The sequence below is a fragment of the Aequorivita sp. CIP111184 genome (assembly GCF_900489465.1).
In the GTDB taxonomy this organism is placed as follows: Bacteria; Bacteroidota; Bacteroidia; order Flavobacteriales; family Flavobacteriaceae; genus Aequorivita.
Window position 1 is genome coordinate 57,672 of sequence record NZ_UEFQ01000020.1, and the last position, 57,671, is coordinate 115,342.

Below are 57,671 nucleotides of genomic sequence, written 5' to 3' on the forward strand. Positions count from 1 at the left end.
ATTATCAAATAACTTTTGTCATCTTGCAAATTTTGAAGATATTTTTCATCATCACTCAAATAGGAAAAAAGTATTCTAAAAACATTTACGCAAGTTTTTAGATTCGTGTCGGTGACAGGAACTTCATTATCTGGCCATCTTATTGACAACATAGCTCCAAAAGTACTGTAAATAATATCACGGTCTGTCGTTTTTTTATACACTTCTAAGGTATAATCTAAGCCTACAAAGCCGCCGTGATCTGCCATTATCATAATAAGCGCACCTGGGTCTTTTTCAATTATTAGGTTCACTAATTTCTCGATTTTCTTATTTGCGATTTCTCTTTTTTCAAGCCACTGCAATCGCTCATTTACTTTTCCCTTTGAGGCTGCTTTTGTACTTGAAATGTGACTTGGTTCAAAAATTTCGACAAAAAAGAAATTTCCATCAGATTTTTTTGAAGCTATTGTATTTTCCAAATCATTATAAACATCCCTTCCAACATTGAAACCTGTTGTTATATAGGGAATATCACTGTACATGAAGTTGGTATAATCGTATCCAATTTTAGGTCGATTTACCATCAAATAGGGATGTTCAGTGATAAAATGAGTTTTATAGCCGTTGTTTTTGAAAATGGAAAGTACCGCATTTTCGGAAATTATATTTTTCCGTGCATTCAGCATTTCCGAATAGTCTTTTCTGTTATGGTAATAATGGTGCTTCATCATAAATGTAGCACTGTTAGATGTTAATGTTGAGATGTAATTACTTCTAAAATTTGGATAATTTTTAAATTTACTTTCGCCTAAAAAGTTTTTAAATTCGGTGTTATCCACATTGTAAAATCCGCCTTCAAGTTCAGCAAAATTAACGTAGCCATCTGGTTGAATATAATATACGTTCGGTCTTTTTTCAAAAACAACACTTTCTATTGCATCTGGCTGTTGTTTCCAAGTATGGGAATAATTAAGATATTTTATTAATACTGGCGCTAAGCCAATAAGCCCGATAGCCGCCAAAAGCAGTTGAATTACTACCCATTTTTTAAAATGCTTTTTAAAAAAAAATGCTGCCAATGCCGATATAATAAAGATTCCCAATATTATTTTCCGTTGCATGTCAGTGTATAAAATAATTTTTATAAAAAAAAGAAAGAGGAAAACGCTAAAAAAAGGCAATACATATTTCCCCCATTTTGAAGCAAAAGAAAGCCCAGAAAACCATTTTAAAATTGAAAAGAGAACAATGGGAAATAAGAGAAACAATAAGAGAAAATATCCAAACTGTTCCCAAGAATTAATCATTCCAAAATTTCGGGAATAATAAAAGACTAACGGATAGAGACCTACTCCAAGACCTATGAAAAGGGGATTTCTTGAAACATTTTCAAAAATTTTTCCAAAATTGTTGTTTCGTTTAGATTGCATCAATTTTTATTAAAGACTACGCTGCCCTCAGTAAGTAAATTCATAAATGTCTTTTAGCTACTCAAAATTTATACTAAAAAAAATTATCATGCTGTAAATTTACAAGATACGAAGGATTTACATTTAAAAGGAAAACAAAAATGCGGAATAGGCTCATGCTGTTTTCATTTTTTTTTAAATTTCTGCAGGGGCAGTATATGTTTTGTTATCAAAAAAACTGAGAAAAAACTCTGCTTTTTTTAGTTTCAATTGGTTTTGTTTTTTAGGAAGTATAACAAACGTTTGGTGCCTTTAACAACCTCCTTTTTTTCAAGAGTGAAAAATTGCATATAGCCCTTTTCAAATTCCGTTTCATTGTAAAAATCAAAGTGATTTATAAATTCGCGTTTGCGAACTAGTAATGATTGCGCCCAAGAATCCTCTCGGGTTGGAAATTCAATGATTAGGTTTTTTGAAAATGAAGCAAAGAATTCAGCAGATTTTTCAAAAGGAACATTTCCCGAAAGGGTTATGTGATGGATCAAAGCGAGAGCCATTGTAACGTCGGGAGCATATTGCGCCAACCGTTCTATTAAAGAGTTTCGCTCGGTGTTGTTAAAACCAATACCGGGTGCGGGCTGCAACACATCGCACACAAAGGGAAGCATATTAGTTTCTTTGTTATTTTGAAGTTGTTTATAATTATAATCTACGGCATTGCTGTCAATATCGGTAACAATTATATGCGGTACACTTTCAATAACGGTTCTCGCGAAAGTTCCGTCATTGCCACCAACGTCAATCAGTTTTTGAGGAGCCAATGGTTTTATCCATTGTTTTATAAGTTCTTTTTTGGCTTCAAAAGCAGCCGCGTCATAATTGGTTTTGCTGTAGTAATCTCCCCACTCGCTAGCTTCCTTGAGAGTCAAATCTTTTATGTAGTCAAAAAGGCTTTCTACAATATTTTCTTGCGCTTTTTTTGAAAGGGTCGCAATTTTAGTTTCAGCTTTATAGTCTTCGCTGTGCTTGCTTTCCATTTTTGCGAGCAAGTGAATGTTTGGATAAATAACTGAGCTCAACTTGGTACGCGTGGGAAGCAAAGAGGAAATCAATTTAACGGGAATCCCATCAATATGGGTTTGCATCATTTTGAAAATTTCAGTGCCATGATATTTCGCCAAAACCAAAGGCCCCAAAAAGTGCGTAATAAATTGTTTGTAAGCACGCCAAGGTGTTCCTTCTTCATAAAAATCAAAGGAAAGTGTATCTATAAAAACAGGTTTCCCTTTGTGAAAAGTAACGTTGTAAGCTGAAGCATCTTTTAAAATAAATCCTTTTGAAAGTGCGTATTTCTGAATTTTCAGTGTGTGAAGAGCGGCGTGTTTGTATTGCTCAAAGCTCCATTCATACGGATTTGTAATGAATGGAATTTCTTCCGGAGTGATTATTATTTCTTCCGAAGTAGCTGAAGTTTCCTCATGAGGAATTAACAAACCATTGGAAATTAGGTTTTTAAAAAACCCACTCTCTTTCAGTTTATTATACTGCGGAAAATAGATAGGTTTGATGGCCCTTCTTAGAGTTTTACCATCATAAAACATGTATCCCGAAGGATCTCGGAACGAGGCTTGGTGTGAGTCAGTTTTTTTTGTCATCTTTATCGGTGTCTTCCTCTTCAACGTCAATTGAATCGTAAGTATCTTCTTTCTCTTTTGTCAATCCGAAAAAAGATTTCACCTTATACATAACCCCTTTTGAAAAAAGCAAAATGCCCGCCGCTGCCGCCACTACTGCCTGTACTATCATTGCCCCTAAGCCAGGATCGAAATATAAGAAATGTATCATCTTGTTGATAAAATTGAATGAGCAATTATTAAAACGGTGCAAATTAACTAAAAAAAGAAGAGTTTATAAGTTGAATGCCAAAGAATATTCATGTTAAGTTTTATCTTGCGCTCCTTGAACAGAAAGATTTTAGATTAATGCTTAGGGAAATTAAAAATATCATAGAAAAATATTTCAATTATATTCTATTTGGGCTTTTCTCAATTTCTTTTGTTTTAATTTTATTGAAGCCCATTGAGCTTTTAAAAGACTCGCAAGGATACTTGGAAATGTCATTGATTCGCTCCCCAGTATATCCTATTTTCATCAATGTTATTGAAAAAATATTTGGAGATTATTTTCTTACGGCAGCAGTTTGCATACAGTTTGTAATAATGTCTTTAGCTATTTTTTATCTTGTAGTTACTTTAAGAAAACTATATAACATCCAGTCTTTTTGGTATCTTTTATTGGTCTTGCTTCTTCTATCACCCGCGCTTTATGAAGTGAACGTCTCCACCAGAATTCTTTCAGAAGCTCTTGCGTATCCACTGTATTTAATAATATTTTCTTTATTTATAAAAGCATTTACTGAAACTAAAACAAAGCCTTTATTAATATCATTTCCCTTTCTATTACTCTTGTTACTTACAAGAGGACAGTTTGTTTATTTGGCAGTCGTGGGACTTTTATTGGCTCTATTTATTCTTTGGAAACAAAAAAGAGTAATACGCCAAAGTTGGATTATGGTTGCATTTATTGCTCTTCCTTTTATTGCGAATTTTACAGATAAAACATATCATTATGTGGTGCATCAACATTTTGTTACCACTCCTTGGACCGGGATTCATTTAATTACCCCGGCACTTTTTGTCGCTACTGAAAGTGACGAATCCGTTTTTTCATCCGAAGAAGAAAAATCCTTCTTTTTGAAAATTTTTAAAAAATTAAAGGAAAATGGACTTACTCTTTCAAGTTTAGATGAAAAAAATTCAGAATCCACCATTTTTTATATACAGAACTTTACCAAAATCGCTAATGGAACAGTATTCAATGAAGGCAGATATTTTTTTGGAATTCCCATTGATGATGCAGAAACTTTTATAAAACTGGATACTCTCACAAAAAAAATGTCGCTCCCTTTAACGCTAAAGAATCTTGCAAAATGGAGCAAACTTTACTATCAAAATTTCGCATACGGATTGAATGGCTCCCGCTTTGTAATGCTGTATCTTTTGCTTTTAATTGTAGCTTTATTTTCTGTTTTCAGAATTCCTTCTTCAGAAATAAAATTTATTTTATTGGGAAGTGCTATCACGTTATTTAATATTGGCATAATTGCAATTGGAATGCACACCATTAAACGATTTACATTTTATAACGATTGGATTTTATTTTTTATATTCTTTATTCTGATAGATCTTTTGCTAAAAAAAACAAAACAATATGCAGCTAGAAGTTAGTGTAGTAATGCCATGCCTTAATGAGGCAGAAACTCTTGCAATATGCATCCGAAAGGCTTTTTCTTTCTTTAAAGAGAAAGGGATTCAGGGCGAGGTAGTTATTGCAGATAACGGCAGTACAGATGGCTCACTTGAAATCGCAAATACTGAAAATGCCCGTATTATAAATGTTGCAGAAAAAGGATATGGAAGCGCATTACGCGGAGGAATAGAAGCTGCAAATGGCACTTATATTATTATGGGCGATGCTGATGATAGTTACGACTTTACAAATTTAATGCCTTACATTATAAAACTTCGTGAAGGCAATGATTTGGTTATGGGAAACCGATTTAAAGGCGGCATTAAAAAAGGGGCAATGCCTTTTCTGCATAAATATCTCGGCAATCCCGTACTTTCATTTATTGGCAGACTGTTCTTTAAAAGTAATATTGGAGATTTTCATTGTGGCTTGCGTGGGTTTAGTAAAGAAGCCTATTATAAAATGGAACTAAAAACAACGGGAATGGAGTTTGCCAGTGAAATGATTGTAAAGGCAAGCCTTAAAAACCTGAAAATCGCTGAAGTGCCCACCATACTTTCTCCAGACGGCCGTACCCGGCCACCGCATTTAAATACCTGGCGCGATGGTTGGCGGCATCTGCGTTTTTTAGTCCTTTACAGCCCAAATTGGCTTTTTTTGATCCCAGGCATGCTATTAATGTTTATTGGGCTTATTGCATCCTTAATTTTAATAAATGGCCCCCTAACTATTGGCTCCATTAATTTTGATGTGCATACACTTTTATTTACTTCTGGAATTCTACTTATTGGGTTTCAATTCATTTTGTTTTATGGGCTAACCAAAGTTTTTACTGTTGAAAATGAATTACTCCCAAAATCGAAGAAATATGATCGTCTTTTTAAATTTATCAATTTGGAAAAAGGATTAATCACAGGATTTTTAATGGTTATTATAGGAATTATTTTAAGCGTTTTGGCCTATAATGATTGGCAGCAACTCAGTTTTGGAGATATCAATGATGCCAAAATTTTTAGAATTGTTATTCCTGCTATTACGCTAATGTTATTGGGCGTCCAGATTATACTTTTCAGTTTGTTTTTCAGTATACTAGGGCTAAAAAAATAAAAAGGCACCCAAGTGGGTGCCTTTACTAAAAAGTATATTTTTAAACTTATTAAATTTTATTCCTTTTACGGTCTGTTTCTTTCAAATATATTTTTCGCAGTCTTAAATGGTGCGGTGTAACCTCAACATATTCATCTTTTTGAATATATTCCAAAGCTTCTTCCAAAGAAAATTTAACTGCAGGAATAATTTTTGCTTTATCATCCGCTCCAGAAGAACGTACGTTTGACATTTTCTTGGTCTTAGTGATGTTTACAGCCATATCATCCTGACGTGTATTTTCACCAATAACCTGTCCTTCATAAATATCTTCGTTAGGATTTACAAAGAAACGTCCTCTATCTTGCAATTTATCAATAGAATACGGAATTGCAGAACCAGTTTCCATAGAAACCAAACTTCCGTTTTGTCTTTCTGGAATTCCACCTTTCATAGGTTGGTATTCAAGAAAACGGTGTGTCATAATTGCTTCACCGGCAGTTGCTGTCAACAATTGGTTACGCATACCTATAATTCCACGAGAAGGGATTAGGAATTTACATATCATTCTATCTCCTTTTCCTTCCATGCTTATCATTTCACCTTTACGAATGGTCACCATGTTAATAGCGGTTCCACTTACATCTTCGGGTAAATCAATAGTCATTTCCTCTACAGGCTCACATTTAACCCCATCAATTTCCTTGATAATAACTTGTGGTTGACCAATCTGCAATTCATAACCTTCACGACGCATCGTTTCAATTAAAACAGAAAGGTGCAAAACCCCACGGCCAAAAACAATAAATTTATCAGCACTATCAGTTGGTTCCATGCGCAAAGCAAGGTTTTTCTCCAACTCCTTTTCAAGACGTTCTCTAATGTGTCTTGAAGTAACAAACTTTCCATCTTTTCCGAAGAAAGGTGAATCATTAATAGTGAAAAGCATACTCATTGTAGGCTCATCTATAGCTATAGTTTTTAAAGCTTCTGGATTTTCAACATCGGCAACAGTATCACCAATTTCAAAACCTTCCAAACCAACTAAAGCACAAATATCTCCTGCTTTTACTTCCGTAACTTTTTTACGGCCCAAACCTTCAAAAGTATGGAGCTCCTTAATTTTAGATTTAACTATTTTTCCGTCGCGTTTAACAAGGGCAATCTGCATTCCTTCTTTTAATGTTCCTCTTTGCAAACGACCAATAGCAATACGACCTGTAAATGATGAAAAGTCTAAAGAAGTAATTAACATCTGCACTGTTCCTTCCTCGATTTTTGGTGCTGGAATGTGTTCCAAAACCATATCAAGCAACGGCTCAATGTTATCTGTTTGGTTTTTCCAATCATCGCTCATCCAGTTATGCTTTGCAGAACCATAAACTGTTGGAAAATCAAGTTGCCATTCTTCAGCACCCAATTCAAACATTAAATCAAAAACAGATTCGTGTACCTCATCTGGAGTACAGTTCTCTTTATCTACTTTATTGATAACAACGCAAGGTTTTAAACCAAGGTCGATAGCCTTTTGTAATACAAAGCGTGTTTGTGGCATTGGCCCTTCAAAAGCATCTACCAAAAGTAAAACACCATCTGCCATATTCAATACACGTTCCACTTCACCACCAAAATCGGCGTGACCAGGAGTATCGATAATATTTATTTTAGTGTCCTTATATATTACGGAAACGTTTTTTGAGGTAATAGTAATGCCACGTTCTCGTTCCAAATCATTGTTATCCAAGATAAGATCCCCTGTATTTTCGTTTTCACGGAAAATACTACAATAGTGCATAATTTTATCAACCAGCGTGGTCTTACCGTGGTCAACGTGGGCAATAATAGCGATGTTTTTGACTTTCATAAACTTGCTCCTTTTTTTAAGAGGGTGCAAAAGTAGTGTTTCTAAGTGGATTAGAACTAAAAGTTGGGATTTTATTTTGATAGAAAATTATTATCCCATAAAATATAAATGAAGTATATTTATGTTAAATTTTTAAAAGATGAAGAAAAAATTACTACTCACCTTATCAATCTTTTGGGCTATTTCGGGGTTTTCGCAATTTGGATCGCAACAAGTAATTTCTAATTCTACCTTGAAACCATATTTATCAATTCCTTTTGATATAGACAATGATGGGTTTATGGATGTTTTAACTGCATCTGAACAAACATATAAAATGAGTTGGTATCGAAATCTGGATGGACTCGGAAATTTCGGTCCAGAAATTATTATAAACGAAACTGGAATTTATTATTTATCAGTTGACTTTGTGGACATAGACACTGATGGAGATATGGATATTTTATATCATAGTAACAATCCAAGTTATATTGCTTGGTTAGAAAATCTTGATGGTGAAGGAAATTTTGGACCAGAACAAATTATAAATGAACAGGATTTTATTCAAACTGTAATTACAACCGATATGGATAGGGATGGAGATCTAGATATAGTTGCAACTATAACAGATACATTCTCAGGATGGATAGTTTGGTATGAAAATGAGGACGGGCAAGGAACATTTGGAGATGAAAAAATGTTGATTCAAAACAGTAATCCTTATGCTAAATTAGCATTAGAAGATATTGACAATGACGGTTTATTGGATATTTTGGCAACAGAATATGTATATATTCAAGGTAAGATTTTTTGGTATAAAAACTTAAGCAATGAAGTCTTTGGAAATGCGCAAATTATTTATCAATTTGCTTGGGTTCAGTCTGGAGGAACAAGTATTATTGAATTTCAATACGTTGATATTAATTCAGATGGGAAGATGGATATTGTTATGACTTCAGTGGATGACAGTTCTTTCGTAAATACCCATTGGCTTGAAAATTTGGACAATCAAGGAAATTTTGGAGACCTTCAATTCATAATGGATACTAATGATCAATATCATTTTTATGATCTAGACAATGATAATGATAATGATATTTTGTTGTGGAGACCAAATTTGGATAGCATAATTTGGAAAGAAAACGAAAATGGCCAAGGAACATTCGGAACACCAAAAATTATTACCACTTCTGTTGATGTTCCAAGAGACGCAAAAGCTGCAGATTTTGATGGAGATGGCTGGCTGGATATTACTTCAGCATCTATTGCCGACAACAAATTAGCTTGGTACAAAAACGACAGATTGGGTATTTCAGAAAATGAATTTGCCAACTATCTTGTTTTTCCAAACCCAACAAATGGAATTCTTCACATAGAATCAAAGCTGCCAATTGCCTCAATTTCTGTTTTTAATATTTTGGGGCAAATCATTGAAACAAAGCAAAAAACCAACCAGATTGACCTCTCCAAGGCCGAGGCTGGTGTTTATCTTTTAAAGATTGAAGATGTGAACGGAAATTCACAAACCCATAAAATTGTGAAAGAATAAATCTTCGTACACTTCCATTGATTTTTCAAAGTTGAGCGAAAGAAGCTTTTAACTACCTTTGTATAAAAATAAGCTTATATAATGCAACTGAATAAGATCCCAAATATAAAATACACAACTTCCAACAACTTTTTTCTCCTTGCTGGCCCCTGCGCCATTGAAGGCGAAGAAATGGCGATGCAGATTGCCGAAAAGATTGTAAAAATTACTGACAAGCTTGAAATTCCCTACATCTTCAAAGGAAGTTTTAAAAAAGCCAACCGAAGCCGAATAGATAGTTTTACAGGAATTGGAGATGAAAAAGCATTAAAAATATTGCGTAAAGTTTCCGAAACTTTTGGCGTTCCTACGGTTACCGATATTCACGAAATAAGCGATGCAGCAATGGCTGCAGAATATGTAGATGTTTTACAAATACCAGCATTCTTGGTTCGTCAAACTGATTTAGTAGTTGCAGCTGCTGAAACGGGAAAAGTGGTGAACCTGAAAAAAGGACAATTCATGAGTCCGGAGAGTATGAAACATGCCGTGACCAAAGTAACTGATTGCAACAACGAGCAAGTATTAATTACGGACCGTGGAACTATGTTTGGCTACCAAGATATGATTGTGGATTTTCGTGGAATTCCTACAATGAAACAATACGCTCCTGTAGTTTTGGACGTAACCCATAGCTTACAACAACCCAACCAAAGCGCAGGCGTTACAGGCGGAAGACCCGAAATGATATCAACCATTGCCCGGGCGGGAATTGCCACAGGGGCAGACGGAATTTTTATAGAAACCCATTTCGATCCATCAAACGCCAAAAGCGATGGTGCCAATATGTTGAATTTAAACTTGCTGGAAAAATTGCTAACCGATCTTGTGGCTATCCGAAAAACCATTAATAAATTATAAAAAAGAGCCCTGCCAACATTTGTTGACAGGGCTCTTCGGCTAAAAACAGAACTTTATATAATAAGAAATGTTGATTCTTAACTAAAAAAAGACTGCTCCTTTTTAGGGAACAGTCTTAGAATTTAACACTTATAAAACTCCCCAATTAAATAAGTATTCAAATATCGGGCTAAAAACAGATACCAATCAAGAGGGATTTCCCCCAATTTTCAACAGGGTTTTTCCTGTTCCGAATATTTTGGATATGTATTAAAAAAAGAAAAAGTTGCTTCTTTTAAGAAACAACTTTTAACCTCATGTCTAAATTAACTCCCCAATTAATTTGATACTGTAAAGGTGCGAAGAAGACTAACATCAGTCAAGAGGAAAAAGCCTGAATTTCATGGGGGATTTACCCCTTTTTTAATATAAGATATTTCCTACATAATACTATTTTAAAAAATAAGGTCTAAAATATTTAGGATTTTAATTTGGCTAATAAATATTTTTACATTTACTTTGTTTTTCAAAGTACTTTATTATGAGCGAAAAGGATTATTTGAAAGACATCAGCGAGATCAAAAACTTAATGAACCGCTCTTCCCGTTTTATCTCACTCAGCGGACTTTCGGGAATTTTCGCGGGAATGTATGCCATTATTGGGGCGTTAATTGCATATTTATATCTATTCCCAGCAGCTGGTGAATTTCTTACTATTCATAGCTGGAACTTTAAACTGCTGCTTGCGCTATTAGCTTCTGTTGCTTTACTCAGTATTATTACAGCCTATCTATTGACAACCCAAAGAGCAAAAAGAAACAACGAAAAAATTTGGGATACCACTACCCGCCGTTTATTAATAAACTTTTTAGTACCGCTCGTTACTGGTGGAATTTATATAATCATAAAACTGAACAGCCAACATTATGGGCTTAGCGCATCTTTAATGCTTATTTTTTATGGACTGGCACTCATAAATGCCTCAAAATACACCATTGGCAATGTAAAATATTTGGGCTATGCCGAAATTAGTATTGGATTAATTTGTGCAGCTCTGCCCGGTTACGGCCTCTGGTTTTGGCTCTTGGGGTTTGGCCTTTTCCACATTATCTACGGAAGTATTATGTACTTAAAAGAGGAAAAAAATTAAGCGTGGGAATTATAGACAACATAAATAAACTTTTTGATCATCGCATTCGTCTGGGAATTATGAGCATTCTTGTGGTGAATGAGAATGCCGATTTTAATCGTCTTAAAGAGCTACTTGAAGTTACCGATGGTAATCTTGCCAGCCACATTAAAGCTTTGGAACAGGCCGAATATATTTTAGTGGAGAAAAGTTTCGTAGGTCGAAAACCAAACACCAATTACACTGCCACAAAACTTGGTAAAGCCGAATTCAAAAAACATATAGAAGCACTCGAAAAATTGATTCAAAAACCTAGAAAGTAAGAAGTATATTTTTTTATTAATTCACTTTGAAATACAAAGTACTTTACATTCAACTATTCACATTTAAAACAAAAATTATGGAACAAACAAAAGGTAAATTTAGCAATTGGATGCGGAACTCCATCACCGCAAGAATGCTAGTAGTCGGGTTTTTATTATTGATATTATTGATCCCGTTGGAGTTTGTAAAATCCCTTATCAACGAAAGAGCATACAGGCAAGAGGAAGTGGTCCGAGAAATAAACGAAAAGTGGGGAAACGAGGTGCTACTCTCCGGACCTATTTTGAAAATTCCATATAAAGTTATTTCCGAAGAAATAATTTTTAACGAGAAAACCGATTCCTATTACACAAAAACAAAGGAAACTGTGGAGAATGCATATTTCTTTCCAGATAAATTAAATATTACCTCTCAAGTTGACACAAAACCGTTAAACCGAAGCATCTACGAATCGGTTGTTTATTCCGCTGCCATCGACATTAAGGGAAGTTTTCCAAAAATTGATTTTATGAATACCGATATTCCCGAGGAAAATATACTTTGGGAAAAAGCGACGATTCTTTTAAAAACATCAAATTTAAAGGGAATAAAGACTACTCCTATCGTGAACTTAGCTTCGGAAGCTCTATCTATGACACCCCAGTATTCCAAGGAATATCTGAATACTATCCAAAGCAATTACATTACAAATGCAAAAGAAATTTTTACGGAGTCACTTCCCTTTTCATTCAATCTAAAAATAAACGGTAGTGAAAGCCTGAAGTTTTTACCCATAGGAAAAGAAACCGATGCCACGATGAAATCAAACTGGCACTCCCCTAGTTTTGATGGTAACTTTTTACCTGAAGACACCAACAAAGAAATCAGTAAAGATGGTTTCACAGCCACTTGGCGTATTCTTCAAATAAACCGGCAGTTTGAGCAATCATTTTTTGGACATCTTCCAGACCTTTCCGCATCTGCATTTGGAACCAAACTTATTATTCCCGTGGACGAATACCAAAAGAGCGAACGCACCGCCAAATATGGTTTTATGGTTATTGGACTAACGCTGCTGGTATTTTTGCTGATTCAATTGGTGAGCAAAATCTACATACATCCGTTTCAATATGTAATGATTGGGCTGGCATTAGTAATGTTTTACACTTTGCTTATCTCTATTTCCGAACACAGTAATTTTTTAAAGGCCTATGCCATTGCTGCCTTTTCGGTACTTGCGCTAATAACGGTTTATTCGCGGGCAATTCTGAAAGGGTTTAAGTACCCTTTGCTTATCTGCGGTTCGTTGGCTTCGCTGTATGGTTTCATCTATGTAATAATTCAGTTGGAAAACTATGCGCTATTGGTGGGCAGTATCGGACTTTTCTTAATTCTGGCAATCATAATGTTTGCGTCAAGAAGAATTGATTGGAAAAATGAATAAATTATTTTCCTATTGGGCGCAGTTAGAAAAATATGGCTACTAAGCAAAATTTCTCGACTGCGCTCGAAAGGACATTCAAATATTTCAAATGAATCTAAAAAAATGAAGAACTATTTAATTTTATTTATAATACTCCTTCTGCTAGAATTAGCAATTGCTTATTTCCAATTCAATTCTTTCATAAGAGGATTTCTGGGCGATGTGCTTGTAATACTGCTACTCTATTCTTTTCTAAAAATCTTTATAAAAAACAACGTTCTTAAAACTGCTGTTTCGGTTTTGGCTTTTGCCTATTTTGTGGAACTGCTGCAATTATTTAAACTTGTTGAAAAACTCAATATACAGTCAGAAATACTATTAATCATTTTTGGTTCGGTCTTCGACTTTTGGGACTTGCTTGCATATTTCCTCGGCTTTTTACTTATTCTACTAATCGAAAAATTCTCATGAAAAATGAAAACCTTAAAAACATTTCTCTTTAATCGTTTCCATATACTGTTTCCTCTTTTTTCGCTAACAGTTTTAAGCATTTTATTGCTTTCTGTTCGCTTAAAAGTCACACATTCATTTTTCTATCTTTTCTTGGTGTGGAATTTATTCTTGGCGATGATTCCTTTTTTCATTTCAACTTATATGAAAACCATCAAAAAAAAAAATAAACCTAAACTATATTTTTTATTGCTCATTTGGCTACTGTTTCTTCCCAACGCGCCCTATTTATTGACAGATTTTATCCACCTGCGCTTGAGCCCAATTGAATGAATTGGGTTTGACGGTTTAATGATTGCCGCTTTTGCCACTACAGGAATAACATTTTATGTATTGTCAATTAAGGAAATAAAAACAGTGCTTTTTCAAAATTTCAACGAAAAAATGGTTTCAAAGTTTATCGCAATCCTTCCTTTTTTAGTAAGTTTTGGGATGTATCTTGGGCGTATTTTACGTTGGAATTCGTGGGATATTCTTCATAAACCTTTCAGTCTTTTTACCGATGTTTTCGTAATAATTACAAATCCAATTGAAAATATTGAAGCGTGGGCATTTACAATTCTTTTCGGTCTGTTTTTAAGATTGGTGTATTGGGTTTTTGAAAAATATTTTTCATACTACATACAAGCTTGATCATTTTTTAATTCCAATATTTATTCTATTTTGCGCCATAAAATTTCGACATATCTGTATGTTTCTTAAAAGATATTTATTCCTATTACTATTTTCAAGTTTCTATTTATCATATTGCCAATCGGGATATATTCACGAGTTTGGCAAGCCTAGCAAGCAGGAAATGGAACTTAAATATTATGAAGCCGAACCGGAAGCTGCCGGGGTGATTTTATATGAATCCGGTAATTATTATGCTGTTTCCATAGTCAAAAAAACCGCTTTTAGATTGGTGATGGAAGTACATCGAAAAATAAAAGTGTTAGATATCACAAGATTTGGCAACTCCACGATAGAAATTCCATATTATGTAGGTAACGGATTCTATGAAGAGGAAATATTGAACTATAAAGCCATAACCCACAATGGAATTTTACAGGATGCCGTAAAGGATGATTCGTTCTATGTAATTGAAAAATCTGGCGGGAGAAAAGCTTTAAAATTTACATTCCCAAACGTACAGAACGGAAGCATATTAGAATATAAATATACATTAGTCACCCCCTATTTTTTTAATATGGATGGCTGGGAATTTCAGCACGATTATCCTACCATTTATAGCTTCTTTCAAACTGTATTGCCAGTAAATATAAAATACAGTCGGGTTCTTTATGGACCAAAAAAATTGGACAACCACAGCAACTACATTAAAAAAAATGACTTCCTGATACCTTCCAACAATGGCCGCCGTGATTCAGAAGTAAATATTTATGTAATGAAAGATATTCCTTCTTTTGAAGAAGAAAAATTTATGTTGTCGAGAAAAAATTATATTAGCCGAATTGCTTATGAACCCTTATCATATAAACCTTTTCATGGGGAAGAAAAAGTTTATACCCGTTCTTGGAAAGATGTAGACCATCAATTTGAGAGTCGTAGCGATTTTGGGGATCAACTAAATAAAAATAATTATTTCAGAAGAAAATTGCCGAATGCCATTCTTAAAATTAACGATGATACGGAACGTGCAAAAGCGGTATATGGCTTCATTCAAAACAACTATACTTGGAATGGATGGTATTTCAATTATGGCAATGATATTAAAGATTCATTTCAAGAAAAATTAGGAAGTGTATCAGACATTAACCTTTCGCTCGTAAATGCACTTGAGGCGGCTAACCTACACGCGAAATCGGTTATCCTTTCCACCCGAAATAATGGACTGCCCACAGAACTCTATCCCGTGCTCTCCAATTTTAATTATGTTTTGACGGTAGTAATGATAAACAATGAAAGGATATTGTTGGACGCTACAGATAAACAAGCCCCTTTTGGAGTCATTCCCTTTCGAGCTTTAAACGTACAAGGCCGCGTTATGGATTTCAAAAATGGAAGCTACTGGATGCCCATTGAGCCTTTTAAACAAAACATCCATTATGCAAATGCGCAAATAACTGCAGCTGAAAATGGCAGTTTTTCCGGAAAAGTGAATCAGGCAAGTTATGGTTATATAGGTCTTGAAAAAAGAAATACCATTGCAGATGAGAATCTGGAAGAATACATAAAGACCGAAGAAAAGGATAAAGCAGGTATAGAGATTGAAGCTTATCAAGTAGAAGACATTGAAGATATAGAAAAACCCCTAAAAGAAAATTATAACATTTCCATAGAGCCCGAAATAGTGGGTGATAAAGTAATTCTGCATCCTTTTTTCAACAAAACATACCTCAACGAAAATCCTTTTAAAATGGAGGAACGTACCTACCCGATGGATTTTGGCTTTCCTTTTACAAACACCTATCTAGTTTCCATAGATTTAGGCGATGTTTATGAAGTTGAACAACTACCCAAAAGCAGGGTCATAAAACTTCAAGGAGAAGATGGAGAATGTTCAGTAACCTATGTTTTAGATGGTGGCAAAATAAATATTCGCTTTAATATGAAACTTGCCACATACCGTTTCCCTCCCGATGCATATCAATCAATAAAAGAATTTTTCGGCACTATGATAACTATGCTAAAAGAAGAATCCATTATTTTAAAAAAAATATAATATGTTTTTAAAAACCTTACTTTTTACTAGTTGTTTCTTTTTAGTATGGCTTTGTTCCTCACAAACACAGTCTGTGCATACCTTTGGGGAACCAATTGGTGAAGAATTTGCCATGACCAGCTATTCCTTAGATCAGGACGCAGCTGGAGTGGTGCTTTACGAAAGAGGAAATTATACCGTAGACGCCGCCGATGGCTACATAAGGCTTATAAAAGAAGTACACCGAAAAATTAAGGTATTCGATGCAAAAAACTTTGATTATTCTACCGTGGAAATACCCTATTACCGCGAAAACAATGTTCGGGAAAATATAAAAGACCTTAAAGCTGTTACCCACAACGGCAAATCGAAAGTTTATGTGAGCAGTAACGCAATCTTTGATACTGACGAAAGCCAGCACTGGTCCCTTAAAAAATTTACTTTTGCCAATGTTCAGGATGGCAGTATTCTAGAATATTCCTATAGAGTAGAAACCCCTTACTTTTTCAACTTTGGCGGCTGGGCATTTATGAATAACCTACCAACTATTTATTCAGAGCTTCACACAGAGATTCCTGGAAACTATACTTTTAACAGAACTCTTTACGGTGATAGAAAACTTGATGTGAACCACGCCGAAATAAAAATAGATTGTTTCCACCTCCCTGGCTTTAAGGTTCCTGGCGACTGCGAATCGGCGACCTATGTAATGAAAGGAATTCCTGCTTTTAAGGAAGAGCAATATATGCTTTCTAAGGATAATTATATGCCCGCATTAAAGTTTGAGCTTCAGGATATAGTTCACTTAGATGAAAGCAAATCTGCCTTTTCGAAATCTTGGGACGATGTGGATCACGAGTTTAGGTATGATAAAGATTTGGGACGTCAATTAAAATATACCAATTTCTTTAAAGATCAACTGCCCGCCTCTATATTCGCTATATCTGATGAACTGGAACGCGCAAAGGCAGTTTACTATTTTATTCAGGATAAAATGTCTTGGAATAACGAAACACGAATTCTGGATGACATTCGTGTAAAAGAAGCTTTTGAAAAGAATGTTGGCAATAGTTCAGAAATCAATTTAGGACTTATTAACGCCTTGGAAGCAGCTGGTCTGAATGCAAAAATAATGCTCCTAGCAACCCGGGATAGAGCAATACCTACCAAACAATACCCAGTTCTAACAGATTTTAACTACGCCATTGTACATCTAGACATCAACAACACAAAGTATTTACTGGATGCAACGGACAAATACACTCCGTTTGGAGTACTTCCCTACCGTGATCTTAATGTGGAAGGCCGTGTTTTGGATTTCAAAAAAGGAAGTTATTGGGCGCCTATTGATCCTTATGCCAAAAATATGCACTATGTAAATATGCAACTTTCAACAGATGATGCCGGCAAGTTTTCAGGAAAGGTAAGTGAAGTTTCCACAGGTTACATTGCTGCTGAAAAACGAAAAGAATACAATGAATACAGTAAAGAGGAAATCATTAAAAGAAAACAAAGCAAAAACGAAAGTTTGAATATCACAAATCTTGAAATTCAAAATGAAAAGGATCTAGAGCAGCCCTATAAGGAAAGCTATGATATTTCATTGTTTGAACAGCCCGTTGGCGATAAACTATTTGTATTTCCGTTTTTGATGCAGACTTATTTTTCTGAAAATCCTTTCAAAAAAGAAAACCGTCAATACCCTATAGAGTTTGGGTTTCCCGTTACAAATAATTATTTAATTTCCATTGACGTTACAGACCAATACGAAATTGTACAAACGCCTACCAACCGTCTTTTGAAATTACCCAATAACGATGGCGAAATGTCTGTTGTTTACAATCAAACAGCAAATAAGGTTAATATTAGATTAAGTGTTAAGTTGGACAATTATACTTTTTCTGCAGAAGCTTATAAAACGCTCCGTGAATTTTTTACAGAGCTTATAAAAATACAATCGGAAGAACCTATTCAGCTAAAGAAGATATAAAGTAATAGCTGTTAGGTGTCCCTATTCTTTTCCTGAATTCTACGTATGACCGCTGTAGCGGTTTTTCTTGAAACAAAACGAGGCAATTTAGACAAGAACTTGTTGAAGTTTCCGGGAATAGCCACAACTTTTCCTTTATTCATGGCTTCATAGCCATATTCAGCAACTTCCTTCGGGCAGGCAACATTGAATTTTATTTTATTCTCTGAATTTTTGCTCCCATTGGAAACCACCTTCTGAAAACAGGTTTTGGTCTGCCCTGGACACAGCGCCGTAACAGTAACCCCTGTGCCTTTCAGTTCATTAGCAATGGCTTCAGAAAAGGAAAGGATATAAGCTTTGGAAGCATAATATAATGACATTAATGGACCAGGCTGAAAAGCTGCAAGAGAAGACATATTCATTATCTTTCCACTACCGCGCTCCACCATTCCCTTTAAAACTAGTTTGGTTAAATGGGTAGTTGTAACCACATGCAGATTTAGCATTTCCGCATCACGTTCCCAGTCAGTATCGTTAAAATTTCCGAAAATTCCGAAACCGGCATTATTTATAAGAACATCAATTTGCCTATTTTCTATAACCTTAAAAATTTCTCCAGCAACATTGCAGGTACTAAGGTCTTTAATTATTAATTGAATTTTTGGGGAGTAAAGAGCATTAATTTCCCGTTTCGCTGTTTCTAGTTTTTCGGCATCAACATCCACCAAAATAAGGTCATAATCATCTTTGGCCAATAATAAGGCCAACTCAAATCCCAGCCCTGAAGCGGCTCCAGTTACTAAAGCGGTTTTTGTGGGGTGCTCATTAGGTTTTAATTGCATGATTGTTAACAAAAAGTTAATTTGTTAATCGGCAATTTCAACATAATCCTGTAGATATGCAAATCTGGGAGTCAATTTCCCCTCTTTTGTCGTGATTTGGGCACGATGCAGTATTCCATCATTGTCGTTATTAAAAAAAGCGGGGATTACATTTTCCAAAAACATATCTCCAAAACCCTCGCTGGCATCTTTAGGAAGTTCGCAGGGCAAATTATCTACCGCCATTACAGCTATTGCTCCAGCAGCACCAAATGCAGTTTCACTTTCATTTATTGGATCGTAACCATAAAAAGGATCAGCAATAGTAGAAGCGCGAAGTGTGCAAGCCACCGGTCCATCAACATCGCAAGAAATATCAGCTACTAAATTTATTTTAAAGACAGGACTTTTGGCATCGTCCCTTGTAAAAAGATATGGTGCACCGTTTCCGAAGAAATGACCGGTAATGAACATATCGCTTACCTTTGCATATTTCATAAAATCACTATCGTATTCGGATGGGTCGTTGTAGAATTCTTGTTTTTCAAATTCACCGCCATCTTTGCGTTTATTATATTCCGAAACATCTATTAAACAATAAACTGGCTCGTTAAAATTTTTTGAAAGATAGTCTGCATCGGTTACTTCGCGTATTTTTAAGTGATCTAGAATTTCCTTCGCTCCTCTTGTAACCTTGCCCGTTCCGGAAAGGATAATTTTTATATTTGGAATTCTTATTTTATCTAATTCAGTTTTCACGGCCTCCAAATCGGGAAGGGTTTCAACTTTTGGAAGTGCAAACAATTTATCGCGTAAGCCTAATCCTCTAAAGCCATTGTAAGCTCCCACTAGACCTGCGTAATACCCAAAACCAATCAATCTTTGCTTGTCTGCATTCACGATGGTTTCGTGATCAAACATTTCAATGCTTTTATTTAGCATTGCTTTTAGCAGTTTGCGGTTATATGGCTGTTTTTTAATGGTATGGCTAAAATAAAAATACTTTTTGTTTGGAATTAAAGCTTCTACCGGAACTTCCTTTACACCCAGCATTACGTCTGCTTCAGAAACATTATCCACTACTTCAAAACCTGCATCAGCATAAGCCTCATCAGAAAAAATGCGGATATCTGAAGATTCTACGATTATCCGTGCATCGGGAAATTTTTTTATGACTTCTTGACACTTTTCCGGCGAAAAAACCACGCGACGATCGGGCGGGTTTTTGCGTTCTTTGATGATGGCAAAGGTTATAGGCATTTGGTATATTTTTTGAGTAATTATTAGAGTGGCAAAGATAGGGTTTTTCATGTATCTTTGCGGCCCGCGTTAGGGATCGAAGCGGCATCCTTTTTATTTTTTATAAAAAGATATAGCTGAAAGCCCGCCCCGCCCTTTTGGCGGGGGAACGCTCAGAAAAAGATCTTTGAAAACATTCTCATGATTGGAACATTTTTCATGAGATCCCTGCCTTCGCAGGGATTTTGGGGCCGACTGGTTTTGACAGCGGGTCTAATTGTATTGTAAGCATGTCGAGCGCTGGGATATAGCTCGTTAATATCATATTTCACACTTTTTAAACGGCGAGAATAACTACGCCCTAGCTGCATAATCCGAATTACAGTAGGATGTGCCTCGGCCCACAAGGTGGGCAAGCAGGAAGTCACTCAACGGCCTTGGTTTGCGGCGGTTGATATAGTGGCTTCGTAAAAGTAAACCTAGCAAGATTAGGGCTTTGATGCTCTTGTGAAGCTCAAGTGAAGATAAGGAGTGCGTTGGTAGTTTTCGACCGGCAATCTCACGAAAATCTAAATGAAAACTAAGCATGTAGAAGGCAGTATAATTGCTTGTTTGGACGAGGGTTCGAATCCCTCCGGCTCCACTTTTCGACTACCAAGTCAACAAAAAGAACCCTGTAATCTTATGATTTACAGGGTTTTTCATTTTTTACAGTTTCATTAAATGGCAAATAATAGCATATAAAAAGTGACCTATTCAGCATGTAATTTATTCTAAAAACGCGCTCCGAATTCGCTTTCCTTAATTTTTCTGCAAAGCTGAATAAATCTACTTGTTAGATTCAGCATTTTCTCTAGCCCACTGCTGGTATTTTTCAAATTGAGACTCATCCAAAATGTCTTTTAGAATCTTATCCTGAGTTTCGGTACGCTCAAAACTGTTCATACTTTTATTTGGATTGGCTTTTTTCCAAGTATCAGTTGTGCTTTTCCATCCCCTATCAAAACGGCTAATTTGATCGTCACTCATGTTCAAGTAGGAATACATTTGTTCCATTGCAGCTTTATTCTCCACATCTGTACTGGTGGTAATTGTTGCGGCGGTTCTATTTTCGGTTTTAGGCCTACTGCCACTTACGGAATTTCCACTGGAGATTACTTCTGTATTTGCCCTGCCTCTATTGGTTGCCTGGTTTTCGGCGGTGCTGTTCTTCGTTGTACCACAAGCGGTTAGAAGGGCAAGTAATCCAACGGACAAAAATGTTCTTAGCTTTTTCATAGTTTTCTTTTTTTTGTTGTTACCTACTAATTTACAAATGCGAGCGCTTTCCAAAAGGGACTTTAAGAAAAGATTGTAATTTATTTGAAATTGACTTATAGAGCGATTACGCATACTCATTACTAACTCTTCACTTACTTATTATTTAAAAATCTACTATATTTATGAATATTTAATTTTAAATCATCTTTTAATATGAAAAAGAAATTACTCCTCATTACCTCATTTTTTTCAATGGGATTGTGCTTTGCCCAAACTTACGGCACCTATGAAACTGATGTAAATGGTAAAATTTTTTATCAGAGTCCCACCCCCGTTCTATTTGTTCCACAAGAAAATAATAGTGGCCCCACAGAGCTGTCCTTGGACTGGAGCAATCCAGATTATGACGTTTCGAACAACCCCTCAAAGGATTCTTGGGACTCCCGCTTAGCTGTTGGAAATACAGGTACCGTTTATGTTGTTTATAGCGATAACTATTCTAATGGATTGCAAAAAATTATGTTCAGAAAAAAAGTGGTAGGCCAAGGTTGGTCTACTCCTCTTTTTGTGGACAAAGGCGGCGAGATTGGCGGAAAAAACAATCATTATGGCGCCATTACAAGCTCTCCCAATGGTGACCTACACGTTATCTACAACGTTTGGGCCAATGAAAATGTGCGTAACTATATTGGTTATTCCTATTACAATGCCGCTACCAGTATCTGGAGCGATGGCCTAAAAATATCTGATCTTGGCGGTACTGTAAACCACAACAACAGCCACCACGATTTGTACAGCACCGATAATAACCTCCCAGTCGTAGTTTGGGGGTATGATTTCCGGGAAAATCAAATAAATGAAGAAATCTATATGAAGTATTTTGACGGTAACGATTGGTCCAGCGATATTGCTGTTTCTGATGTTACCGATAATCTGGATGCCGGCTTCCCATATATTAAAAGTATTGGTGGCAACAAGGCAATGCTTGTTTATGCTGAAGGTAATTTCGGCAGTATGGAACTGAAATATAAAATTTATGATGAAGCCACCCACAATATCAGTGAGGCAAAGATCATTGCTACTGAGAATATTTTTAGCAACAATTATGTGTTGGCTACTTCAGGTACTGGCGACATCATGGTTTTAACTATCCACAAGGCAACAGGCCCAAACCGCGATATACTCAATATATATGATTACGATAGTGCTGCCGATTCTTTTAACCTTTCTTCCAACGTATATGAAGTTGCTGCAAATGCAGGTGGTTTGTTAAAAAGAATAGATATGGACTGTAATGCCGAAGGAGACTGCGCCATAATTTACACAGATTTTCTGGCAGAGACCAATTCCTTTTTAGAATACAACCCAACAACAGGTTTTGGCAGCCCGCTAATAATAAATGAAGAAAGCCCTGGGCTTGACGCACCAAATGCGAGATTTGACCCACAGGGAAATTTGCATGTAGTGTGGAGTGATTTCCGGTTTAATGACGGCCAAGGTTTTGACGAAAGAGAAGTAATTTATGAAAAAGGAGTAAATACAAATCTTGGTACAGATGCCCTCTCCTTCACAACTATTTCAGTATTTCCAAATCCTACCAAAGGCAACTTTACAATCAAGACAAATGAGACTTTCATTTTAGAAATCTTTGACGTTTTGGGCAAAAAGCTAGACACACAAAATATTACAGGTACCACCCAGATAATCAATAATTTAGCAACTGGAACCTATTTTCTGCGGTTCATAAATGAACAAGCCACACAGGTAAAAAAATTATTGGTGGAATAAAAACTGAAATGTTTGCTATAAAAAAGACCGTCCTAAAAGACGGTCTTTTATTACTGAAAATAAAATATATTATATACAAATAGAGTAAAGAAGCAGTACTTTTCTTGTTTTAAGAATTAGAGTACAATACAAAAAGCCCGTAGCCTCACATCTACGAGCTTTTTATTTACAAGAACCTAAAGATTTTAGGGTTCAAGTGCAAATGCTATGGTCCTGCCGTAATCTTTTGCAATTCTCGTCTGACCATCGGTGGCGGTGGTTATAATATGCAATGTTTCTGCGAATGCACCTTTTCCAGTTCCATCTGCATAACACTCACCTAGTAATTCTTCAGGATCAAAACTCCTACTGTATATACCGGTGCTTGTGTTTAAGTTATAACCAGAGGCGCTATCTATAACCATTCCTTTTGCGCCTGCAATGCCCACTGTTCCACAACTTCCTTTTACTACACCAAAACTGAACTCAGCAAAGTTGGTGGGATGTTTCGCCATAAAGGATAGCTCAAGTCTTGCCTCTTCCCCATCTGATTTATATTTCACAAAACCACAACAGTTGGGAGATGCAGCTACTCCATCTACGTTTACAGTGTAGATGTTTCCTTCACACATGCTATTGTCTATACGCATAATCATATTGAAAGCATCGGCTGTATCATCTGTTGGGTTTTCCAAAAATTTATTGGGTGCGTTTTCGCTAAAATTCGCATCGTCATGTTTTAAGGTTTTAAAACTATTTTTTGGAAGATTGTGCAACAAATTTCCTGCTTGGTCAAAAAGTTCCAACTTTAGTTGATACAAACCATCGCCCTTAAGCCCGGTGGAATCAAAATGTAGGGTATTCATATTATAGGTTTCCTCTACCCAATGTGGATCTGAAGATTCGGGTTTATTGAACGGTTCCATTTCTGGCTGTTCTGGCGGAATAATATATAAGTTCTCATTTGCAAGACCTTCACCCGAAATCGGACCTAGTTTTACACTATCAGTGCCAAGCTGATAATCGCCGTATAAATCTGTGAAAATATATCTATAAGATTTCCTTACTTGGTCCCCAACAGGTTTTAAGGGCTCATATGCACTTTCAGGAGTTAAATCTGTAAGTGATATTTTCCGATAGCTCCAGCGGTAATAATACATATTTGCATTAGGCAGATCAGTACCAAAGCCCATTCTAAGGCTTGGACTTCCGCCAAACGGTCTTTTATAATCATCTGTTGTGGTACTTAAAAAACTGTCATTATTCGCCCAAGCATCCGTTAGTCCAATGCGATCAAATGCTTCAGTTTGATTTATAGGCGGTAAAAATTGGTGGGATTGCTGTATGTGTGAAACAGTGGTGTGACCTACAGAATTTATAAACACAATATTTCCCGCTGAATGACAATCACAACAGCAATTACCTGGAACCATAGGATGCGTTATATGAATATTAATATCAGTACCGCAACTGTAGTTCCAATGAGTGTTGCAAGGAATGGGTGGTCTGTAAACTGTTATCCATTCGCCATTGATGAAATATTCTACCCAAATATAAATATCAGGCTTATCGCCAAAACAATTGTAATAAATGGTCTTTTCAAACCTGCCGCTGGCATTGGTATCTACCACTGCCAATTCATTACAACGGTAAAAATAAGGCCACCACCAAGGCCAAAAACAGAACCAAGGATGTAACAAGGTATAATTTTTAGCCAAAGTTTCCCGTATCATATTTAGGTTACCAGAAGCAAGTTGTTGCTTTATTTCAGGGTTTAATTCGGGTAATTTAGAAATAGTTTCCTTACGGATCTCCGCTATGGATTGTGTTTTAAAGATATTATCTTGATTTTGCAAATCCAATGAAAACCGTTCAACACGCTGAAAAGGTCCCAGATCTGGAATGGGTATTGGATATTTAAAGACTGGTTTTAATATTGCATCGGGTATTTTTGCAATTATATAATCTGGTATTTTGTTGATCCAATATAAAATAGGGTCTATTTCACAAATATGAACGCGCGCCTTGCAAACAGCGCGATCTTGCCAACTGTTCCCTGAGCGAAACCATTTTGAAATCTTACCCCCAACCCTACATTTACACCTTATCCAAAAGCGCGATAATACTTCAGGAATTGGCAGTATGTTTAGGCCATTGTTTGCGTCTATATTTATCATTGGCTCATAGGCCATATAACTTTGCAATTCCTTGATGCTGCTTATACGGGTAATATTTTTATTGGAAGCGGGAGCAATAAACAACCTCAACTGCTCAGGATTTATTTTCAATTTCCGGGTTTGCTGAGGTAATTTCTCTAAATTAAATTCCAGAATATTGTCTTTCACATATTGCCACTGCAGCAATGTACCCCTGCAATGAAAAAGAAAACCAATAAGTGGAAAATCTCTTTCTGGGGGTTGTTCAAAATCCACTCGGATTTTGAAGTTTCTGTTCGGGTAGTCAGGATTTTTTGCCATAATTACATAATTATAGGTTAGCGCCTACTCTGTTTCAATTTGGATTTTGGGCATACTCCACTAATTAATATTGCTTATTGACGGTTATCAACAAATCATTCTTTAAATGGGAAGTTCTTTTTGTATATACTCACTTGTGCAAGCCAAATGGTTCTGTTAGAGGAGAGAAAACCTTTGCTTTTAAACACCTTAAAATGAAGCTATTAAATTAATAATCAATCTTCAGTTGTAATAGTACAAAAGCGACAGCTTATTTTAATAAAAGAAAGGAAGCTAAATATTTTACAGGCTTATTATAAAGTGTTTTTTAGCTGATGGCTACCTATAGCTATATCCTCCTTTTTACATTTTCAATACGAAGTGCAGCCTGTAAACTATTTTCAAATAGATGGGTGGGACTATTGCCAGCAAATTTTTTAAAATCCTTTATCATATGCATTTGGTCATAGTAGTCACAATCCAGCGCGATGCTAGTCCAGCATTTTTCAGGATTCATTAATTTTATTTCTATGGCGCGATTGAATCGTAACAAGCGGCAAAATGTTTTAGGGGAAGTTCCTACCTGTTTCGTAAATTTTCGTTCAAAATTGCGCAGACTCATTTTGGCCATTGCTGCATATTGTTCTATAGGTACTGAGCAATTGGACCGCAATATGGCATTGGAAATTAAGTCCACTCCCTTTTTATTAGCATTTGCTTTTTTTTGGGTTACATACTTCTTTAAGAACTCATCCGTAAGCGCTGCCATTTTAAAAATGTTTTGTGTTTGTTGCAGTTGCTCGCAATGCATGGAAATCTCTTTACCAAAAACGGTTTGTGCATCCACAATTTTATTTGTGAATTCCCTTAACGGCAAATTTAAAAGGGTATGGAATCCATTAGGGGTAAACTGTATTCTAAAAATGGAGTATTCGCCTTTAAACTTCCAACTCCAGCTAAACCGGGTAAAGAGTCCTTTTAGCAAAGCTCGTTTTGATTCATTCTCGATGGAATCATTGCTGCTAATTGGCAAATCTCTTGGAAGTTGGTCTAGAAAAAACAGCAGACACATTTCGGGACCAGAATAACACGGCCAGCATAGCTCTTTCTGAAAGGTATTAAATTTCAAAAGGGTGTAGGTGCTCACAAAAGGCGCCAATAAAATACTGGGCGGTATGTTTAAGATTTTAGTCATTTTTAAGGAAACGTCAAATAAAAACTGATTTCAGAGGAGTACTTCTTTAGGTTAGAAAGAATGACAAATGGCACCCTGCGGTGTCGTCTTCGGTGGGTTCCATGGAAAATTCAATGTTTTTTGGGGCATTGGCGCCTCGTTTAAAAAGCTCAGCGTCAATTTTTAAGGATCAAAGCGGACGGGGTTATCCTCCTTAAATTTAAAATGCCTCACTTGGGCAATGGTTTCTAACTTTTGGGGAGTTACGGCAGAAACTTTTCCCGAATTCACAATTGAAATACGTGTAACACGGGTTTTAAGAACAGATTTAGTCGTGTTCTTTGCGGCTATTTTTTTAGTAGTAGCCATTTTTGTCAAGGGTGTCTTTCTTAATGGAGCCTCTGATTTTAGGATTTTTTTTGCAGTCATCTTACTAAAATTTTGAAGTTGAACAATCAGTAAAACAATTGGGAAGTTAGTTGCCGAATAAAAAGCAAACTGCTTAAGAAGAGGAGAGTTTCAGCTCGCTACCACAATTGGAAACAAACTTATGTAAATGTAGTAAATAATTGAATACCAGATACTTTTGGTTGTTATTTTTTATTCAATAGTAGTTTAGATACACAATGATCCCCACACATAAACCTCAAAATCTGGCTTTAACTAAAATCAAATCCAAAGTCCAAATCAATTTTATTAGCTTTTTTTGCATCCTGTGATTTTGAAAAACTGCCCTGCGGACGCTCCTGTATTACCAAACTTTCTGGTAGACCTTCCAAAAAATAGGCGCTATTTATTTCCTCATTTTGTGTAGGCGTAACAGCATTACTGTGATGGGCATTGAGAGAATCTGTAGTTCTAGTAATTATAAGTTCGTTCTTTGCCCGAGTAAGAGCGACATAGAGAACACGTCTTTCTTCCTCAATTTCTTCTGTGCTTCCCAAACTGTAGGATGATGGATAGGTTTTTGGAGATACATTGAGCACAAAACAAACATCAGCCTCCAGACCCTTGGCAGAATGGACAGTGGAGATAATTACGTGATCCTTATTTTCGGTAGTTTTAATTTTACTCCCCTCCAATACAGGAGTGCCACCTAAACCGGTGGAGTTATCTAAAATTCCTTCCGTTATAAATTCCCCCAAACTTGAATAGTGTTCTGCCAATATTTCTAAGACGGGAAAGTCTCCTTTCCTTTTTTCTTGCCAGTCTTTTGCATATTTCAAAGCCAGATCAAGTTCCATTTCCTTAAACAAGCTGGATACTGCAAGTTTTACGTTATTCTTGTTTGCGTTCACCGCATTGTAATAGGCTTTTATTTTTCCCCCTTCCGGTCCAGGTATAATGCCGCTAAGTGCTTCACCAGTAATTTTGCTGGTATCAAGTTTTAGTATTTCCCGTAAATAACTACTCGCTCTTACTTCCCCGATACCATGAATAAAAGTGAGGTATCGCATCCAAGCAATCTGATCTAAAGGATTATTTATTACGCGTAAAATTGCAAGTACATCCTTTATATGGGCGGCTTCCAAAAATTTACGTCCGCCGTAAGTTTCATAAGGAATTTTCTTTTGAAGAAATACAGCTTGTAAAGGTTTGGTGTAATACTGCGAACGGCTCAATATTAAAAAATCTGAAAATGTCTTTCCTCCTTCACGAAAGTCCTTCAATATTTTTTCAGCTATATAATTGGCTTCCTCAAACTGATTGGCAACATTGAGTATCACAGGCGTTTTACCCGGACCTCTATGCGCCGTGAGCTTTTTATTATAGCCAATTGGCGACTTTTGGAGAAGCCAGTTTGAAATATCCAGTATCTTTTGCGTTGAGCGGTAGTTTTTATCCAATTTCTTCACTTCGGAATCTGAAACACGTTCTGTAAAAGAGTGTACGTTCTGGAAATCTGCCCCTCGGAAGGAATAAATAGATTGTGCGTCATCGCCCACGCAAAAAAGCTTACAGATTTTTTCAAATGGCGCAAGCAAATACCATTGCAACGGATTTGTGTCCTGCATTTCATCCACCAAAATATAATCATAAGCTTTGGAAAGTATATTTCTCGCCTCTTCATCCTTATGTAACCTATTTCCAACTACCAGCAACAGATCGTCATAATCTAGATATTTTTGTTGCATTTTAAGAGTCTGATATTCCTTAATCAAAAGTTCGAGCACTGGGCGCAACTCTTCTATCTCTTCATTGGTTTCAGAATCATCCTTCCCCTTGTGTAATTGAATACGAATGGTTTCGGTAAGATTAATTCTCGTGTTTCTAGCGAAAGAAAACAAATCTAATATTTGTTGAGGTTTAATACGAATTTTTCCATAGCCCGTTTTTTCATTACCACAAGCCATCTTCATCAAGCTGAGTTGGTCATCTGAATCGATCACCGTGTAATTGGCAGCTCCGAACAAATTTGGGAAACTAGTGATAAGTTGGTTGCACCAACTGTGAAAAGTGGATCCACTTAGAGCCTGTGCATCCCGGCCCGGAATTCCAGCCTTTACCCGCTCCACAATTTCGCTGGCAGCGCGTTTGGTAAAGGTTAGAATCTGTATTTTTTCGGCAGCAGTTCCATTTTCAATCAAATGGGCTGCTCTGCCAACTATAGTCTTTGTTTTTCCCGTCCCCGCTCCTGCCAATAACAGTAAATGTTTTCCATTAAAAGTTATGGCTTCTTTTTGTTCTTTATTATATAATTCCAATGCAGTATTTTTTTGCTTTAAAGATAAAGTATATATCCCATACTTGGAAATATTCCATAATTTTGTCATTTTTCCAATCTGAAATTTTATGAAATTCTCTTTTATTTCCGTCACAGCCTCTAGCAACAATCTTGCCACAGCAAGAATTATAAATTTGGCAGTACGTACTAGCGAAGACGAGCAATGTATAGCAGAATTTGAAAGTTATATAAAACCTCAGCCCAGATTGTCAATGACTGAAAGAACTTCTTTAACAATAGACTATTCCAGAATAAAAACGGCACCCCCTTTTTGTGATATCGCTTTAGAAATTATTGCTTTGGTGGAGAACGGTCAAACAGTTTTTATGGATAGATTCTCGGAACGTCTTTTTATTAAATCTTTTAAGCAAATTGGGTATTCTCCTGGAAGGGCCACATATATCCTTCAACAACTATTTAAGAATATTACGGGAACAAAAACATTTACTATAGCCGTTGCCCTTCAATCCCTAGGTTTAAAATATTTTGCCAATACACCTTTAGAACATTCTAAGGCTATGGAAAAAATATTTTTCGCCCTCATTGAAATTTCTTCTGGAACAAGTAATGGTTCTGATTTACTAAAAGAAAAACCCAATTTGGATACTGTGGATTTTAGTCACCTTCCAAAAACTCCGGGAGTATATTTTTTTCGCAATAAGGAAGGGGAAGTTATTTATGTGGGGAAAGCGATAAATATCCTCAAAAGGGTTCGGAGCCATTTTACCGCCTCTAATCTTTTTGAAAGAGAATTATGCGCCCAAACTGCTTTTCTTGATTTTGAGGAAACAGGCAGTGAAACCCTTGCCCTTCTGCTGGAATCTCATTATATCACTACTTTAAAACCTATTTGCAATACCAATCAAAAAGAACTTATTGACCCCTATGTCATCAGATCTAAGACAGATGGAAGAGGGATATTACGCCTACAATTAATCCAAAAGTCTTATGCAGATAGTGAAAATGAATTCTACTACAACCGCGATTCGGTTTTACTAAAAATGAAGCAAGTTCAACAAAAGTTCAATTTATGCAGACGCTTCACAGGCATCGAAAGAACGGCAGCTAAATGTAGCGACCCCGTTTTTTGTAAGGGAATTTGCCAAGGGCTCGAAGATAAAAGCATTTACAATGAAAGAGTGGCTGCAGCACTGAAATTTATTTTTGATGAAAGGCCCAGCTATATTATTAAATTAGGAGGCCGACATATATTTGAATCGGCTGTTGTATTAGTTAAAAACGGAATTTATCAGGGTTTTGGCTTTATTGAAAACGATGCGAATATTAATTCCTTTCGTGATATTGAAGGTTACATAAAAAGATATTCCCACAATTATTTTACTTCAAGAATTATTGATCAATTTCATAGGAGCAATAAAAAACAAGAAGGGACTATTCTTAAATACTAAATAAAACTGTATTCTGAACTTTGCATAATTTCTTTCTTTTTCATATAAAATGTAACCCAAGCTTTCATCTGCTACTGTCTATACTTAATCTATATGTAGTTCTTGATAATATCAAAAATTAAACGTCTATTTGGAAAACAATAATCCCCAATAGCGGGACACAGATAATCCACTAATAACTATTAATTTATATCCCTATGCCCTCCATCTTGGAGGGCATTCTTTTGAGCTGATGACTGCAGAAAGCAAAAAAACAAAACTTTTCCTTTTATTAATTCTTTCATTTTTTTATAAATTTGGACATCAATAAAAGTATGAAGCATTTTTACGTAGCCATTCTCTTTTTCGTCTTCCCCATTTCCTTGCTTTCACAAACCAAAGAAGTAGAAAAGCTTAACTCCCAAATAAAAAATACGGTATTTAAAAAGCCCGATTCCGCTAAGGTCTATCTCTTGCGATTGTTGGGAAAATCTTCTGATCTCCACGATACCGTGGTAGCCAAAACCTACAGTAATCTAGGAATTACCTACACCCAATTGGGAATCTTGGATTCTTCGGAATATTATTTTAATAAGGGAATTGAAATAGCACAGGGCCAAGCCTTAATTACCGCAAGACTGTATTCAAACTTATCAGTTACACTGCGAACTGCTTCCCGCTATTCCGAATCTTTGGAAGCTTTAAAAAAATCCTTAGCGCTATACAGAAAGGCAAAATTCATAGATGGGGAGGCAATTGTATATGGAGAAATGGCGTCTAATTATAATTATATGCTACAGCCCGAAAAGGCAATAATTTATTTAAAAAAAGCTATTGCCATTTTCAATAAAACCGGTAACGACAGAGAGGTTTATATCATAAAACAAAAATTGGGGAATTTTTATTTCAATAATGGGAACTACGTTTTCGCCAAGGATATTTTTGAAGAGCTGCTTCCTATTTTTGCTAAGGAAAAAGGGCTCAATTATTATTATACACTTATGAATTATGGCCAGTGCCTGATGGCATTGGAAGAATATTCAAGCGCAGAAAAGGCATTGTTGGAAACGGAGGCTGGCTTAAGAAGATTAGAAAACCTGGAGCATAGGTTGCTCACCACTAGTTTATTGGGAAAACTATATGGTATCACCAATAGATCAAAAGAAGCTATCAGTAATTTAAAAGAAGCCTATGAAGGGCTTTATGAAATTAATTCGCCGCGTTTTACGGAAGTAGCCGCTGAATACTTAAAGGTTTTAAACAAAGTGCAAGATTATAAAACTGCGCTTATTGTTATTAATAGTGTAAAGCCAGTACTCAACACACGGTTGAAAATGAACGCGGACAATGAGATTCTCTTATTACAAAATGCAATTATTACCTATAATGCAAAAAAGTTATTTGAGGAATCGGTGCCCATGTATGAACGGGTAGATTTTTTAAAAGATTCCTTAAATAATGCAAACAATGTTCTTAAGATAAATGAATTGCAGGAGGAGTACCAAAATAAGCTCCAACGCGAAAAAAATATTTCACTTTCAAAGAATAATGCACTATTGGTTGAGAATAACACAAAACAGCAAAACATCATCTTTTTAACGCTATTCACCCTTGCCTTGGTTTCTGCTATTCCATTTATAATATACTATACCAATAAAAATAAAATAGCGATTCAAAAGACTGCAGTAGAAAACTTGGAAAAGTCGCATATCGCCCTCCAAGAGAAACAGGAATTAGAACATGAATTGTTTGAGGAGCGCGAAAAAACATTGGCAGATAAGGAACGTGAACTTATAGCGATATCTTTGGAGATGGCCGATTTACAAAATCAGGTTACTGAATTATTAGATAACAGACAGAACAAAGAAGCTTCAAACGAAATTGCCTCCCAAATTACCAACATCTTCAATCAAAAGAATTATTGGAAACACTTTAAAACCAAGTTTGTGGAGGTACATCCCGAGTTTGGGCAGAATCTTATACAGATGTTTCCGATGCTTTCAGACAACGATATTGCATTTTGTTCCCTCTTAAAACTTCAACTTACCAACAAGGAAATTGCCTCCCTCATGGGAATTAGCCACCAAAGTGTAATTTCAAAAAAATATAGAATTAAAAGGAAAATGGCACTTCAGGATGACGATGTTTCGTTTGAAAATTTAATTCGTGATCTATAAAACATTCAATTAAAGAATGACAATTTAAATTTTATCCCGCATTTTCTGTCTTTCGCCCGATTGTACCATCTTCAGTTTTAAATGGGCACCTATAATTTCTAAAATATAGTGCAATAGACACATTAAATTCCCAAATAATTGATTTATAGTTTCTTAAAGTCAATCCTTCCATTTAAGATTTCTATAGTTTTTAAAACTATCTATATTTTATCTATATGATTTGTTTTTATTTCTCCCAAAATCATCATTTATTTGCCCAGCAATGTTAAAAAATTTAACTTTTAGATTTACCCAAATCTTTTAAAACCTATTTATGCTAAGATGTCTTTTTTTCTTATCTGACGTTTCAATTCTTTTACAATTTTGCGCTACAGGCGTTCCTACCTCCACAATTTATTTTGGATTTCCCTTCATTGGGGAAAAAGCTTCTTAACAATTTCTTCAATATAAAATCAAATTAATATTCTACTTATGAATCGAAAAAATTACTCAAAATTTTTAACAACCAATTTTATCCATTTATTTCATCTTAGGAAATTCATGCTCCTAATAATGGTCTTCTTAACCACTTTGTTTGAGGTTAATGCCCAATCCCCTGACTGCTTTATAAATTTAGGGTTAAATTCTTGGAGTGTTGAAGGTGATCCTACAAATGGAAATTGGGTACCTGCCCCAGATGGGAGCAGCGTGCTTCAAACAGTAAATAGTAATCCGTCCTTTTATGTGAGTAACGCTGATTATTTCAACACCACCATTCAAGGTGAGTTTAGAGTAGAAACTACCAGTGATGATGACTTTATCGGTTTTGTGATTGGCTACCAATCTCCGAACACTACTACACCCAACGATGAATACAATTTCATTCTTTTTGATTGGAAACAGGCAGCTCAGTCTGCTGGAAGTTGTACTGCACCCGCTGCCATACGCCTCTCACGGATTCAGGGTACTTCTACAGATTTCATCTCTACATTTTGGTGCCAAAACAGTGCAATCAATGAAGTGCTTGGAACCAATTCAAGCTTGGGGGGATGGGCAGACAATACCCTCTATACCTTTCAAGTGCAATATGGCGCCAGCAATATTAGTGTATGGATAAATGGCACTCTAATTTTTGATGTAGACGGCACCTATACTACGGGTCGTTTTGGTTTTTATAATTTTTCCCAAGAAGCGGTACGCTACCAGAATTTTTCGCTTCCTTTTTCTACGGTTATCAATAAAACCGATGTTAGTTGTTTAGGAGCAAGTGATGGAACGGCTACTGCCGTTGCCTCCGATTTTGCAACACCTCCCTACGATTACTTATGGGATACAGGCGCAACTACGGAAACTATAGTTGGATTAGCTCCCGGCACCTATTCGGTAACTGTTACCTCCCAAGAAGGTTGTACCACTACAGAATCGGTAAACATTATAACTACCCCAGATACCGAAGATCCAAGTGTGTCCGTTAACTCACCATTTTCTGTTACTTTGGATGCAACTGGGAATGCTTCAATTTCAGTTTCTGACATTGAAGTTAGCAGTAGCGATAACTGCGGAATAGCTTCTAAAACCCTGAGCAAAACAAGTTTTGATTGCTCCAATACGGGCACTAATAATATTAACTATACTGTTACAGATAATAGTGGAAATAGTACAGTAATACCGGTAACGGTTACTGTAACAGATAATATTAACCCAGTTGCACAAGCCCAGGACCTAATACTTCAATTAACCGATCCCACTGGACTTACAATTACTCCAGCTATGGTTGACAATGGCAGTACAGACAACTGTACTTTTACACTATCATTGAGTAAAACCACTTTTGATTGTAGCGATATTGGTACGCAGACTGTAACCTTAACAGCAACTGATGCCAGCGGAAATGTGAATACAACAAACGCAGATATTACGATTACCGCACCAGAACCCTTTGTGGTTACCTCAGCGGGAGCAACTCAAATGGGTGATATTAGCACCTTTACTACGGTTGATCCCACCATCGCAATTACTTATAATGGAAATGCAGACGGAGCCTTGGTTTCCATCTCCAATAATTTCTATTCAGGAGATGAATTGGCCCTGGATCCAGGATACACCATTCCGGGAGGAGTAAGCGTTAATTATAACAGTTCTACGGGAGTTTTTACCATAATAGGAACCTTAACTGATACTGATTTGGAAACCTTATTCCAAAATATTCAGTTCCGTACAACAAGCGGTAACACCTCTGAACGTACTATTGAATTTATTATAGGAGGCAGCGTGTCTAACCCTGATAACAACCACTATTACGAATATGTAAACCAAAGTCTTTCTTGGGTGCAGGCAAAAGCTGCCGCAGCTACAAGAACCCTTTATGGTCTTCAAGGATATTTGGCCACTTCTACCTCTGCTGAAGAAAACAACTTTATAAAAACAAAGTTAACAGATGACGGTTGGCTTGGTGGCTCTGATGAGTTCAGCCAAATAAATCAAGCAGTGGGAAGCCCACTTTATGCAAACCAAGCAGCAGCAGAAAATAACTGGTATTGGATAACGGGACCTGAAGCAGGAACACAAATGTCTTTTGGAAGCAATCCATTGCCTGGCCAATACGTAAATTGGAATCCTAGCGAACCAAATAATTCAGGAGGTACCGAAGATTATATGCAAATATATTTTGCCAATGATGGCCGTTGGAACGATCTAGGAACAGGCCAAAGCATGGGTTATATTGTGGAATATGGAGGTCTTGCGGGAGATCAGTCATGTTTTTCCTTTTCCAATAACAAAATAGTATTACTTAACCATGCGCCGATAATTGATCCCATTGCAAATGTAGCGGGATGTCCCGGAAGTAGCTTTACCCAGAATGTTACAATTTCAGACGTGGAGGATGCCGTTACAGATCTTACAGTTACTGTAGCTTCTAATAATCAGACTTTGGTTCAAGACACTAATCTATCCGTTAGTTATGACGGCACCAACTTTGTTGTAACAGGTACTTCAGAGGCCGGAATACAAAGCAGTGCAGTTATCACTGTAACAGCTACTGATACAGGAGGTCTTTCCACGAATGGAAGTTTCACTTTTACTGCAGAAGATACTGAAGCACCAATAGCTGTATGTCTTGGCTCTACTCCAATATACGTAGGCTCTTTTAGGGTTAGCGATGGCCCTTCTTGGGTTACCAATCCTCCCGTTTATAATGCCCAAGAAACCGCAGCCCTTATTTTTGGTGGAAATCCTTCAGATTATGCCGTATCTATTGATCCGAATACAACCGACCCAAACACTATTACCCATACAGCCTGGACTGATAGTTGGGGCGATGGTTTTGCCATTAATGCTGAAGGTTATAGTTTAGATACAGGCGCACCCGGTTATAATGATCCCGGAGACTACGATACCGCAGTATCTTCTTGGGTGAATGACCATGTTGATTTAACAAAAGTAAATTATGTGTGGACAGCCGCGACGCCACTAGTTGTGCAGTTAGATGGCAATGGCCAAGCCGTATTGGATGCTGCCGATGTAGACGGAGGCAGTACTGACAATTGTGGAATTGCTAGCATAACGGTAAGTCCAAATAACTTCAGCTGCGCCGATATAGGGCCAAATACCGTAACACTAACGGTAACCGATGTTAATGGCAATAGTTCTACCTGTAGCTCTACAGTAATGGTGGAAGACAATATAGCTCCAACGGCAATATGCCAGCCCATTACTGTGCAGCTTGACGCTACTGGCAACGTTTCCATAACGCCTGCTGATGTGGATGGTGGTTCATCTGATGCCTGCGGAATTGCAAGTACAACTATTGATGTTTCATCATTCGATTGCTCTAACATAGGAACGAACAATGTGGTGCTTACAGTAACCGATAATAACGGAAACGTTTCTACTTGTACCGCAGTGGTCACGGTTGAAGATACTATCGCTCCAATTATAGCATGTCCTGCAAATATTATTGCAAATACCGATCTAGGTGAGTGCTCTTCATTTGCTTATTTTACCGAACCATTTGTTCTGGATAACTGTAGCATTGACACAGTAGTTCAAACTGCGGGACTTCCAAGCGGAAGCCAGTTCCCAGTTGGCGTGAACACGATTGAGTTCACCGCCACCGATGTAAACGGAAACGTAAGCACTTGTAGCTTTACCATTACGGTGATCGACAACGAGGCGCCTGTAGCAGTTTGCCAGAACATCACCATTCAGTTGGATACCGCTGGTAACGCAGCTATAGTTGCAGCAGATGTGGACGGTGGCAGCACCGACCAATGTGGTGTGGCTACTATTTCAATAGATATGGATACGTTTGATTGTTCCAATGTTGGGGACAACAACGTAATCCTAACAGTTACCGATGTAAACGGAAATACAAGTACGTGTACCGCCATCGTAACGGTAGAAGATGTAACCGCCCCAGTGGTAGCCTGTCAGAACCTTACCGTGGAACTTGATCCTGTAACGGGAACGGTTACCATAGCCGGAACTGATATAGACAATGGCTCTACCGATACCTGTGGCATTGCGAGCTATGATCTTGATATAGATACCTTCGATTGCTCGAACATAGGAGACAACACTGTAATACTGACCGTAACCGATGTAAACGGAAATACTGAAACTTGTACCGCCATCGTAACGGTGGAGGACAATACAAGTCCGGTACTTGTATGTCAGGACTTCACATTGGAACTTGGAGCAGATGGCACCGCCACCCTTGACCTAAGCGATGTGATAGCGAGCAACGATGATGCCTGTGGTATCTTTACAGTAGCCGTGGACATTACACAGTTCAGCTGTGCCGATATTGGTACTCCTGTAACCGTTCAGATCTTCAGCCAAGACAACAACGGCAACCTTGCCACTTGTACTGCGGTTGTAACCGTGGTTGATAACCTTGCGCCGGTGGTTACTTGTCCAGCAGACCAAACGGTAGATCCAGGTCAGGGGAACTTGTTCTATATTGTTCCTGATTATTTCGCAACGGGAGAGGCAACGGCAGTAGACAACTGTACCGATCCTGTTACCGTTACCACTCAGGACCCGGCCGCGGGAACGACGCTTTCCGATGGAACTTATACCATCACGCTAACCGCAACAGATGCGTATGGCAATATTGGAACCTGCGAGTTTGAGCTTGTTGTGGATAGTGTACTTGGCACGGGAGGCAACAATCAGAGCCTTGGAAGCATCGCGATGTATCCCAACCCCGCAAAAGGAAATGTAACCATCGGCAACCCACAGAGCCTAGAGCTTGAGCGTGCTGATATTTATGACCTAACGGGAAGATTGGTGCAGTCGTTCAACTTAAAGGGAATGGCAACTGCCAAGACCTTAAACGTAGATAATCTTGCTGCCGCTACCTATGTAGTGATCATCAAAGGCAAAAACGGTCAGATAACCAAGCGCCTGTTAAAAGAATAGTTTTCTTTTAAAATTCATAAAAAACCCCTTGTGCAAATTGTACAAGGGGTTTTGTTTTTTTTGTAGAGGTGGAAACAATCAAACCCAGAAGAGTGTGATTTTAAAAAGACTGCGCGCACCCTGACATCTTGTTTCATAATGACATTCCAATATCACCCTGAGTAGCCTGTCCTGAGCATTTCGACCTTGGTTTATCCTTTGCTAAGGGTTTGCACAAAATGGTATCCAGTGACAGCATTTACCCACTTTTGACTGCTTTTCACCAAAATTGCAAGCAAGCCTATTTTTGTTTTCCAGGCGCTTTGTTCGAGTGTTGTTCGAATGCTGTTCGTATTTTGTTCGAATAGAGGGCCGTTTCTTCGAACAATGTTCGAACAAGTATGGGAGAAGGGTCGAAGGACGAGGGACGAGGGACGAGCGACGAGGGACGAAGTACGAAGTGCGAAATGGGAAGTGGGAAGGACGAGCTTCGAGTGACGAAGTACGAAATACGAAATACGAAGTACGAGCGATAAAGTGGGAAGCGAGCGGTTTTTTGGTGGTAGATAAGGATTTCCTTACGGTCGCTTAAATTTTTGTTTATATTTTTGAATGGATAACTCAAGATATATTACAGCGATAAATACGCAAATCACGAACCACAAGTAAGATTGAGATAATATATTTGGGAAAGCCAAATACCAAATAAAATTGGCGAAAATTAAATTTATTTCAGAATGAAACTGCTACCAAACGAAGAGCAACTCTTAATATCAAAAAATAAGAAAATGATTTTAACCAATCATCGAGTTCAGATGGTTGAGAGTGAATGGGGACAATCTAGTTCGATTACTATTTTTCTTGAGGATATCAGTTCAATAGAGACAAAATTCAAGAACGATATCTGGCTTCTAATTCTGGCGCCATTAATTATTTTAAGTGGTTTTTTCCTCGGTGATTTTTATATTGGTGAGATAGCCACTCTAGCCGGAATTACATTGGGGGTTTTATGTCTTGGAATATGGTGGGCTACTCGAAAACGTTTAATTTCTATTTCCTCAAACGGAGGTTCCCAACTTAACTTCGCTCCACGCGGCATGGATATTGATAAAATTAATGACTTGGTTCAGGCAATTTTGATTGCAAAACAGGCAAGGGTTGATCAACTACATAAAGTTTAATTTAGGCCTTCTAAGAAATGGGCAACAATAAAATGATACTTTTTTATGAAAGTGAAATTTTTACTACTATTCATTTTTATTCCTGCTATGCTATTAAGTCAAGAATATATACGCCAAGGGAAAGGCTGTTACAATGAGGTACTATATACCTGGGATGGAAACTATTTAAGGCAAGGGAAAGGAAGTTATAATACAGTACTTTATACGATAGATGAGGAATACATCCGTATCGGAAAAGGAGCCTATAATACTGTTTTATATACGTGGGATGGGCATTACCTTCGGCAAGGAAAGGGTGCTTATAACACGGTTCTGCTCACTTGGGATGGAAAGTATATTCGTGAAGGAAAAGGGAAATACAATACCGTGCTTTACACTTGGGATGGCACTTACTTAAGACAAGGGAAGGGGGATTACAATACGGTTATTTATACTATTACAGAACCAGTTCCTGTTGTTGTTTTGATGTTGTTGGGGGTTTAAATAGCTGTCAAAATTTCATGCCCTGTGGAATTGTAATAGGCGCATACGGCTGTCCCGCCCATTTATCGCTTATATATTTTAGAATGAGCATTACCAATACATAATCTTTGTATTGGCTGGCGTCCAATCCGCCTCTTAGCTCGTAGCAACTCGCCCAAAGGGAGCTGTATAATTCTGATTTTTTTATTGCCATTTATAGTTTTTGGTATGATGTAATGTATAAACAAATCGCTTGGTTTGTAGGACGATTTATGAAAGTGAAATAAAACCGATGGTGAAATCACCATCGGTTTCCTAAGAGATTATTTACTCCTCTCCCTTATACTCATCGTTATTAGGGTTTAATTGATCTGAATGATTATCCAAATCATCTTGGGTAGGCTCATAACCTTCCTTAAATCCATTAGCCATAGCTATTTATTTTAAAATGATGCCTACTATTTCCTGGAGTTCGGCTTTTCCATAGTTGTTTTTCTTTTTTGAAATATACTTATAAGTAGCCCTATTGCCACTAACACATCCACAATATTCCAAAGCTCTCTACCAAGGGCTATTTTAACGAAAGGTTGGAATAATAATGCTAGAGCAGCGTAAATAATTTTTGCTGTATTGTTGTTTTCTTGGTTGGCCTGGTAGGCTATATATCCAAAGCCTATGAATGCCAAAAAGCGTACTAGCTGGTAATAGCCATAGGGCATATTTAGGAGGCAGAGGAAAAATAAGATTGCCAAGGCAATTTTTATAAGTTTAGTTATTGTCATATTCTTCAAATTTAAATTCCATAAAAACAGGCAAGTGATCGGAAAGCGCACGCGCCCACTCAAGTTCATGACAAGAGTCCACAATATCAACACTGCCCGATTGGAGAAGCTTAATGCTTGATGTAAAATATATATTGTCAATAGCGTGGTTTAAATATTCGCCATTTTTGCATTTCATTTTTAAAGTAGTTGGGGTATTTTGAAGGGCGCTTTTAAAACCCTTATTATAAAAAGGCTTCCACACTTTATGATTTTCATCTAAGTTGAAATCGCCAGCAATTATAATTCGACTTGATTTTAATCGAGTCGGGTAATCTAGAAAATCAATAATTTCTTCTTCCGGTCTATCATTGTACTTTCGAGAATGGAAGTTAATCACATAAAAAGGTTCTGATTGCCCTTCAATTTTAAAAGCAGCAATATAGGGTTCACGGTTGCATATATCTTCCAATTCTTTATCTAAATAGGCTCGATGGATCAAACTCACCTTCGATGTTTTCCATAAAAAAGCATAGCGCTCACTTATATAAACTGAAGGACTCCTAGTAGGGTCGCTAATGCGGTAATCCCATTTAGAGCCCATACGGTTTAGTTCATCAGCAATTTTAGCTACAGCTTGGGCTCCTGCTGGATCTTTGGCTACTACTTCTTGTATTGCTACTATATCAAAATTTCTAAGGATGTTCGCAATCTCTTTTAGCTCCTCTGGGTTTTTTGTTCTTCCTAGATCCCGGATGTTCCAGGAGGCGAGGGTAGTGTTTTTATAGGTAAGAGGTTTTGTGTTGTTGAATGCAACGTTCTGTGATATTTGATTTATCGCAGATGTTTGTTCTGAATAACCTTTATCTGTCTTTGAATTACACGAAATAAAAACAAAAATTAAGAGCAGTGTGTGAAACACTGCTCTTGTGATTTTTGAAACGTCTTTTAACTTTTTTGTCATTAGTGTGAAAACAATAAAATTATTTTAAAATGAACTCTTTTATAATTTTATCCATATTTGATGGCAAACCGGCAGTTTTAATATCATACCGTCCCACTTTCATAGAATCAAACCAGTCACTCCAATATTTTCTGATTACTTCTTCTTCATAAGGGTTTTTGGGGTCGGGGTTAATGCCGAGAACAAGTACTTCTAGGTTTTCAAGTCCAGTTGTAGCAGGAATAAAACCATATTCTTTTTCGTCTATTCTACTTTCCCAATCTTTGTCAGTCAATCTATAGCCTCTTATATCCTGAGGTGTTAAGTAAGAAGTTAAGTTTCCTTCCTTCATTTTAGTGTCTTTATGAAAGATGTAGCCGTCTGTTAAAATGACTAAAATATTTCTATAATTCTCTTCAATGCAAAAATCCTTCACTTTTGTTTTGAAAAACTTCCATGTATCCGAACCTACATACTTATCATCCTTAATAGCAAGATTATAAATTTCTAATGGTTTTGTAGCATAGGTGTTTTTTATTTTATCTAATAGTTCTAATGAAGCATTATCACGTGTTATGGAATATCGAAGATCGTTAGAAATAGAATTAATGTTTTGATTTTGGGGTTCAGGATCAAAAAACACTTGCATCTTGTCATTCATCTGCCGTACTTTTTTAGTCCTTAAATGTGTATCAAATGCCTCAGAAACAGATTTTATGTATGCAACATCCCTCAAATAATATTGCATTGATTCATTTGGATATTTTTTAGGATCTATTCTGTCTGACAAATCTAAAAGGAAACTAATATTTAAATTATTACTGTCTTCAGGCTTGGTAACCAAGTCCATCACTTCTACTTCTTTTTGATCTTCTTTTTTTTCATCTGCACAAGACAGCAATACGACCATTGTTAAAAAGCTTAAAATAATAGTATATGTGTTTTTCATTGTTTTAATTTTTTTCGAATATTATATTTTGAAAATCTATATTATTCAGATTTAAAACTTCAAGATGTGTTTTTGCTACTTCCTCACATTTAACATGCAAATCATCTAATTGTTTAATAGGAAATTTAAGTTCGGAATTAATAGCTTGATACCAACCTTCCACATATTGATAGTGATAATGAAGGTATTCTTTTACTGGAAAAATAAAGCCATCGATTTTAGATTGAAGTTCTGAAATAACGCCGTTAATCTGTGAAATATCTTTTTTGATTTCCTCAATTTGCGTTGTCAATTCGTTCTTTTTATTCTCTATGTTTTTAATTTCTTCACGTTGACCTCTGATAAAGGCTTTTATTTTATCAACATTTTCATGCTCCTTCATTACAAAATCAAAGACTAAACCCCATATAACATAGACAATAAATCCCGCAAATATTATCCCCCAGAAATTAACGCTCTGTACTGCATCTGTGGGTGTGAATTTTTCTCCAAGTACGGCATCAAACAAGAAAATTTTCTTTTCAATAAGATAGGCGAGAATTAGGTCAAATGTGAAGGTCAAAATAAATAAGAAAGTAAGCTTCACAAAAGCACGCCATCCTTTTGATTTTTGAAACATGTGAACCAAATACCCAAGGCCCATAAAAACAAAGGGGATAGTCCCCACAAAAACTGCTTCTAGCCAACCATCTTCTATGGCCTTACCAAGTGCATTGGAGTCAAAAATGGCAGCAGTTAAACTTCCTGTTTCAAAATCTTTGAAAAAACCTGAATAGGAAGCAGATATATAGAACACAAAAAGATAAATTGTTATGGGTAGCAAAAGAAAAAGTCCAATATAAAATTGTGCCTTAGGGCGTTTATCGGAATCAATACCATATTTATCCGGATGTTGTTTCACGTCTACAATTTCAAATTTATGTTTATCAAGATCCTTATCTAAATTATCCTTTGAATCTTCATATATTGAAAGTGCTGTTTCCCTCTTTTTAAGTTCCGTTCTCTGTTTTTCTTGAGCTTCAATATAAGGTTGTTTTAATAGTCGTTGTTCATTCAGTTGTTTTCTACACAACTCTTCAAAACTGCTAAAAAGATTATGCAGGGCTACTCTAAAGGTCGTTGGGTTCCCACTAGCTTTGGCAGACGCTCCATAGCCGTTCTGATAATATGTAATTCTAACCTGTTCCCGAGCTTCTTGAGTTTCATCTTCGATTGGTTTCGTCGCTACTTTAGTTTTGAGCTTGAATAAATTATTAATTGCAGCCATAATTATGAATTTATATTTTTAATAATTTCTTCTTTGGGTAATTCCTTCTTAGCACTGTCTAATAAATAATCTGCCAACTCAGTGATGTTCTCTTCTAAAAACTCAAATTTTCTGCAATATTTTTTCAAGGTTATATATTCATCTTCAGTTATTTTTTTATCAGCCCAAATCATAACTGCTAGGTCATATAAATATTCAACCCTTTTTTCCAGAGAATCAGGAATTGAGGAATCATGTGAAGGGTTTAATAAAATATCATTCAATTGCTCTTTAGAAAGGCCGCGTTCTTCAGCAAACCTATAGAGCATTTGCATTTCTAAAACATCAAAATTATCATCAGAAAAAGCAATTTGATATAAGCGTAGAAAATGACTTTTTAATTCGATTGTTATCATATTAATTTAGATTGGTTAGTTTTAATTTAAAATAATAGTTGCCTTTAAGGCAGTGCCATAGGGGCATGCTAAAGTTTGTTTACAAAGGCTTAAAGCTTATTCCAAGAATGATAAGTAGCCTGCGGGCACCCAGAAGTTGAAGGTGTTGATTTAGTTTGCACTACCGTTCCACACTTTTTACAACTGTAATTTGTATCTCCAACATCGCCTAATTTTGTCCAACTGTGATATGTTTTTACAGAGCATCCCGAAGTGCTAGGAGTTGAATCTTTTTTAATTGCAATTGCACAATTTTTACACTGAAACCATTTTAGAGCCATATAGATAATATTATATAATTGCCTACTCTTTTGGTTTTCGGCTTCCCCAACAAAACAAATCTAAAATATCCTGTAATATGTATTTTACGGAAAACCGTAAAGCACCAAACTTTCCCTAAAACGGAATCATCCACCCCAATAGATAAGCGTAGTATTAAAATTGAAATCGAAAAATAAATTGACACGAAAAAGAAATAGAAGTTTTGGACTAGGCTGATCCCGTAAAGTTATTTTGAGTTGATTGTATTTCTCTTTATGAATAAGGTTATCAAAATTCTAACTGTAAGACTCACATCAATAATATTCAAAAGGTCCTGCTTGGAGCATTTTAAAAAGGGTTTAAAAAGCAAGTCAAGGGCGGCGTCAATGATTGTATTAAATACTACTTAAACGAATTCGTGAAGTTCCGTTTACTCTTAAAATAATTTATTTTGGGTGTTAATGAGGTTTCCCGTAAAATAGGTAGGTTTTGGCTTTTTATATTTGGCGGTATAACATTTTTTGAATTAATCTAAGTGGAGACCAGTAACCACAAAAACGGGGCGGTACTGAAAAGCCTTATGAGTAAGAAAAAACTAAATTAAACAAATATGAAATCTACGACTACAGCTTATTTATTATGGTTCTTTTTGGGAATCCTAGGCGCCCACAAGTTTTATCTTGGCAAGACTGGAATGGGGATACTCTATCTTTTCACTTTCGGTATTTTTGGAATAGGCTGGCTTATTGATCTATTTACCCTTGGCAGCCAAGTTAACACCTATAATGCGCTATTTGGAAAACAATTTGGAAATTCAAATAATACCAATACTAATAATATCGTTGTCAATGTGCCAGGACATAGTGCTACTAACCCACCTAGTATTTTAGAACAACTTCAAAGACTTCATGAATTAAAAGAAAAAGGAATCCTTACTGATGATGAATATTTGTCTCAAAAAACGAAGGTCTTAAGTTAAATAAATATGCCTATTTCACTAGGACTGAATTTATATCCCTAGCGAAGCGCTCTTGTTTTTTTATATGTTCAAAACGACAGAAAATCCACTAAAGATTTTTAATATATTTCGATTTGGAGATTAGATCGATACCCCCCAATTAATTGAAAACCCTATTCTTAGGAGATAGATTATTGGGGGTTTTTTTTGAGTCAATTAAAAATAATAATTGGAAGGGTGAAAACCAAATATAACAAAACCCTAAAACACTGCACTATTTAAAATGGTTTTCTCGATAAAAGGAGTGACGAGCGACGATCATGAGGTCTCGACCTTTCGACTCTGCTCGAGACAGGCCCGCGCTCGACCTGACATTCGAACGAAGAAGTATAAGGGTTAAACAAGTGTCGCGCTATCAGGGATTCTAAGAGATTGAAATCTTACGCTATGCTTTTCAGGGCTCGATTTGAGTCAGTTTGTATTAAAATTTATATTTTTAGCTACTCGATATAATTGGAGTATATAATCCTGAATATCACATTTCCACGGTTCGGGGCAGGTTGACCAGTCCAAGGCAATGATTGCATACCATACACTAACTAATGAATTTAATCTACTTACTTAATTTCAGCGAATGAAAAAACTGCGAAAGATTTTATATTGGCTGTTGTATTTAATTGCAGTGCTACTAGCTGCAGCCACCATACTTTCAATATTCAGAAATTCTGAAATTCGCTATCTGAAGATGCTGGACTTTCCGCGCATTCAGCTATTTGTATTTTCATTTATTAGCCTTCTAGTTTTAGTACTAATAACAAAAAAATGGCAATGGTATACTTATTTGGTAAGCTTTGCTCTTCTGTGTGGCTTGGCAATAAATGGAGCTTTCATAATCAATTATACTACTTTAGTTCCTGTAGAAGTACCAACTGCAACAGATTTAAAAGCTGCTGATGTTCAATTCAGTCTTTTAGTGAGCAATGTGAAAATGTCTAATAAAAATGCTCAACCCTTAATCGATTTGATTGCGGAAAAAAAGCCGGATTTGGTGCTTGCAATGGAAGTTAACGAATGGTGGGATGAAGAACTGAGTGTTATAAATAAAGAATATCCCTATTCCCAACACACTATTAATGAGGTTACCTATGGTATGGTTCTGTATAGTAAATTGCCCTTAAATAACGTGGAAGTTGCTTATTTAAATAATAAAAATGTGCCTTCTTTTGAATGTGTTGTAACACTCAGCAATGGGAAGGATATCAATTTCCATTGCATGCATCCTGTTCCTCCAACCCACTTTGAGGATTTACCGGATAACAAAGGCCAAAAAGAAACAGCCCTTCAAAAATTGGGGAAAATAGTGAACGATAGTAAGATTCCTTCCGTTGTGGCTGGAGATTTAAATGATGTGGTATGGTCTTATGTAAATGATTTGACGAATACACAAAATATACTTTACGATTTGAGAGTGGGTAGAGGTTTTTATAATACCTACAATGCAGAAAACCTTTTAATGAAATGGCCTTTGGACCACGTTTTTGTAACCAAGGAATTCAGATTGAAAAAATTGGAACGTTTACCAAAAATAGGTTCCGACCATTATCCTATATATGTTGAATTGGTATTGTAAGCTAGAAAAATAAAAAAATCACACTACATGATGACGGTTATAATTGTAATTATAGTTTCTGGAGCAAATCCTAAAAAACCATCCAATTATAATTATTTACTTAATAAAACGAAGTGACAAACTTGAATTGATGGATTAGTAGTTAGTGAAAGCATACTTGAATATTTTTATCCCTCAATTTATAAAAGACAATCTACCCACAGTACTTTAAAAACTAGTCCTTTGAATTAATGCTAAACTCAGTCATTAATTATTATATATTTGCCGCAAGTTTCAAAATCATGAAGAAAAATCTTACTTTTTTATTATTGATCTATGCAGTTATGTGTGGAAGTGCAACTCAGGGGCAACAATTGCTCGAAACCCATAAAATAGTTGCCAATACCAGAGGCGAAAGTGATTTTTTTGGCTCTAGAGTTATATTAAAAAACAATACAATGTTCGTAGGAGCCTTTAAGGAAGACCACGATGCTAATGAGCAGAGCTATAAATGGAATGCGGGTAGCGCCTATATTTTTGGATTTAACGGTACTGAATGGACACAGAGACAAAAATTGGTAGCCAGTGATAGATTTGATTTGGCCGAATTCGGAAGGGAACTTGAGCTAGATGCCAATACCCTTATGGTAAGTGCCCCAAGATCTAATAATGGTTCCATTTATGAAACGGGTTCTGTATATATGTTCAATAAAACAACTGCAGGAAATTGGATCCAATCCCAAAAAATCACAGCTCCCTTGCAAACGGCTAATGCGCATTTTGGTGAAAAGATTGCCTTAAAAGGAAATGTTTTTGCTGCAGCTTCAAGCCTTAAAAACGTCAATGTTTATAGCTTAGACGTTCCTAGCAATCAATGGCTCTTCCAGCAGGAACTAACCACTTCTGATGGGGGCACACGCTCTTCCTCCATTGATACTGATGGTAATATAATTGTTCTTGGTAATTACATTTTTAATGAAGGAAATGTTCCAAATTCCGGAGCGGTATATCTGTATAAAAAAGATGCTTCCAATAATTGGACTGAATTCCAAAAAATTGTAGCTCCCACTCCCATCGAAGATGACAATTTTGGCAGAAACGTCTATATCTATGACGATTTCCTTTTTATAACTGCATTAGATGCAGATAAGGTGTATGTATATAAATATAATACTGCCACCGCCCTATATGAAGCAACCCAAACATTAGTTGGTGCTCTTTTCTTTGGAACCTCCATGCAGGCGGAAAATAATATGCTGGCTATCGGATCCTATGGGGCTAATGCAATTATAGGGGGACAAAGCATAGGCCAAGCAGGTGCTATTTATGTATATGAACTCGATTCCAATATGGAATGGCAGTTACTGCAGAAACTCAATCATCACGATCCCCATGCTTACGATGCGCTCGGGGTTGGGCTTAGCCTTAGCAACCAAAGAATAGTTGCCGGGGCTTATTATCAGGATACCGATAGCAATGACAACAACCCTATAGATAAAGCAGGTGCTACCTATATGTTCCAACTGCAGGCACCAAATCCTGTTATAGCCTATCCCCCTGAAAACCTCAACCTTTGCGATACCAACGCTCCATTCAATGGAACGGAGGAATTTGACCTTACGCTAAATAATCCCTACATTATAGATAACCAAACCGATGTTTTGGTGTCCTATTATCAAAGCCAGGTTGATGCAGAAAATGCCACCAACGCTATTGGCAACCCTCAGTCTTATATCAATACTTCAAACCCACAACAAATTTATGGCCGATTGGAAAGCACGGTAAATGGAAGCTTTGCCATTACTAATTTCAGTATTTCAGTAAATGGGACCGTAACAATACCTACTAACTTGCAACCAATCGTCAACTGCCATACGGACGGAGGCACCGTCTTTAATCTTACCTTAAGAGCTGGCGATATTTACGGATCCCAGCCCCCATCAGATTATTCCTTGAACTATTTTGAGGCCTTGGCAGATGCACAAAGTAATAATTCGCCAATTGCCGATCCCTCCCTCTACGTTATTATGGGAAGTAATCAAACTATTTATGTACGCCTACAAAACAATGCATCGGGATGCTTCAGTACAGGTTCGTTTGAATTGGAAGCCCTTCCATTACCAGATTATACCGCTTCCATAAACGATTTTGAGATATGTGAAATATATTTTGATGGTATTGCCACCTTTGACCTGACTAATAAAATTCCAGAAATCCTCAACGGACAGGATCCTATACTATATGAGGTAAGTTTCTATGAAACAGCCGCAGATGCCGAAATGAAAACGAATGAAATAATCCTACCCAACAATTATCAAAATACTTTAAACCCACAAACAATTTACACCGGTATCGAGAACATCCAAACAGGTTGCTACGCAGGGGGAATACAGTCCTTCAATCTGTTAGTACAGGGCGTTGAACTGGCTCAGCAGCCCAATAACATTTATTTAAACGAAGGTGATGGCGATGGAATAGCAATCTTTGATCTTACAGTGAATGAATCTATGATGCTCGGTGCCCAAAACCCATCGAATTTTTCCATTTCGTATTTTGAAAATTTGATTAATGCTACCGAAAATATGAATGCGATAAGTACTCCCACTGCTTATACAAATCTATCCAACCCACAGGCCATCTTTATAAGAATAGAAAATCTATCAACTAGCTGTTTTACACTAGCCGATTTTGAAATTGAAACTGATGAAACGGGAATTCCGTTAGACAGTGATAATGATGGCATACCCGATGTGGATGAGGATGTAAACGGAAACGGCAATCTAGAAGATGATGATACCGATGGGGATGGAATACCTAACTACCTTGATGACGATGATGATGGCGATACCGTGCCAACTGCCATTGAGATAGAAGGAATTGGTGCAGGGATAATTGCTATAGATACGGATGGGGACAGTATACAGAATTATTTGGATAATGACGACGATGGTGATGGAGTGCTCACAAAAAACGAGGATTACAATAATAACGGCACCCCATTGGATGACGATATTAATACCAATAATATCCCCGACTTTCTGGATCCCGAAATCGCTCTTGGTAAAGAAAATTTTAACAAAGCTGCAATAACTATTTATCCTAATCCAGTAACGGAGGTGGTTAAGATAAAATCCAAAGCCTTTTATACAACCATTTCCTTAAGCCTTTATTCGCTGGAAGGAAAACTGATGATTCTCAAGAACCTACAGCCAAAAAATAATCTTATTGAATTGAGCATGGCAGCAATTCCAAAGGGGATTTATCTTTTGATTATTACTACAGAAGAAGGAATCCTTACCCAAAAATTGATTAAGGAATAAGAACTAGATTGGAAGTACCAAGCGGGTTGTACAAATTTCAAAAGAATAAGTACAACGGGGAAATTATATGAGACGAAGGACGAATTAACGGGCTTTAAATGAGGTTTATGATAAACTTCCCCTAAAAAAACGTCGATCGTAACATGAAGCTCTTTTCACCAGTTTTTTAAAGAGTCCATTATCACTACTTTTGATAAACTATTGTATGTTTATTAATGCTATGAAAGACGTATCCCATACCAAGAATCAAATTCAAAGTGTCACAAATTTTCAAGACCTCGTGGCTACCCCTTTTCAAGGAGCCGTAAATGCGCTATGTTGGAACCGTAAATTGGAAGGTGATTTCTCTGAAATTGCTAACAAGGTAGATTGCACAGAAACTATGGCGACTGTTAGTAGAGAGGAACTGCTCGAACTTCAATTGAGTGAGCAAGGACAACTTGCTCGAGAAATACTTTTAAACGATTTGAAACTATTGGAAGGCTACGGCGCAGCTCCCATTTTAAATGTAATACAGCATTATGAACGCGATGAGGACTTTCCCTGGTTTCCCACGGATGTTTATTCCTTTCATGTAGATCGGTCTCCCGTACCAACCGACACCTTTTTATGCACCTATTATGGGGCGGCAAGTGACATTATTCCAAATGAACAAGCCATCCAAAAAATCCGTGTTCCCGAAATACGGGCAGAGCTCAAAAAATTATATCAAGGAGATGAAGGCGCAGGCTTTGAAGATTTTTTAAGGGAATACTTCTTTGATCTACACTATAAAGAAAATCCAAATGCACAACCCATTAATCTAGGGGTTTGCAACTTATGGCGGTTGGCGGTTGATCATCCTAAAAGCAAAGTGCTCCCCTGCATACACCGCGCCCCAATGGAAAATGCCGGAGAACGGCGTTTGCTGTTGATTTGTTGATTTATCTTGTTTGCTTTAATAAAGAGCGACGAGCTTGGAGGTCTCGACTGCGCTCGACCTGACATTTGAGAGTAAAACAAAGACGATTTCCCTATCCCGTCTAAATTCTCAATACTCAATACTAACTTCTCAATACTAAATACTAAATACTAACTTCCCAATTATAACCTTTCCTTAACTGCCCGAACAAAAAAAGAACTATTACTTTACAAGTATAAAACGTAGCACCAATTGAAACACCGAAAATGGAAGTAAAACACAAACTTGCCAGATTGAGGTGGTATTTCAAAACAACTTTTTAAAATATGTAATTATGGAAAATAAAGAAGATTCAAATCGGCCAGAACAAAGTCCGATTGACCCAAAGAAAAACAATGCCAATCAGGAAAAAGAATATAGAAAAGATAAAAGGGATGGAAAAATAGATGATTCTGAGGAATAAATTCCACCCGAGAGCGCCTACGGTTGTTGATTTGCTAGATTAGATTATTGGATAGTTGGATTGTTTTCCTAAATGAAATATTTAGAAACTAGATACTAGCAAAAAGTTCCCGCCCACATTAATAACTTAAAATTCAAATTTACTTCCTCGTTCCGACTTCCAACTTCCTTCGTTGTTCGTTGCTCTTCACTCATAATTCGTCATTCCTGCACTCAATAAATAGAATAAAAAAAGGCCAGTGTTAACCACCAGCCTTTTAAATAGTAATATAGCATCAGCATTGATTTGCTGATAATGTACTGCTACTATTTTTTTGATTCTTCGATAGAAACTTTTCTAAATTGTTTCAATAATTTTTCTAATTCAAGCGTAGATTTTCTCGCTCTTGCCCCTGCAGCTTTAACTCCTTTTTCTGTAAGCGAATTAGCCTCTGTTGTAAAGGTTTCAAATTCCGCGTTGATTTTCTCGATTAAGTCTTTCATAGTATGATTTTTAAAATTAAAGCACGAAAATACAGTTTGACTTGGATAACTAAAAGAATATTAACCAAAATTCTTTCTAAATAGTCGTAAGTTGCAAATAAAGAGGAGGTAAGAGCGACGAATTATGAGGTGCGAAATACGAAGTATCAGCGACAAACTAAAATTCCTACTTCCTACTCCCAACTCTCCAACACTCGTCTTCCAAAGCGCTTTACAGCTGTGACCCGACTTTAAAATGCCTTTTTTATTTCACCTTTAGGATATGTACAAAGTTGGAAAAAGGCAGAGGCTTGACACTTTTAAGTGTGTTTGAGCAATAGCTCGCAACACCTTTAATCGTCATCATCGTCAGTATTGGAATCTAGTTGAATTAAATTATTGCCATCGCTTCTAATTTCAGTATGAACAATTTCACCCCCACTTGTACCCACAAATTTGGACATAACAATACTGCTTATGGACAGAAGGAGTACTACGATAAAGCCATATTTTGCAAAAGCGTATTTTTTATAGTGTATAAGAAAGGTGACTAGTGAAAGCCCCCCCAAAATCAACATCATCGTATAAAAAATCTCTGCTTGTTCTTCGTGTGCATGGATAAGGGTTTCACTTACTCCCGGTAGCTTCTCTACGATTTCCTCTGCTCCTTCCCCTGTAAAAAAAGCAGCAATAGCCGCTAGACTACTAAAAATGAAAATACCCAGTGCCATTGTCTTTACTTGGGGGCTTTTTGTGAAATAACCTGTGAGTAAGACAAAAAACCCAATCAATACTCCCACAATGGGAAGATGTGTTACTACTAAATGAAGATGTGCATCGTTCATGATTTTTATATTTAGATTATTAAATTTTGTACCTGTATTTTATAATACCTCAAAAGTATATGGCCTATCTAAGAGCCTTCTAAACGGTTTCTTAAAATTGGCTTAAGAATAGTATTTTGGAAAATCTACAAATAATAAAAGCCCCAAACATCGTCTGGGGCCCTTACCAACCAATCAACACTATAAAAAACCAAATTTTAAATTATAGTGAATCTATTTTTATAAATAATTTGGAATCCGTCATTGATATTTCACATCTTGCTGGAGCCGTTGTTGCGTATGTGTTTCCACAAGTAGGGCATAGATAATAAAGCGAAGGCAATGATTTTACATTTCCATCTTCCAAAGCTTTTAAGGCATTTATATAGAAATCTCTGTGTTTTTGTTCCACTTTATAGGCATAAGTTAAACTTATTTGAGCCATATAATTTCCAGCAGCATGGGCATCTTTTATAAAATTAGGATACATGGTATTAAACTCATAGCTCTCGCCTTCGATGGCATTTTCTAAGTTTTCTTTGGTTGAATTAACAGTGAATTCTGGTTTAACGTCTGGGATTTTTTCACCCATTCTATCTAACACAACCTTATGATTATTGGCGTGTATCAATTCTGCTTCAGATGCCGCTTTAAAAAGCATCGCAATTTCAGGATAGCCTTCTTCCACTGCTTTTTTACTAAACGCGGCATACTTAGCATGTGCGGTAGTTTCACCCTTAAACGCATCTTTCATATTCTGAATAGTTGCTTTTTGAGGGTCTTTATTTTCCGTTGTATCGCCCATAACCTCTTGCCCTATTTCTTCAGATGATTTCACTTCAATTTTGTCAACATTGTCTTTACAAGATTGAAAAAGCATACTTGAGAATACCATTCCAAGTACTAATACTACTACTGATTTTTTCATTTTATTTATTTTTAAATTATATTAATTATTGAGTAAATGTATCACCACATAGCTGTGGGTTTTCTTTAGTATTTCTTAAGAATTGATTAAAAAATTTATGTTATTCGGTGGTTTGATCTCCAAAATCTGGCAGTGTCAATTCAATACCTGCTCCATGTTGGAATACCAATTGCCCGCCTAAATAACCTGTTCTGGCAACCGAACCTACTAAAGCAGCAAATAGAAAAATGCCAACCCATTTTGTCCAGATGCTTTCATATTTGAAGTAGTATATTGCCACACGAAATAATGCGGTAATGATAGCAAGCCATAGTGTTATGACAGCAGCTTCTTCGTGAAGTTCCATGGGTTCTTGTAATATGCCGTCTGTCATCCCACTTCCTGCATAACTTCCGCTAATGTAAGCTACTATAGCACCTACAGCACCTAGAAGTAAGAGATAAAATGCAGCATTCTTGAAAAATGGCTTTTTACTGATTAGTGCTATTATTTCTGAAAGAAAACCAACTAAGATTAAGGCTATCGGAAAGTGGATAACCATTGCGTGAATGTGGGGTGCTGTTAACATTTTTATGTGTTTTTTAATTACATATCAAATGTAGCAGCGCAAACTAAGGCTGGGCTAAAGGAATTCTTAAGATCTGCTTAAAATTTAATGGTGAAGGTGGTTCCCGAACCAAATTCACTTGTTACGTGAATTTCGGCATTTATAGCATCGGCAGCCTTTTTGGCTATGGAAAGACCCAAACCGTTTCCTGAAATGCTTTTATGATTTAGGGCATCCGACCTGAAAAAGTGGTTAAACAAGTTGTTCAAATCCTCTTTTTTGATGCCTATTCCTTCATCTTGGATCTTGCAAACAATTTTAGAATTGGCTTCAGTAATGGTAATGTGTACCGTTTTATGCTCCTCGGAATATTTTATGGCATTACCAATAATATTGTCTAAAATCAAGTTGGAATAATACTTCGGCACAACATTTACTAGTGCAGCACCTTTGTGAAAATCTAATACAAGTTTTTTTTCTGATATACTTTTTTTACGCCTTGAAAGAATTTCGTCTATTACAGTGGGTAAAGGAACTAGGGATTGGTCTATTGTTTTAGAATTGGTATCTAACCTTGCTAGCAGTAAAAGTTGCTCCAAAGTGCCAGTTATTCGGTCTATTTCCGTAAGACTGAATTTAATTTTCTCCTCATATTCCGCCCGCTCCCTTGGTTTTCGAATCAATACCTCAAGCGTACCTTTTAAGGTCGATAAAGGGGTGCGCAGTTCATGGGAAGCGTCTGAAGTAAATTGCTGTTCGCGTTCAATGGCGCTTTCAATACGCTGTAATAATTGGTTGATACTCGATGATAATTCATAGAGTTCGTCTTTGTTTTGTGGTAAAACCACTCTTTCATTAAAATTATTTTTTGTAATCCGCTTTGTGGTTTCGGTTATAACTTTTACTGGAATGATGCCGCGTCCCGCCAAGTATCTTGAGATGAAATACAATCCCACTAATAGAAACAGATAAGAAATAAACAAAACATTGCGTAGGTTGAGTAATACCATCTTAGATGATTCTAATGACATTGCAGCGAGTATAAAGCCTTTAATTTTGCCATTTTGCTCGATAGGCACTTGAACTTGTCTGATAGCTTTACCGTTGAGTTTTTCGTTAAAATGGCCACCGAAGTTTTGTTGTGGATTAAAGGTGAGGACATCATTTTTAAGGTTAGGCGATTTGTCTATAAATTTGCCATTCTTATCGAGTATTTGAATAAAGACAGGGTTTACTTGAACTTCCCGATGCTCCCTTTGTTCCCATCCCTTTTTATTTTTTATTTTTATGCTATCTCCTAAGATTTTAATTTCTCCGGTGTGCTTCTCAGCTTCAAAAGATAGGTCGCTATCCAGATTTTGAAAAACTGTTCCCTGCACTACAAAATAAACAGCTGTAAAAGCCACGGCCATAATCATGGCAGTGGCTATCATATAATGTAATGCAATTCTATTTTGAAAACTTAAGTTCATATTTCTTTTGCTACATAGCCAATTCCACGCACGGTTTGAATATAATTTTCATCTTCTCCGAGTTTTAATTTTTTGCGAAGGGCATTAATATATACGTCAATAACCCCTGTGTTGTATTCAAAGTGAATATCCCAAACACTCTCAATGATACGGGATCGTCGGCATACTATACCTTTGTTGCGCATCAGGTATTCCAGAAGCGCAAATTCTTTTTGGGTCAGACTGATTACTTCCTCAGCCTTAAGCACTTGATGTGTTGCTGTATTCAGGGTTATATTTCCAAGTTTAAAAATGGAATGTTCCCCAGATTTAGGGCGCAGTTGCACTTTAATTCGTTCTAAAAGCTCTTCAAAATGAAATGGTTTCTTTATATAATCGTTAGCACCGGTTTGGAGTCCGAAGATGGTTTCATCAAGGGTGTCTTTTGCAGTTAAAAAAATGACAGGGGTATCTTTAAATTCCTTTCGGAATTGCCTACAAATTTCGATTCCGCTCATTCCTGGCAACATCCAATCCAGCAGCAACAAATCATACTCCCCAGAAAGCGCCAAATGAAGGCCTTTCTTCCCTTCCTCGGCAATATCCACCGCATATGACTCCTCCTCTAACCCCTGTTTGAGGAAATTATATATACCGGGTTCATCTTCTACAATTAAAATTCTCATGCTGCAAAAGTTACAATTTTTAATTAAGTTAAGATTTGGTTTTTCTTAAGATTGGCTTAAAATTCATCAAATAAGGTAAGGCTGTATTATTGGTTATAATAATACATTGAATATAAATCCTGAAATGATGATCGCGAGAGTAACAATGCCAAAAAAGATGGCCATTAACTTTAAGGACATTACTTTTTTAAGCAAGGTAGCCTCGGGAATGGATAAGCCTTTCCAGTTTTCTTGATCGATACTGTATTTCATTTTTGGCGTTATTATTTTCTCCTTTTAAGAACAGTACTTTTTAGTTCTTTAAGAGACTAATTTTCTTTTCTTTATCGGGACTCCCGTTCTTTTAATTTCCGTTTTTAGATCTACTTACTAATCTTAAGAGTATTCCTTTTTCATTTGTAAGCTTCCCATAAAACACATTGCAGAACTGATAAATATTTATACTTTTAAAGAAAATCAGACTGTTTATGAATACTATTGAAATATATCGCCGCGTGGCCCAAGCCATAGCAGAGCAGGATTTTGATATTTTAGATCAACTAAAACCTATCAAACCCACATATTTTAACTGGGTTACTGATATTTTTGAGCCACTTAACGTACAGCAACATCCCAATGATCTGGCCTTGATATGGAAATATAATGACCAACAGCAAACCTATACTTTTGCAGAAATCGCTGCACGAAGTAATCAGTTTTTAAATTTTATTCGGAGACATGACGTGCAACATGGAGATAATATATTTATCCAATTGCCATTGGTCCCTCCCAATTGGTATAGCTATTTAGCTTGTATAAAAGGAGGAATGATAATCATTCCTGCTGCCACCAGTTTGGA

Annotated in this window: 46 protein-coding genes, 1 other RNA gene and 1 pseudogene (2 of these 48 cut by a window edge); 24 read left to right on the forward strand and 24 right to left on the reverse strand. The window is 36.5% G+C overall.

Annotation, left to right across the window (positions count from 1 at the left end):
* The 3 genes from AEQU1_RS08905 to AEQU1_RS08915 form a co-directional block, all read right to left on the reverse strand.
* Positions 1–1,412 carry the 5' portion of a sulfatase-like hydrolase/transferase gene (locus AEQU1_RS08905; protein ID WP_111880500.1) on the reverse strand. 73 nt of this gene lie to the left of the window's left edge, so the window shows 1,412 of its 1,485 coding nt (coding positions 1–1,412); its start codon is at positions 1,410–1,412; its stop codon lies beyond the left edge, outside the window.
* Between the two features lie 245 nt (positions 1,413–1,657).
* Positions 1,658–3,046, reverse strand: a complete 1,389-nt coding sequence (locus tag AEQU1_RS08910; protein WP_111880502.1) for a class I SAM-dependent methyltransferase — start codon at positions 3,044–3,046, stop codon at positions 1,658–1,660.
* The gene (locus AEQU1_RS08915) at positions 3,030–3,236 is read right to left on the reverse strand and encodes a hypothetical protein (RefSeq protein ID WP_258455251.1); all 207 of its coding nucleotides are present in this window, start codon (positions 3,234–3,236) and stop codon (positions 3,030–3,032) included. Before AEQU1_RS08915 ends, AEQU1_RS08910 begins: the two co-directional genes overlap by 17 nt.
* A 74-nt stretch (positions 3,237–3,310) precedes the next feature.
* Between AEQU1_RS08915 and AEQU1_RS08920 the strand changes: the two genes are divergently transcribed.
* Both AEQU1_RS08920 and AEQU1_RS08925 read left to right on the forward strand, forming a co-directional pair.
* Positions 3,311–4,678, forward strand: a complete 1,368-nt coding sequence (locus tag AEQU1_RS08920) for a glycosyltransferase family 39 protein (protein WP_111880504.1) — start codon at positions 3,311–3,313, stop codon at positions 4,676–4,678.
* Positions 4,662–5,807, forward strand: a complete 1,146-nt coding sequence (locus tag AEQU1_RS08925) for a glycosyltransferase family 2 protein (protein WP_111880505.1) — start codon at positions 4,662–4,664, stop codon at positions 5,805–5,807. Before AEQU1_RS08920 ends, AEQU1_RS08925 begins: the two co-directional genes overlap by 17 nt.
* 49 nt (positions 5,808–5,856) lie before the next feature.
* Here AEQU1_RS08925 and typA read toward each other — a convergent pair whose 3' ends face one another.
* Complete coding sequence (typA, locus tag AEQU1_RS08930; RefSeq protein ID WP_111880507.1) at positions 5,857–7,650, reverse strand: translational GTPase TypA; 1,794 nt, start codon at positions 7,648–7,650, stop codon at positions 5,857–5,859.
* A gap of 139 nt (positions 7,651–7,789) precedes the next feature.
* On the opposite strand from typA, the gene AEQU1_RS08935 reads away from it, so the two are divergent.
* The 9 genes and pseudogenes from AEQU1_RS08935 (at position 7,790) to AEQU1_RS08980 (ending at position 18,056) form a co-directional block, all read left to right on the forward strand.
* Positions 7,790–9,178, forward strand: coding sequence for a T9SS type A sorting domain-containing protein (locus tag AEQU1_RS08935; RefSeq protein WP_111880508.1), 1,389 nt, complete (start codon positions 7,790–7,792; stop codon positions 9,176–9,178).
* An 81-nt stretch (positions 9,179–9,259) separates the two neighbouring features.
* Positions 9,260–10,078 (forward strand): 3-deoxy-8-phosphooctulonate synthase, encoded by an 819-nt coding sequence (kdsA, locus tag AEQU1_RS08940; RefSeq protein WP_111880509.1) that lies wholly within the window; start codon positions 9,260–9,262, stop codon positions 10,076–10,078.
* Between the two features lie 520 nt (positions 10,079–10,598).
* A complete protein-coding gene (locus AEQU1_RS08945; protein ID WP_111880511.1) occupies positions 10,599–11,207 on the forward strand; it encodes a hypothetical protein in 609 nt (202 codons plus the stop codon).
* Between the two features lie 2 nt (positions 11,208–11,209).
* Complete coding sequence (locus AEQU1_RS08950; RefSeq protein ID WP_111880513.1) at positions 11,210–11,509, forward strand: transcriptional regulator; 300 nt, start codon at positions 11,210–11,212, stop codon at positions 11,507–11,509.
* A gap of 77 nt (positions 11,510–11,586) precedes the next feature.
* Complete coding sequence (gene creD, locus AEQU1_RS08955; protein ID WP_111880514.1) at positions 11,587–12,933, forward strand: cell envelope integrity protein CreD; 1,347 nt, start codon at positions 11,587–11,589, stop codon at positions 12,931–12,933.
* A gap of 102 nt (positions 12,934–13,035) precedes the next feature.
* Positions 13,036–13,383, forward strand: a complete 348-nt coding sequence (locus tag AEQU1_RS08960; protein WP_146743733.1) for a DUF2809 domain-containing protein — start codon at positions 13,036–13,038, stop codon at positions 13,381–13,383.
* A gap of 3 nt (positions 13,384–13,386) precedes the next feature.
* Positions 13,387–14,055: pseudogene (locus tag AEQU1_RS16320) on the forward strand (DUF1361 domain-containing protein).
* Between the two features lie 163 nt (positions 14,056–14,218).
* Positions 14,219–16,087, forward strand: coding sequence for a DUF3857 domain-containing protein (locus tag AEQU1_RS08975; protein ID WP_181566742.1), 1,869 nt, complete (start codon positions 14,219–14,221; stop codon positions 16,085–16,087).
* A 1-nt stretch (position 16,088) separates the two neighbouring features.
* On the forward strand, positions 16,089–18,056 hold the full coding sequence (locus AEQU1_RS08980; RefSeq protein WP_111880523.1) for a DUF3857 domain-containing protein: 1,968 nt from the start codon (positions 16,089–16,091) through the stop codon (positions 18,054–18,056).
* Between the two features lie 11 nt (positions 18,057–18,067).
* On the opposite strand, the gene AEQU1_RS08985 is transcribed toward AEQU1_RS08980, so the two are convergent.
* The gene (locus AEQU1_RS08985; protein WP_111880525.1) at positions 18,068–18,880 is read right to left on the reverse strand and encodes an SDR family oxidoreductase; all 813 of its coding nucleotides are present in this window, start codon (positions 18,878–18,880) and stop codon (positions 18,068–18,070) included.
* Positions 18,881–18,904: 24 nt separating this feature from the next.
* Positions 18,905–20,113 (reverse strand): NAD(P)-dependent oxidoreductase, encoded by a 1,209-nt coding sequence (locus AEQU1_RS08990; protein WP_111880596.1) that lies wholly within the window; start codon positions 20,111–20,113, stop codon positions 18,905–18,907.
* 232 nt (positions 20,114–20,345) lie between these two features.
* On the opposite strand from AEQU1_RS08990, the gene ssrA reads away from it, so the two are divergent.
* Positions 20,346–20,744, forward strand: a transfer-messenger RNA (tmRNA) gene (ssrA, locus tag AEQU1_RS08995).
* A gap of 182 nt (positions 20,745–20,926) precedes the next feature.
* Here the strand turns inward: ssrA and AEQU1_RS09000 are convergent.
* Complete coding sequence (locus tag AEQU1_RS09000; protein WP_146743734.1) at positions 20,927–21,376, reverse strand: hypothetical protein; 450 nt, start codon at positions 21,374–21,376, stop codon at positions 20,927–20,929.
* Positions 21,377–21,571: 195 nt separating this feature from the next.
* Between AEQU1_RS09000 and AEQU1_RS09005 the strand changes: the two genes are divergently transcribed.
* Positions 21,572–23,146 carry a T9SS type A sorting domain-containing protein gene (locus tag AEQU1_RS09005; RefSeq protein WP_111880528.1) on the forward strand — a complete coding sequence of 525 codons (1,575 nt, stop codon included), beginning with the start codon at positions 21,572–21,574 and terminating at the stop codon, positions 23,144–23,146.
* A 185-nt stretch (positions 23,147–23,331) separates the two neighbouring features.
* Here AEQU1_RS09005 and AEQU1_RS09010 read toward each other — a convergent pair whose 3' ends face one another.
* The 4 genes from AEQU1_RS09010 to AEQU1_RS09025 form a co-directional block, all read right to left on the reverse strand.
* Positions 23,332–25,602 (reverse strand): hypothetical protein, encoded by a 2,271-nt coding sequence (locus tag AEQU1_RS09010; protein ID WP_111880530.1) that lies wholly within the window; start codon positions 25,600–25,602, stop codon positions 23,332–23,334.
* A 328-nt stretch (positions 25,603–25,930) separates the two neighbouring features.
* Positions 25,931–26,776: a helix-turn-helix domain-containing protein gene (locus AEQU1_RS09015; protein WP_111880532.1), complete on the reverse strand. Its 846-nt coding sequence runs from the start codon at positions 26,774–26,776 to the stop codon at positions 25,931–25,933.
* A gap of 162 nt (positions 26,777–26,938) precedes the next feature.
* Complete coding sequence (locus tag AEQU1_RS09020) at positions 26,939–27,184, reverse strand: hypothetical protein (protein ID WP_111880534.1); 246 nt, start codon at positions 27,182–27,184, stop codon at positions 26,939–26,941.
* Between the two features lie 230 nt (positions 27,185–27,414).
* Positions 27,415–29,460 carry an ATP-dependent helicase gene (locus AEQU1_RS09025; protein WP_258455252.1) on the reverse strand — a complete coding sequence of 682 codons (2,046 nt, stop codon included), beginning with the start codon at positions 29,458–29,460 and terminating at the stop codon, positions 27,415–27,417.
* Positions 29,461–29,548: 88 nt separating this feature from the next.
* Between AEQU1_RS09025 and AEQU1_RS09030 the strand changes: the two genes are divergently transcribed.
* The 5 genes from AEQU1_RS09030 (at position 29,549) to AEQU1_RS09050 (ending at position 40,091) form a co-directional block, all read left to right on the forward strand.
* Positions 29,549–30,889, forward strand: coding sequence for a GIY-YIG nuclease family protein (locus AEQU1_RS09030; protein ID WP_111880536.1), 1,341 nt, complete (start codon positions 29,549–29,551; stop codon positions 30,887–30,889).
* 314 nt (positions 30,890–31,203) lie between these two features.
* Positions 31,204–33,045 (forward strand): tetratricopeptide repeat protein, encoded by a 1,842-nt coding sequence (locus AEQU1_RS09035; protein ID WP_111880537.1) that lies wholly within the window; start codon positions 31,204–31,206, stop codon positions 33,043–33,045.
* 552 nt (positions 33,046–33,597) lie between these two features.
* Positions 33,598–38,448 carry an HYR domain-containing protein gene (locus tag AEQU1_RS09040; protein WP_181566743.1) on the forward strand — a complete coding sequence of 1,617 codons (4,851 nt, stop codon included), beginning with the start codon at positions 33,598–33,600 and terminating at the stop codon, positions 38,446–38,448.
* A gap of 716 nt (positions 38,449–39,164) precedes the next feature.
* A complete protein-coding gene (locus tag AEQU1_RS09045) occupies positions 39,165–39,608 on the forward strand; it encodes a hypothetical protein (protein ID WP_111880541.1) in 444 nt (147 codons plus the stop codon).
* 45 nt (positions 39,609–39,653) lie between these two features.
* Entirely contained in the window at positions 39,654–40,091 is a 438-nt protein-coding gene (locus tag AEQU1_RS09050; RefSeq protein WP_111880543.1) for a hypothetical protein, read from the forward strand.
* Positions 40,092–40,098: 7 nt separating this feature from the next.
* On the opposite strand, the gene AEQU1_RS09055 is transcribed toward AEQU1_RS09050, so the two are convergent.
* From AEQU1_RS09055 to AEQU1_RS09080, 6 genes are all read right to left on the reverse strand, one after another.
* A complete protein-coding gene (locus AEQU1_RS09055; protein ID WP_258455253.1) occupies positions 40,099–40,284 on the reverse strand; it encodes a type I restriction-modification system subunit M N-terminal domain-containing protein in 186 nt (61 codons plus the stop codon).
* Positions 40,285–40,528: 244 nt separating this feature from the next.
* Complete coding sequence (locus AEQU1_RS09060; RefSeq protein ID WP_111880599.1) at positions 40,529–40,846, reverse strand: DUF6804 family protein; 318 nt, start codon at positions 40,844–40,846, stop codon at positions 40,529–40,531.
* Positions 40,839–41,795: an endonuclease/exonuclease/phosphatase family protein gene (locus tag AEQU1_RS09065; RefSeq protein ID WP_111880544.1), complete on the reverse strand. Its 957-nt coding sequence runs from the start codon at positions 41,793–41,795 to the stop codon at positions 40,839–40,841. The genes AEQU1_RS09060 and AEQU1_RS09065 overlap by 8 nt, the downstream gene beginning before the upstream one ends.
* Positions 41,796–41,814: 19 nt before the next feature.
* Positions 41,815–42,723: a hypothetical protein gene (locus tag AEQU1_RS09070; protein WP_111880545.1), complete on the reverse strand. Its 909-nt coding sequence runs from the start codon at positions 42,721–42,723 to the stop codon at positions 41,815–41,817.
* Positions 42,724–42,727: 4 nt separating this feature from the next.
* Positions 42,728–43,990 carry an ABC transporter permease gene (locus AEQU1_RS09075; protein WP_111880547.1) on the reverse strand — a complete coding sequence of 421 codons (1,263 nt, stop codon included), beginning with the start codon at positions 43,988–43,990 and terminating at the stop codon, positions 42,728–42,730.
* Between the two features lie 2 nt (positions 43,991–43,992).
* Positions 43,993–44,385: a hypothetical protein gene (locus AEQU1_RS09080; RefSeq protein ID WP_111880549.1), complete on the reverse strand. Its 393-nt coding sequence runs from the start codon at positions 44,383–44,385 to the stop codon at positions 43,993–43,995.
* Between the two features lie 910 nt (positions 44,386–45,295).
* Here AEQU1_RS09080 and AEQU1_RS09085 point away from each other — a divergent pair.
* The 5 genes from AEQU1_RS09085 (at position 45,296) to AEQU1_RS16325 (ending at position 51,936) form a co-directional block, all read left to right on the forward strand.
* Complete coding sequence (locus AEQU1_RS09085; protein WP_111880550.1) at positions 45,296–45,664, forward strand: NINE protein; 369 nt, start codon at positions 45,296–45,298, stop codon at positions 45,662–45,664.
* Between the two features lie 613 nt (positions 45,665–46,277).
* The gene (locus tag AEQU1_RS09090) at positions 46,278–47,273 is read left to right on the forward strand and encodes an endonuclease/exonuclease/phosphatase family protein (protein ID WP_111880552.1); all 996 of its coding nucleotides are present in this window, start codon (positions 46,278–46,280) and stop codon (positions 47,271–47,273) included.
* 281 nt (positions 47,274–47,554) lie between these two features.
* Positions 47,555–50,572, forward strand: coding sequence for a T9SS type A sorting domain-containing protein (locus AEQU1_RS09095; RefSeq protein WP_181566744.1), 3,018 nt, complete (start codon positions 47,555–47,557; stop codon positions 50,570–50,572).
* A 220-nt stretch (positions 50,573–50,792) separates the two neighbouring features.
* Entirely contained in the window at positions 50,793–51,494 is a 702-nt protein-coding gene (locus tag AEQU1_RS09100; RefSeq protein WP_111880601.1) for a hypothetical protein, read from the forward strand.
* A 313-nt stretch (positions 51,495–51,807) separates the two neighbouring features.
* On the forward strand, positions 51,808–51,936 hold the full coding sequence (locus AEQU1_RS16325) for a hypothetical protein (protein ID WP_258455255.1): 129 nt from the start codon (positions 51,808–51,810) through the stop codon (positions 51,934–51,936).
* Between the two features lie 305 nt (positions 51,937–52,241).
* On the opposite strand, the gene AEQU1_RS09105 is transcribed toward AEQU1_RS16325, so the two are convergent.
* From AEQU1_RS09105 to AEQU1_RS09135, 7 genes are all read right to left on the reverse strand, one after another.
* The gene (locus tag AEQU1_RS09105) at positions 52,242–52,418 is read right to left on the reverse strand and encodes a histone H1 (RefSeq protein ID WP_111880555.1); all 177 of its coding nucleotides are present in this window, start codon (positions 52,416–52,418) and stop codon (positions 52,242–52,244) included.
* A 332-nt stretch (positions 52,419–52,750) separates the two neighbouring features.
* Positions 52,751–53,242: a DUF2231 domain-containing protein gene (locus AEQU1_RS09110; protein ID WP_111880557.1), complete on the reverse strand. Its 492-nt coding sequence runs from the start codon at positions 53,240–53,242 to the stop codon at positions 52,751–52,753.
* 202 nt (positions 53,243–53,444) lie between these two features.
* Positions 53,445–54,149 carry a rubrerythrin family protein gene (locus tag AEQU1_RS09115; RefSeq protein ID WP_220092314.1) on the reverse strand — a complete coding sequence of 235 codons (705 nt, stop codon included), beginning with the start codon at positions 54,147–54,149 and terminating at the stop codon, positions 53,445–53,447.
* A 100-nt stretch (positions 54,150–54,249) separates the two neighbouring features.
* A complete protein-coding gene (locus AEQU1_RS09120; RefSeq protein WP_111880559.1) occupies positions 54,250–54,717 on the reverse strand; it encodes a DUF2231 domain-containing protein in 468 nt (155 codons plus the stop codon).
* Positions 54,718–54,794: 77 nt separating this feature from the next.
* Positions 54,795–56,168: a HAMP domain-containing sensor histidine kinase gene (locus tag AEQU1_RS09125; protein ID WP_111880560.1), complete on the reverse strand. Its 1,374-nt coding sequence runs from the start codon at positions 56,166–56,168 to the stop codon at positions 54,795–54,797.
* On the reverse strand, positions 56,165–56,833 hold the full coding sequence (locus AEQU1_RS09130) for a response regulator transcription factor (protein ID WP_111880562.1): 669 nt from the start codon (positions 56,831–56,833) through the stop codon (positions 56,165–56,167). Before AEQU1_RS09130 ends, AEQU1_RS09125 begins: the two co-directional genes overlap by 4 nt.
* Positions 56,834–56,926: 93 nt before the next feature.
* A complete protein-coding gene (locus AEQU1_RS09135) occupies positions 56,927–57,085 on the reverse strand; it encodes a hypothetical protein (protein ID WP_220092315.1) in 159 nt (52 codons plus the stop codon).
* 215 nt (positions 57,086–57,300) lie between these two features.
* Between AEQU1_RS09135 and AEQU1_RS09140 the strand changes: the two genes are divergently transcribed.
* Positions 57,301–57,671, forward strand: the 5' end (the start) of a protein-coding gene (locus AEQU1_RS09140) for an AMP-binding protein (RefSeq protein WP_111880564.1). 1,327 nt of this gene lie beyond the right edge of the window; only the first 371 of its 1,698 coding nucleotides appear in the window; it begins with the start codon at positions 57,301–57,303; its stop codon lies off the right edge, out of view.

Excerpts from the sequence above, each read along its gene's own strand:
- AEQU1_RS08910 (WP_111880502.1), bottom strand. The coding sequence starts at position 3,046 with ATGACAAAAAAAACTGACTCACACCAAGCCTCGTTCCGAGATCCTTCG.
- AEQU1_RS08915 (WP_258455251.1), bottom strand. The coding sequence starts at position 3,236 with ATGATACATTTCTTATATTTCGATCCTGGCTTAGGGGCAATGATAGTA.
- AEQU1_RS08920 (WP_111880504.1), top strand. The coding sequence starts at position 3,311 with ATGCCAAAGAATATTCATGTTAAGTTTTATCTTGCGCTCCTTGAACAG.
- AEQU1_RS08925 (WP_111880505.1), top strand. The coding sequence starts at position 4,662 with ATGCAGCTAGAAGTTAGTGTAGTAATGCCATGCCTTAATGAGGCAGAA.
- typA (WP_111880507.1), bottom strand. The coding sequence starts at position 7,650 with ATGAAAGTCAAAAACATCGCTATTATTGCCCACGTTGACCACGGTAAG.
- AEQU1_RS08935 (WP_111880508.1), top strand. The coding sequence starts at position 7,790 with ATGAAGAAAAAATTACTACTCACCTTATCAATCTTTTGGGCTATTTCG.
- kdsA (WP_111880509.1), top strand. The coding sequence starts at position 9,260 with ATGCAACTGAATAAGATCCCAAATATAAAATACACAACTTCCAACAAC.
- AEQU1_RS08945 (WP_111880511.1), top strand. The coding sequence starts at position 10,599 with ATGAGCGAAAAGGATTATTTGAAAGACATCAGCGAGATCAAAAACTTA.
- creD (WP_111880514.1), top strand. The coding sequence starts at position 11,587 with ATGGAACAAACAAAAGGTAAATTTAGCAATTGGATGCGGAACTCCATC.
- AEQU1_RS08960 (WP_146743733.1), top strand. The coding sequence starts at position 13,036 with ATGAAGAACTATTTAATTTTATTTATAATACTCCTTCTGCTAGAATTA.
- AEQU1_RS08975 (WP_181566742.1), top strand. The coding sequence starts at position 14,219 with ATGGAACTTAAATATTATGAAGCCGAACCGGAAGCTGCCGGGGTGATT.
- AEQU1_RS08980 (WP_111880523.1), top strand. The coding sequence starts at position 16,089 with ATGTTTTTAAAAACCTTACTTTTTACTAGTTGTTTCTTTTTAGTATGG.
- AEQU1_RS08985 (WP_111880525.1), bottom strand. The coding sequence starts at position 18,880 with ATGCAATTAAAACCTAATGAGCACCCCACAAAAACCGCTTTAGTAACT.
- AEQU1_RS09000 (WP_146743734.1), bottom strand. The coding sequence starts at position 21,376 with ATGAAAAAGCTAAGAACATTTTTGTCCGTTGGATTACTTGCCCTTCTA.
- AEQU1_RS09005 (WP_111880528.1), top strand. The coding sequence starts at position 21,572 with ATGAAAAAGAAATTACTCCTCATTACCTCATTTTTTTCAATGGGATTG.
- AEQU1_RS09010 (WP_111880530.1), bottom strand. The coding sequence starts at position 25,602 with ATGGCAAAAAATCCTGACTACCCGAACAGAAACTTCAAAATCCGAGTG.
- AEQU1_RS09015 (WP_111880532.1), bottom strand. The coding sequence starts at position 26,776 with ATGACTAAAATCTTAAACATACCGCCCAGTATTTTATTGGCGCCTTTT.
- AEQU1_RS09020 (WP_111880534.1), bottom strand. The coding sequence starts at position 27,184 with ATGACTGCAAAAAAAATCCTAAAATCAGAGGCTCCATTAAGAAAGACA.
- AEQU1_RS09030 (WP_111880536.1), top strand. The coding sequence starts at position 29,549 with ATGAAATTCTCTTTTATTTCCGTCACAGCCTCTAGCAACAATCTTGCC.
- AEQU1_RS09035 (WP_111880537.1), top strand. The coding sequence starts at position 31,204 with ATGAAGCATTTTTACGTAGCCATTCTCTTTTTCGTCTTCCCCATTTCC.
- AEQU1_RS09040 (WP_181566743.1), top strand. The coding sequence starts at position 33,598 with ATGGTCTTCTTAACCACTTTGTTTGAGGTTAATGCCCAATCCCCTGAC.
- AEQU1_RS09045 (WP_111880541.1), top strand. The coding sequence starts at position 39,165 with ATGAAACTGCTACCAAACGAAGAGCAACTCTTAATATCAAAAAATAAG.
- AEQU1_RS09050 (WP_111880543.1), top strand. The coding sequence starts at position 39,654 with ATGAAAGTGAAATTTTTACTACTATTCATTTTTATTCCTGCTATGCTA.
- AEQU1_RS09055 (WP_258455253.1), bottom strand. The coding sequence starts at position 40,284 with ATGGCAATAAAAAAATCAGAATTATACAGCTCCCTTTGGGCGAGTTGC.
- AEQU1_RS09065 (WP_111880544.1), bottom strand. The coding sequence starts at position 41,795 with ATGACAAAAAAGTTAAAAGACGTTTCAAAAATCACAAGAGCAGTGTTT.
- AEQU1_RS09070 (WP_111880545.1), bottom strand. The coding sequence starts at position 42,723 with ATGAAAAACACATATACTATTATTTTAAGCTTTTTAACAATGGTCGTA.
- AEQU1_RS09075 (WP_111880547.1), bottom strand. The coding sequence starts at position 43,990 with ATGGCTGCAATTAATAATTTATTCAAGCTCAAAACTAAAGTAGCGACG.
- AEQU1_RS09080 (WP_111880549.1), bottom strand. The coding sequence starts at position 44,385 with ATGATAACAATCGAATTAAAAAGTCATTTTCTACGCTTATATCAAATT.
- AEQU1_RS09085 (WP_111880550.1), top strand. The coding sequence starts at position 45,296 with ATGAAATCTACGACTACAGCTTATTTATTATGGTTCTTTTTGGGAATC.
- AEQU1_RS09090 (WP_111880552.1), top strand. The coding sequence starts at position 46,278 with ATGAAAAAACTGCGAAAGATTTTATATTGGCTGTTGTATTTAATTGCA.
- AEQU1_RS09095 (WP_181566744.1), top strand. The coding sequence starts at position 47,555 with ATGAAGAAAAATCTTACTTTTTTATTATTGATCTATGCAGTTATGTGT.
- AEQU1_RS09100 (WP_111880601.1), top strand. The coding sequence starts at position 50,793 with ATGAAAGACGTATCCCATACCAAGAATCAAATTCAAAGTGTCACAAAT.
- AEQU1_RS16325 (WP_258455255.1), top strand. The coding sequence starts at position 51,808 with ATGGAAAATAAAGAAGATTCAAATCGGCCAGAACAAAGTCCGATTGAC.
- AEQU1_RS09105 (WP_111880555.1), bottom strand. The coding sequence starts at position 52,418 with ATGAAAGACTTAATCGAGAAAATCAACGCGGAATTTGAAACCTTTACA.
- AEQU1_RS09110 (WP_111880557.1), bottom strand. The coding sequence starts at position 53,242 with ATGAACGATGCACATCTTCATTTAGTAGTAACACATCTTCCCATTGTG.
- AEQU1_RS09115 (WP_220092314.1), bottom strand. The coding sequence starts at position 54,149 with ATGAAAAAATCAGTAGTAGTATTAGTACTTGGAATGGTATTCTCAAGT.
- AEQU1_RS09120 (WP_111880559.1), bottom strand. The coding sequence starts at position 54,717 with ATGTTAACAGCACCCCACATTCACGCAATGGTTATCCACTTTCCGATA.
- AEQU1_RS09125 (WP_111880560.1), bottom strand. The coding sequence starts at position 56,168 with ATGAACTTAAGTTTTCAAAATAGAATTGCATTACATTATATGATAGCC.
- AEQU1_RS09130 (WP_111880562.1), bottom strand. The coding sequence starts at position 56,833 with ATGAGAATTTTAATTGTAGAAGATGAACCCGGTATATATAATTTCCTC.
- AEQU1_RS09135 (WP_220092315.1), bottom strand. The coding sequence starts at position 57,085 with ATGAAATACAGTATCGATCAAGAAAACTGGAAAGGCTTATCCATTCCC.